This window comes from Micromonospora taraxaci, from assembly GCF_007830095.1.
Classification (GTDB): domain Bacteria; phylum Actinomycetota; class Actinomycetes; order Mycobacteriales; family Micromonosporaceae; genus Micromonospora; species Micromonospora taraxaci.
The window spans coordinates 5,024,880-5,082,223 of record NZ_VIWZ01000001.1 but is presented as its reverse complement, the minus strand read 5'-3'; the positions used below and the strand labels follow the sequence as shown (position 1 = coordinate 5,082,223).

At 71.7% G+C, this 57,344-nt stretch carries 50 protein-coding genes and 2 pseudogenes (2 of these 52 cut by a window edge); 38 read left to right on the top strand and 14 right to left on the bottom strand.

The genetic code is table 11. The features are described 5' to 3' along the window. Positions 1–59: the 3' end of a hypothetical protein gene (locus FHU34_RS33880; protein ID WP_167524886.1), read on the top strand. Its footprint begins 172 nt before the window's first position; the window shows 59 of its 231 coding nt (coding positions 173–231); its start codon lies beyond the left edge, outside the window; it ends in the stop codon at positions 57–59. Between the two features lie 24 nt (positions 60–83). On the opposite strand, the pseudogene FHU34_RS34290 reads toward FHU34_RS33880, so the two are convergent. After that, positions 84–254, bottom strand: a pseudogene (locus FHU34_RS34290) (hypothetical protein); the annotation flags it as partial. A 290-nt stretch (positions 255–544) separates the two neighbouring features. Between FHU34_RS34290 and FHU34_RS22930 the strand changes: the two are divergent. The 4 genes from FHU34_RS22930 to FHU34_RS22915 all read left to right on the top strand — a co-directional run bounded on the left by FHU34_RS22930 (position 545) and on the right by FHU34_RS22915 (position 7,674). Further along, positions 545–2,785, top strand: coding sequence for a protein kinase domain-containing protein (locus FHU34_RS22930; RefSeq protein ID WP_145783875.1), 2,241 nt, complete (start codon positions 545–547; stop codon positions 2,783–2,785). 145 nt (positions 2,786–2,930) lie between these two features. Continuing rightward, positions 2,931–4,271 carry an FAD-dependent oxidoreductase gene (locus tag FHU34_RS22925; RefSeq protein ID WP_145783874.1) on the top strand — a complete coding sequence of 447 codons (1,341 nt, stop codon included), beginning with the start codon at positions 2,931–2,933 and terminating at the stop codon, positions 4,269–4,271. A 108-nt stretch (positions 4,272–4,379) separates the two neighbouring features. Further along, positions 4,380–6,557 carry an FUSC family protein gene (locus FHU34_RS22920; RefSeq protein WP_145783872.1) on the top strand — a complete coding sequence of 726 codons (2,178 nt, stop codon included), beginning with the start codon at positions 4,380–4,382 and terminating at the stop codon, positions 6,555–6,557. Positions 6,558–6,636: 79 nt separating this feature from the next. Next, positions 6,637–7,674, top strand: coding sequence for an aminotransferase class V-fold PLP-dependent enzyme (locus FHU34_RS22915; RefSeq protein WP_145783869.1), 1,038 nt, complete (start codon positions 6,637–6,639; stop codon positions 7,672–7,674). Between the two features lie 82 nt (positions 7,675–7,756). Here the strand turns inward: FHU34_RS22915 and FHU34_RS22910 are convergent, their stop codons facing one another. After that, the gene (locus FHU34_RS22910) at positions 7,757–8,278 is read right to left on the bottom strand and encodes a peptidoglycan-binding domain-containing protein (protein ID WP_167524884.1); all 522 of its coding nucleotides are present in this window, start codon (positions 8,276–8,278) and stop codon (positions 7,757–7,759) included. A gap of 247 nt (positions 8,279–8,525) precedes the next feature. Next, positions 8,526–9,698 carry an acyl-CoA dehydrogenase family protein gene (locus FHU34_RS22900; protein WP_145783865.1) on the bottom strand — a complete coding sequence of 391 codons (1,173 nt, stop codon included), beginning with the start codon at positions 9,696–9,698 and terminating at the stop codon, positions 8,526–8,528. 98 nt (positions 9,699–9,796) lie between these two features. Here FHU34_RS22900 and FHU34_RS22895 point away from each other — a divergent pair, with 98 nt between their 5' ends. From FHU34_RS22895 to FHU34_RS22880, 4 genes are all read left to right on the top strand, one after another. Further along, entirely contained in the window at positions 9,797–10,471 is a 675-nt protein-coding gene (locus FHU34_RS22895) for a TetR/AcrR family transcriptional regulator (protein WP_145783864.1), read from the top strand. A gap of 80 nt (positions 10,472–10,551) precedes the next feature. Continuing rightward, the gene (locus FHU34_RS22890) at positions 10,552–12,006 is read left to right on the top strand and encodes an aldehyde dehydrogenase family protein (RefSeq protein ID WP_145783863.1); all 1,455 of its coding nucleotides are present in this window, start codon (positions 10,552–10,554) and stop codon (positions 12,004–12,006) included. After that, positions 12,003–13,115: an alcohol dehydrogenase catalytic domain-containing protein gene (locus FHU34_RS22885; RefSeq protein WP_145783861.1), complete on the top strand. Its 1,113-nt coding sequence runs from the start codon at positions 12,003–12,005 to the stop codon at positions 13,113–13,115. Before FHU34_RS22890 ends, FHU34_RS22885 begins: the two co-directional genes overlap by 4 nt. A gap of 54 nt (positions 13,116–13,169) precedes the next feature. Then, positions 13,170–13,709, top strand: a complete 540-nt coding sequence (locus FHU34_RS22880) for a GNAT family N-acetyltransferase (protein WP_145783860.1) — start codon at positions 13,170–13,172, stop codon at positions 13,707–13,709. A gap of 40 nt (positions 13,710–13,749) precedes the next feature. Here the strand turns inward: FHU34_RS22880 and FHU34_RS22875 are convergent, their stop codons facing one another. Further along, positions 13,750–14,226, bottom strand: a complete 477-nt coding sequence (locus tag FHU34_RS22875) for a VOC family protein (RefSeq protein ID WP_244311800.1) — start codon at positions 14,224–14,226, stop codon at positions 13,750–13,752. Between the two features lie 23 nt (positions 14,227–14,249). Next, positions 14,250–15,107 (bottom strand): SPFH domain-containing protein, encoded by an 858-nt coding sequence (locus tag FHU34_RS22870; protein WP_145783858.1) that lies wholly within the window; start codon positions 15,105–15,107, stop codon positions 14,250–14,252. Positions 15,108–15,306: 199 nt separating this feature from the next. On the opposite strand from FHU34_RS22870, the gene FHU34_RS22865 reads away from it, so the two are divergent. From FHU34_RS22865 to FHU34_RS22855, 3 genes are all read left to right on the top strand, one after another. After that, on the top strand, positions 15,307–16,008 hold the full coding sequence (locus tag FHU34_RS22865; RefSeq protein WP_244311799.1) for a transcriptional regulator: 702 nt from the start codon (positions 15,307–15,309) through the stop codon (positions 16,006–16,008). An 81-nt stretch (positions 16,009–16,089) separates the two neighbouring features. Then, positions 16,090–17,658: an MFS transporter gene (locus tag FHU34_RS22860; RefSeq protein ID WP_145783856.1), complete on the top strand. Its 1,569-nt coding sequence runs from the start codon at positions 16,090–16,092 to the stop codon at positions 17,656–17,658. Between the two features lie 11 nt (positions 17,659–17,669). Beyond that, the gene (locus FHU34_RS22855; RefSeq protein WP_145783854.1) at positions 17,670–18,278 is read left to right on the top strand and encodes a TetR/AcrR family transcriptional regulator; all 609 of its coding nucleotides are present in this window, start codon (positions 17,670–17,672) and stop codon (positions 18,276–18,278) included. 63 nt (positions 18,279–18,341) lie between these two features. On the opposite strand, the gene FHU34_RS22850 is transcribed toward FHU34_RS22855, so the two are convergent. Both FHU34_RS22850 and FHU34_RS22845 read right to left on the bottom strand, forming a co-directional pair. Beyond that, positions 18,342–20,261, bottom strand: coding sequence for a helix-turn-helix domain-containing protein (locus tag FHU34_RS22850; RefSeq protein ID WP_145783852.1), 1,920 nt, complete (start codon positions 20,259–20,261; stop codon positions 18,342–18,344). A 14-nt stretch (positions 20,262–20,275) separates the two neighbouring features. After that, positions 20,276–21,058 carry a 3-hydroxybutyrate dehydrogenase gene (locus FHU34_RS22845; protein WP_145783851.1) on the bottom strand — a complete coding sequence of 261 codons (783 nt, stop codon included), beginning with the start codon at positions 21,056–21,058 and terminating at the stop codon, positions 20,276–20,278. 484 nt (positions 21,059–21,542) lie between these two features. Here FHU34_RS22845 and ruvC point away from each other — a divergent pair, with 484 nt between their 5' ends. The 8 genes and pseudogenes from ruvC to FHU34_RS22805 form a co-directional block, all read left to right on the top strand. Next, a complete protein-coding gene (gene ruvC, locus FHU34_RS22840; protein ID WP_145783849.1) occupies positions 21,543–22,070 on the top strand; it encodes a crossover junction endodeoxyribonuclease RuvC in 528 nt (175 codons plus the stop codon). After that, a complete protein-coding gene (ruvA, locus tag FHU34_RS22835) occupies positions 22,067–22,669 on the top strand; it encodes a Holliday junction branch migration protein RuvA (protein WP_145783848.1) in 603 nt (200 codons plus the stop codon). Before ruvC ends, ruvA begins: the two co-directional genes overlap by 4 nt. Beyond that, a complete protein-coding gene (ruvB, locus tag FHU34_RS22830) occupies positions 22,666–23,733 on the top strand; it encodes a Holliday junction branch migration DNA helicase RuvB (RefSeq protein ID WP_145783846.1) in 1,068 nt (355 codons plus the stop codon). The genes ruvA and ruvB overlap by 4 nt, the downstream gene beginning before the upstream one ends. A 140-nt stretch (positions 23,734–23,873) precedes the next feature. Beyond that, entirely contained in the window at positions 23,874–24,212 is a 339-nt protein-coding gene (gene yajC / locus FHU34_RS22825) for a preprotein translocase subunit YajC (RefSeq protein WP_280116495.1), read from the top strand. 272 nt (positions 24,213–24,484) lie between these two features. Continuing rightward, positions 24,485–26,398, top strand: a complete 1,914-nt coding sequence (gene secD, locus FHU34_RS22820) for a protein translocase subunit SecD (RefSeq protein ID WP_208745060.1) — start codon at positions 24,485–24,487, stop codon at positions 26,396–26,398. Position 26,399: 1 nt separating this feature from the next. After that, the gene (gene secF, locus FHU34_RS22815) at positions 26,400–27,593 is read left to right on the top strand and encodes a protein translocase subunit SecF (protein WP_145783844.1); all 1,194 of its coding nucleotides are present in this window, start codon (positions 26,400–26,402) and stop codon (positions 27,591–27,593) included. A 91-nt stretch (positions 27,594–27,684) separates the two neighbouring features. Beyond that, a complete protein-coding gene (locus FHU34_RS22810; RefSeq protein WP_088990354.1) occupies positions 27,685–28,251 on the top strand; it encodes an adenine phosphoribosyltransferase in 567 nt (188 codons plus the stop codon). A 399-nt stretch (positions 28,252–28,650) separates the two neighbouring features. After that, positions 28,651–30,972: pseudogene (locus tag FHU34_RS22805) on the top strand (RelA/SpoT family protein); the annotation flags it as partial. Between the two features lie 58 nt (positions 30,973–31,030). Here FHU34_RS22805 and FHU34_RS22800 read toward each other — a convergent pair. Together FHU34_RS22800 and FHU34_RS22795 are read right to left on the bottom strand one after the other, a co-directional pair. Then, the gene (locus FHU34_RS22800) at positions 31,031–31,870 is read right to left on the bottom strand and encodes a peptidylprolyl isomerase (protein ID WP_145783841.1); all 840 of its coding nucleotides are present in this window, start codon (positions 31,868–31,870) and stop codon (positions 31,031–31,033) included. A gap of 59 nt (positions 31,871–31,929) precedes the next feature. After that, a complete protein-coding gene (locus FHU34_RS22795; protein ID WP_145783839.1) occupies positions 31,930–32,808 on the bottom strand; it encodes a peptidylprolyl isomerase in 879 nt (292 codons plus the stop codon). Between the two features lie 271 nt (positions 32,809–33,079). On the opposite strand from FHU34_RS22795, the gene FHU34_RS22790 reads away from it, so the two are divergent. The 3 genes from FHU34_RS22790 to FHU34_RS22780 all read left to right on the top strand — a co-directional run bounded on the left by FHU34_RS22790 (position 33,080) and on the right by FHU34_RS22780 (position 36,212). Continuing rightward, positions 33,080–33,799: an MBL fold metallo-hydrolase gene (locus tag FHU34_RS22790; RefSeq protein ID WP_145783838.1), complete on the top strand. Its 720-nt coding sequence runs from the start codon at positions 33,080–33,082 to the stop codon at positions 33,797–33,799. A gap of 71 nt (positions 33,800–33,870) precedes the next feature. After that, complete coding sequence (gene hisS, locus FHU34_RS22785; RefSeq protein WP_145783837.1) at positions 33,871–35,199, top strand: histidine--tRNA ligase; 1,329 nt, start codon at positions 33,871–33,873, stop codon at positions 35,197–35,199. 71 nt (positions 35,200–35,270) lie between these two features. Then, complete coding sequence (locus FHU34_RS22780) at positions 35,271–36,212, top strand: acyl-ACP desaturase (protein WP_208745059.1); 942 nt, start codon at positions 35,271–35,273, stop codon at positions 36,210–36,212. Between the two features lie 125 nt (positions 36,213–36,337). Here the strand turns inward: FHU34_RS22780 and FHU34_RS22775 are convergent, their stop codons facing one another. Beyond that, positions 36,338–36,844 carry a PaaI family thioesterase gene (locus FHU34_RS22775; protein ID WP_145783836.1) on the bottom strand — a complete coding sequence of 169 codons (507 nt, stop codon included), beginning with the start codon at positions 36,842–36,844 and terminating at the stop codon, positions 36,338–36,340. Between the two features lie 55 nt (positions 36,845–36,899). On the opposite strand from FHU34_RS22775, the gene FHU34_RS22770 reads away from it, so the two are divergent. Further along, positions 36,900–37,376: a winged helix-turn-helix transcriptional regulator gene (locus FHU34_RS22770; protein ID WP_145783834.1), complete on the top strand. Its 477-nt coding sequence runs from the start codon at positions 36,900–36,902 to the stop codon at positions 37,374–37,376. Between the two features lie 281 nt (positions 37,377–37,657). Next, the gene (locus FHU34_RS22765) at positions 37,658–38,704 is read left to right on the top strand and encodes a S1 family peptidase (RefSeq protein WP_145783832.1); all 1,047 of its coding nucleotides are present in this window, start codon (positions 37,658–37,660) and stop codon (positions 38,702–38,704) included. Between the two features lie 87 nt (positions 38,705–38,791). Here the strand turns inward: FHU34_RS22765 and FHU34_RS22760 are convergent, their stop codons facing one another. Further along, on the bottom strand, positions 38,792–39,415 hold the full coding sequence (locus FHU34_RS22760; protein ID WP_145783831.1) for a DUF998 domain-containing protein: 624 nt from the start codon (positions 39,413–39,415) through the stop codon (positions 38,792–38,794). A 107-nt stretch (positions 39,416–39,522) separates the two neighbouring features. After that, positions 39,523–40,251, bottom strand: a complete 729-nt coding sequence (locus FHU34_RS22755; protein WP_145783829.1) for a DUF998 domain-containing protein — start codon at positions 40,249–40,251, stop codon at positions 39,523–39,525. Between the two features lie 155 nt (positions 40,252–40,406). On the opposite strand from FHU34_RS22755, the gene aspS reads away from it, so the two are divergent. From aspS to FHU34_RS22735, 4 genes are all read left to right on the top strand, one after another. Next, positions 40,407–42,212 carry an aspartate--tRNA ligase gene (aspS, locus tag FHU34_RS22750; protein WP_145783828.1) on the top strand — a complete coding sequence of 602 codons (1,806 nt, stop codon included), beginning with the start codon at positions 40,407–40,409 and terminating at the stop codon, positions 42,210–42,212. A 99-nt stretch (positions 42,213–42,311) separates the two neighbouring features. Further along, positions 42,312–43,124: a sugar nucleotide-binding protein gene (locus FHU34_RS22745; protein WP_145783826.1), complete on the top strand. Its 813-nt coding sequence runs from the start codon at positions 42,312–42,314 to the stop codon at positions 43,122–43,124. 65 nt (positions 43,125–43,189) lie between these two features. Further along, on the top strand, positions 43,190–43,798 hold the full coding sequence (locus FHU34_RS22740; RefSeq protein WP_145783824.1) for a winged helix-turn-helix domain-containing protein: 609 nt from the start codon (positions 43,190–43,192) through the stop codon (positions 43,796–43,798). Between the two features lie 55 nt (positions 43,799–43,853). After that, positions 43,854–45,137, top strand: coding sequence for an MFS transporter (locus FHU34_RS22735; protein WP_145783820.1), 1,284 nt, complete (start codon positions 43,854–43,856; stop codon positions 45,135–45,137). Between the two features lie 18 nt (positions 45,138–45,155). Here the strand turns inward: FHU34_RS22735 and FHU34_RS22730 are convergent, their stop codons facing one another. Next, entirely contained in the window at positions 45,156–45,896 is a 741-nt protein-coding gene (locus FHU34_RS22730; RefSeq protein WP_145783815.1) for a GNAT family N-acetyltransferase, read from the bottom strand. A 129-nt stretch (positions 45,897–46,025) separates the two neighbouring features. Between FHU34_RS22730 and FHU34_RS22725 the strand changes: the two genes are divergently transcribed. The 8 genes from FHU34_RS22725 (at position 46,026) to mltG (ending at position 56,249) form a co-directional block, all read left to right on the top strand. Next, positions 46,026–46,238: a hypothetical protein gene (locus tag FHU34_RS22725; protein ID WP_030488373.1), complete on the top strand. Its 213-nt coding sequence runs from the start codon at positions 46,026–46,028 to the stop codon at positions 46,236–46,238. A gap of 74 nt (positions 46,239–46,312) precedes the next feature. Further along, entirely contained in the window at positions 46,313–47,851 is a 1,539-nt protein-coding gene (locus FHU34_RS22720) for a replication-associated recombination protein A (protein ID WP_145783813.1), read from the top strand. Positions 47,852–50,130: 2,279 nt separating this feature from the next. Continuing rightward, entirely contained in the window at positions 50,131–50,898 is a 768-nt protein-coding gene (locus tag FHU34_RS22715; RefSeq protein ID WP_425280585.1) for a hypothetical protein, read from the top strand. Between the two features lie 150 nt (positions 50,899–51,048). Next, positions 51,049–51,513, top strand: a complete 465-nt coding sequence (locus tag FHU34_RS22710) for a DUF948 domain-containing protein (protein ID WP_145783811.1) — start codon at positions 51,049–51,051, stop codon at positions 51,511–51,513. A 31-nt stretch (positions 51,514–51,544) separates the two neighbouring features. Beyond that, complete coding sequence (locus FHU34_RS22705; protein ID WP_145783809.1) at positions 51,545–51,850, top strand: hypothetical protein; 306 nt, start codon at positions 51,545–51,547, stop codon at positions 51,848–51,850. Beyond that, the gene (gene alaS, locus FHU34_RS22700; RefSeq protein ID WP_145783807.1) at positions 51,847–54,525 is read left to right on the top strand and encodes an alanine--tRNA ligase; all 2,679 of its coding nucleotides are present in this window, start codon (positions 51,847–51,849) and stop codon (positions 54,523–54,525) included. Before FHU34_RS22705 ends, alaS begins: the two co-directional genes overlap by 4 nt. A gap of 72 nt (positions 54,526–54,597) precedes the next feature. Further along, positions 54,598–55,056, top strand: a complete 459-nt coding sequence (gene ruvX / locus FHU34_RS22695; RefSeq protein WP_145783805.1) for a Holliday junction resolvase RuvX — start codon at positions 54,598–54,600, stop codon at positions 55,054–55,056. Beyond that, on the top strand, positions 55,056–56,249 hold the full coding sequence (gene mltG / locus FHU34_RS22690) for an endolytic transglycosylase MltG (RefSeq protein WP_145783803.1): 1,194 nt from the start codon (positions 55,056–55,058) through the stop codon (positions 56,247–56,249). The genes ruvX and mltG overlap by 1 nt, the downstream gene beginning before the upstream one ends. A 109-nt stretch (positions 56,250–56,358) precedes the next feature. Here the strand turns inward: mltG and FHU34_RS22685 are convergent, their stop codons facing one another. Then, positions 56,359–56,790, bottom strand: coding sequence for a peptidoglycan-binding domain-containing protein (locus FHU34_RS22685; protein WP_145783801.1), 432 nt, complete (start codon positions 56,788–56,790; stop codon positions 56,359–56,361). A 268-nt stretch (positions 56,791–57,058) separates the two neighbouring features. On the opposite strand from FHU34_RS22685, the gene FHU34_RS22680 reads away from it, so the two are divergent. Beyond that, on the top strand, positions 57,059–57,344 hold the beginning of the coding sequence (locus FHU34_RS22680; protein WP_425280548.1) for a shikimate dehydrogenase. The gene runs 539 nt beyond the window's last position; the window shows 286 of its 825 coding nt (coding positions 1–286); its start codon is at positions 57,059–57,061; the stop codon falls past the right edge of the window.

The window sequence follows — 57,344 nt, the reverse complement described above, 5'->3', positions numbered from 1 at the left end:
TCGCCAGTGCCGAGACCGGAGGACGGGGGCGCAAGGTCTGCCCGGGACGCGGCCGGTGAATTCCCCGACACATTCCGAGTGGCCTCGCGATCGGGAAAAGGATGCGCAATTATTGCCAACCGCCACGTCAGGGACTTGGTGGACTCCGATCGAGCTCTTCCCGCATGCTGCCGCTCGCCGGGACGATTGGCGAATAGAAAGACCTCGACGATCGAGAGGGCTACGAAGACGCCCACGGCGAGCGCCGGATTCAGGACGATGTCGTCGCGCGTCCAGGTCGCGACCGTCGACCGGGGCTTCCCGGCCCCGTGTCAGTCGGCACCCGGCTCTCCCCGGCGAATTCGAATACCCTCGATATCAATAACGGATGGTCGATATACGTGTTGGTAACATCGCGGTGGGCGACAGTTGCGGCAGTGCTGACGCAATTGCTCCGGAAGGGCCGACTGGTTGCCTGTAGACGTCACCTGTGACATATCCAACTGTCGCTTTTTCGGCCGCCGTAAAAATTGGGCACGTAATCATTGCCGGGTACCTTCCTGTCGTGCCCGACGCTCCTCCACAGTTGATTGCCGACCGTTATCGGCTGGTCCGCCCGCTCGGTCAGGGTGGAATGGGTCGCGTGTGGCAGGCCCGCGACGAGATGCTGCAACGGGACGTGGCCATCAAGGAGCTGGTGGCACCGCCGGGCCTGCGCGACGACGAACGCCGGGAGTTGCGTGAGCGGTCCATGCGCGAGGCGCGGGCGGTCGCCCGTCTGGGCCACGTCAACGTGGTGCGCGTCTTCGACGTGCTGCACTCGGACGACGACCCCTGGATCGTGATGGAGCTCGTACCGTCCCGGTCCCTGCACCAGGTGCTTGAAGCCGAGGGGCCGATGCCGGCGGATCGCGCCGCGCGGATCGGGCTGGGGGTTCTGAGCGCGTTGCGGGCCGCGCACCGGGCCGGCGTGCTGCACCGGGACGTCAAACCCGCCAACGTGCTGCTCGCCGACGACGGTCGGGTGGTGCTGACCGACTTCGGGCTGGCCACCCTTCCCGGGGACCCTCGGATGACCCAGACCGGAATGGTGCTCGGCTCGCCGGCGTTCCTCGCGCCGGAACGGGCCACCGACGGCGACGTGGGGCCGGCCGCCGACCTGTGGTCGCTCGGCGCCACCCTCTACGCGGCGGTCGAAGGGCGTACCCCGTACCACCGCTCGTCTCCGATAGCCACGCTGGCAGCCCTGGCCACCGAAGCGCCACCGCCGGCCCAGCGGGCCGGTCGGCTGACCCCGCTCCTGGAAGGACTGCTGCGCCGGGAGCCTGATCAGCGGATCACCGCGGATCAGGCGGAGCTGCTGTTGCGCCAGGCCGCCGAGCCGGACGGGACAACCGCCCGCCTGGGCGCCACCGGCACCGGACCCCGTCCCAGGATCGTGCCCGAGTTCGTCAGCGCCGCGCCCGTCGCACCCGCCGATGCGGCCCCACCAGCGCCACCGGCTCAGGCCGGCCCGCCCGCCCCGCCGGCCGAGCCGGTCCCACTCGCGCCGCCGGCCGAGCCGGTCCCACTCGCGCCGCCGGCCGAGCCGGGCCCAGCCGTGCCGCCGGCCGTCGACGGTCCGACGCTGTCGAAGCCGGTCGGTAAGCGTCGGATCCGGCTGATCGGGTCGGTGACAGCCGTCGCTGTGCTGCTCGTCCTGCTGGTCACCGCGTCCCTGCTGAACCACGGCCCGTCCGGCGGTACGGGTGACGGCGCGGTGGCGGCGCCGACCGGGAACCCGTCCGCGATCGCCGAGACGCCGGTGTCCCGGGTACTGCCGCCGCCACCGGCGGGCTGGCGCTACTACCGCGACGATCCCCGCTTCCTCGTGCCGGTGCCGGACGGCTGGCAGGCGCGGCGCGACGGTGAGCGGGCCGAGTTCCGCGAGCCGGACGGCAGCCGGGTCCTCGTCGTCGGCGAACTCCGGTCCGTGCCAGCGGACCTGGTCGCCGAGCTTCGGGCGCGGGAGGCAGCGCAACGCCGGCGGTACGCCGACTACCGCCGGGTCCGGCTCGCCGCACTGCCGTACCAGGTGCGGGCCGCCGAGTGGGAGTGGACGTACACCGACGAGGACGGGACGCCCACACAGATGGTCAGCCGGGCGTTCGTCGGTCACAACGGGCACGCGTACCTGATCGACTGGACCACGTCCGCCGCCGAATGGTCCGCGAGCGCGGCCGTCTTCGCGCTGATCGCCGATGGTTTCCAGGGCTTGCCGGTGACAGCCGGCCCACCGTCCGGATCCGCCGGCCCGCCACCCCCGGCGAGCGCGGGGCCGCCGTCGCCGGGGGCGGGCAGCGGTACGACGACAGCTCCGGGGACCTTGGTGCAGCAACCGTCGGCTCCGCCGCCGGCCTCGCCCACACCGGCCGGCACGCCCGCTGGCAAGCAGATCTCCAGCTTCGCCAGCGACCGGTGCATCGACATCCCCGACGGCAACGCCACAGCTGGTGTCCGGTTGCAGATCTGGGACTGTCGTCGTACCGCGAAGCAGCTCTGGACCTTCCCCGCGGACGGCACGGTCCGTTCGATGGGCAAGTGCCTGGATGTCGCCGGCCACTCCACCGCCGACGGTGCTGCCGTTCTGCTGGCCGACTGCTCCGGCGCCTCGTCGCAGAAGTTCACCCTCAACAAGGCCTACGACCTGGTGAACACCAAGGCGGACAGGTGCGTCGACGTGCTCGACGCGAACCCGGACAACGGCGCCCGGTTGCAGATCTGGCAGTGCACCGGCAACGCCAACCAGAAGTGGCGGGCCAACTGAGCGCTGACGCCTGACGCTCTGATGGTTACGGTCGTGGATGCCGTGGTTCCCCGACCGTCCGAGGAGTGATCGCATGTCCCCCTCTCCGTCCCGGCTGTTCTCGCAGATAGCGACCGCCGAACGACCGGCTGGGACACGTGTGGTCATGCGACGTGCTGTGGTGCTCGGCGGCAGCATGGCCGGGCTGATGGCGGCGCGCGTGTTGAGCGACCACGCCGAGGAGGTCCTGATCGTCGAACGGGACCCGTCCGACGTCGAAGCCGGACCCCGCCCGGGTGTGCCCCAGGGCAGTCAGGTGCACGCGCTGCTGCCCGCCGGCCAGGTCCAGTTGGAACGCTGGTTTCCCGGCATCGCCGACGAGGCGCTCGCGCTCGGCGCTCCGCCGCCGCCGACCGACCCGGGAACAGCGAAGGTCTTCGTCAACGGCATGCTCGGGCTGCCGCCGGCGGCGACCGGCACCGGGCCTGCGCTGATCACCACGCGTCCGTTCCTGGAGGCGTTGGTCCGGCGGCGGACGCTCGCCGTGGACAACATCCGCATGGTGTACGGGCGGGCGGAGGGTCTGCTCTTCGACGAGCGGCGGGTGACCGGCGCGCGGTACGTGCCCGAGGCCGGCGGCGAGGCGGTCGTCGAACCAGCGGACCTGGTGGTCGACGCGATGGGTCGGTCCAGCCGGCTCAGCGACTGGTTGGCCGAGCACGGGTGGCCCCGCCCGCCGATGCAACGCATGCCGATCAAGCTCAACTACGCGACGGCGCTCTACCGTCGTGACGAGAAGGTCAGCGACGCCTGGGTCGCGGTCTTCCACACCATGGCCGGCAAGGGGCGTACCGCCCGGATCGGTGGGATCAACTCGGTCGAGGGAGACCGTTGGATCATGCTGGTGGCCGGTTACGACGAGGATCGGCCCAGCCGCGACGTCGCCGACTTCACCGCGCGCTGCAGGGAGCACTACCCGCAGATGTTCGGCGACATCGCCGAGCACGGGGAGATGCTGGGCGGGGTGGTCACGTACCACCAGGCGGACAGCCGACGCCGTAACTTCCACAAGCTCGACCGCCTGCCCGCCGGGTTGGTCGCGGCCGGCGACGCCGTCGCGTCCTTCAACCCGGTGTACGGGCAGGGCATGACCTCCGCGGCGCTGCACGCGTCCTGCCTGTCGGCGTACCTGCGGTCCGGCCCGAAGCCGCACGACGAGCCGGCGCGGGCGTACTTCGACCAGGTCCGGGTGGTCGTCGACGCCGCCTGGCAGATCTCCACGACCGCCGACATCGAGCTCCCGCACGTCGACGGGCCGTACCCGCCGGGGTACCGGGTCACCAAGTGGTTCGGTGACCTGCTCTTCCGGACGTCGCTGACCGATCCGGTGCTCAATGCCCGGCTGGGCCGGGTCACCACCATGCTCGACCACCCGGCGACCCTGGGCCGCCCCGGCACCCTGCTCCGCGCGCTCCGTCTCAGCCTGCTCCGGGGCGCTCGGCGCTGACCCGTCGGCTCTCGGCGCTGATTCGCCCCGAAACCCGCCGTTCCCGGCAGGCTCCGGGGAGAATGGGTTGCCGGGGAGGGGTGTCGCGACGAGCCCGGGGGAGCAGGCGTGCTCGCAACCAGCCTCCTTGGCCGCCTCCGCCGCCGTGACCCGGGGTACGCCGTCCTGCGACGTGCCGCCCGGCTGACGCTCGTGGCGTCCGTCGTCTTCTACGGCTGCCGTTACGGTGCCGGCAGTTCGGTGCTCGCCACCTACGGTCTGTTCGGCACGATCGCCGCCGGGGCGTTCGCGCAGCTGCCCGGTCCCGCGCCGCAACGGGCGCGGATCCTGGTCATCTCGCTGCCGGCGGTCTGGGCGCTGATCGCGGCGGGTTCCCTGTTGGCCTGGAGCACGTGGGCGGCGGCCGGCGGGATGCTGGTCATCGGGTTCGTCGTGGCGTTCGGCGGGGTCGGCAACCCGCGCCTGGTGGGGTGGGCCAGCGCGTTCCAACTCTTCTACATCCTGGCGTCCTTCCCGCCGTACCAGCCGGACACGCTGCCGCAACGTCTCGGCGGCGTCACGCTCGCCATCGTGCTGCTCGCCGCGGCCGAGGTGCTGCTCTGGCCCGACCCGGTGCCGGTCTCCTACCCGCAGCGACTCGCCGAGGCGGCCGACGGCGTCGCGGCGTTCCTCGACAGCGCCGCCGGCGCGCTGACCGAGCCGCACCCGGACCACGCCGGCCGGAACGCGCGACGCCAGCGGGCGTACGACGTCGTCGGCCCGCTTGATCTGGCCCGTAACCCTCCGGCGTGGGCGCCCACCGCGGCGGGCGCTCAGGACCGTGCGTTACGGATCTGCGCGGCGGCGTTGCGGGAGGTGCTGGCCAAGGCGGACCGGTTGGCGGCGGACGTCCCACCGGAACCGATCCCGGACCTGGCGGCGGCGCGACTGCTGCGCGTCGGCGCGGACACGACCCGGGCGGCCGGTCGTAGCCTGACCGCGGGCGGAGCACCAGTGGACCTCGATGGTCTGGACGCCGTGGTTGGGCGGGCCGAGGCGGCGGTGGGCGAGGGCGACGGTCAGCCACCGGACGTGCCCCGGTTGTGCCGGGACGCGACGGCGCTGGCCCTCGCCGACCAGGTACGGGTCTTCGCTGTCGGCACCCGACTGGCCACCGGATCGCGACTCGACGGCGTGGATGCCCCGCCGGGTTTGTTCGACTACGCGGGGCACAACGAGTGGACGCTGTACTGGCGGCAGTTCCGCTCCCACCTGGCGCCCCGCTCGGCCCACCTGCACAGCTCGCTGAGGCTGGCCGTCGCCTTGGCCGTCGCCCGGGTGGCCGCCGGGTTGCTGCAGCTCACGCACGGCTTCTGGGTGCTGTTGGCGACGCTCACGGTCCTGCGCACCTCGGCCGCGGACACCCGCTCCGCGCTGCGGCCCTCGGTGCTGGGCACCATCGCCGGCGCCCTCGTCAGCGGCGCCGTGATGCTCGTCGTCGACCTGCCGATCGTCTACGCCGTCGTCCTGCCGGTCACCCTGATCCTGGCCTTCGGCGTCGGACGCCTGCTCGGTCCGGTCTGGCAGCAGGCGCTGTTCACGGTGCTGCTGACCGTCGTCTTCGCCCAGCTCGACCCGCAAGGGTGGCGGCTCGCCGAGGCGCGGCTCGTCGACGTGCTGCTCGGCGCGGTGATCGGCGTGCTGGCCGGTGTGGCCATGTGGCCCCGTGGGGCGAGCCACGACCTGCGGCACAACGCCGTCCGTTACCTCGCGGCCAGCGCGGACGCGGTCGAGCAGACCGTCGAGGCGGTGCTCGGCGATGCACCGTCACCGCAGCGTGCCATCGACCGGGTACGCCGTCGGATGGTTCTGATCGACTCGTCGTACTGCCAGTACCACTCCGAGCGGCACGACCCGCACCGGCAGCAGGTCAACTGGGACGCCGTCCTGAGCGCCGGACATCACGTGGTGCCCGGCGTCGGGTCACTGCTGCGGCGTAACCCACCCGGCTGTCTCGCCGGCTGGCCCGCGGCTGCGGCGTTGCTGCGCGACGCCGTCGCACATCTGCGCTCGGCGTACGACGAGTTGGCCGAGGAGGTGACCCGTGGCCGGTCGTCGGGCCCGAGGCCTGCACCGATCACCTGTGTCGACGAGCTGGACCGGGTCCGGCCACTGCTCGGCGAGGTCGATCCGCAGGCGGTCCGGCACCTGGTCGAGGTCGACAGGTGGCTCGCCGCTCTCGCCGACACCCTCGCCCTCGCCCGGGTCCGACCGGAGACTCCGGGCGAGCCGACCGGGAAGCCCTGACCTGCCGACTCACTGCGGCAGGCCGCCGATCGCCGATTGGCCGTGCCTGTCGCACACCGGTCCGCCTACCGTCGAGGTCATGGAGATCGAGCAGGCGCAGCAGTTGTGGAAGCCGGAGCCCGGTTGGTTGAACACCGCCTCCTACGGGCTGCCGCCCGAGCCGGCGTGGACGGCGTTGCAGGAGGCGCTCGCCCAGTGGCGGGTCGGCAGCAGCTCCTGGGAGGGCTGGGGTGACTCGGTGCAGCGCTCCCGTACCGCGTTCGCCGGCCTGATCGGCGTGCCGGAGGGCGACGTGGCGGTCGGCGCGTCCGTCTCGCAGATGCTCGCGCCGGTCGCTGGGGCGTTGCCCGCCGGCACGACAGTGGTGGTCCCGGACGTCGAGTTCACCTCGAACCTGTTCCCCTGGCTCGTCCAGGAGGAGCGTGGCATCTCGGTCCGCGTGGTGCCGTTGGAGTCGCTCGTCGACGCCATCGACGCGGACACCGACCTGGTCGCGTTCAGCCTGGTGCAGTCGGCCGACGGTGCGGTCGCCGCGTACGACGACATCGTGGCCGCGGCCCGCGCGTACGACGCGTTGGTGGTGGTGGACGCGACCCAGGCGTGCGGCTGGCTGCCCTTCGACGGGAGCCGGGCCGACGTGGTGACGGTGGGCGGCTACAAGTGGCTGATGAACCCGCGCGGGACCGCGTTCACCTACCTGGCTCCGGCGCTGCGCGAACGACTGCGCCCCGACGCCGCCGGCTGGTACGCGGGCCACGACCCGCACGCCTCCTACTACGGCCCGCCGTTGCGGCTGGCCGACGACGCCCGCCGGTTCGACATCTCACCGGCCTGGTTCAGCTGGGTGGGGGCGGCACCTGCCCTGGAGTTGGTCGCCGAGATCGGCGTGCCGGCGATCCAGGCGCACGACGTGGCGTTGGCCAATCGGTTCCGGACCGGGCTCGGCCAGCCGCCGGGGGAGAGCGCCATCGTCAGCGTGGACGTGCCGGACGCGGAGCGGCGTCTGGCGGAGGCCGGCATCCGGGCGGCGGTGCGCGCCGGACGGGTCCGGGCCTCGTTCCACATCTACTCCACCGAGGCCGACGTGGACGCGGCCCTGGCGGCGTTGACCGGCTGATCCCGCTTGTGGGGACGGCCGACTCGACGGTCGGCCGTCCCCAGTGTGTCAGGAGCAGCGGTTCCTCAGGAGCAGCGATACGTCAGGAGCAGCGGTCGAAGGTCGCGGCGGCGTAGGAGAGCGGCTGCCACTCCAGATTGATGCCGATGCTCATGTCCCACCGGCCGTCGGCGAGCCGACCGAAGTGGACGATTTCGCTGCCCGCGCCGTCGTAGTAGTACCATCCCTCGCCCTCGTACACGGCGAGTCGGGTGGCCGCCTTGGCCAGGGTCTTCGGGCCGACGACGCCGTCGGCGACGAGACCTCGCGCGGTCTGCCACTTCTTCGTGGCGGCCGTCGTCACCGGCCCGAACTGGCAGTCCACGTCCGAGTAGGCGAGGTAACCGTCCGCCCACAGGATCATCTGCCACATGGCGACCACGTTGCTGTACGAGCGGGTCGACGCGGAGATGGGGCCCTCGTCGTTCCAGTCGTCGGTCCAGGTGCCGGAACCCGCGACGTAGCCCTGGCTGACACTCGCGGACGCCGGCGCGGCCGCGGTGACGACGGTGCCGAACGTGGCGACGGCCATCGCCAGCGCGGCGGCCTTGATGAGTCGGTGCATGAGCGTTCCCCCTCTGATCCCCTGGTGGGTGTCATAGGGGTAGATGAGCGAACGGCCCACGTGGTTCACGAGCAGCCGACTGCTCCGGCTGCTCCGCGTCGAAACCCGCCAAGATCCGCGCAACATCAGGGATCTAGGTGTCTCCCGCGTGTCGGAGACAGCAACATCCGGGAAGTTGCGCGGATCTTGGCGTGGGCGTGGGCGTGGGCGTGGGCGTGGGCGTGGGCGTGGGCGTGGCGGTGGGGCCCTAGGCCAGGTGACCGCCGATCTTCGTGTAGCCGCGCAGCAGGTCCCGGGAGATGATCAGCCGCTGCATCTCGTCGGTGCCCTCGAAGATCCGGTAGAGCCGGACCTGCCGGTACCAGCGCTCGATGGGCAGCTCACGCGTGTAGCCCATGCCGCCGTGGATCTGGAGCACCCGGTCGACCACCCGGTTGACCATGCCGGCGCCGTAGAGCTTGCCCATCGACGAGGCGTGCCGGGGGTCGAGGCCCTGGTCGACCGTCCACGCGGAACGCAGCACCAGCCAGCGGGCCGCCTCCAGCTCGGTCTCCGAGTCGGCGATCATCCACTGGATGGCCTGGTTGGCGCCGATCTTCGTGCCGAAGGTCTCCCGGGTGTTGGCGTAGTCGATCGCCATCTGCAGCACCCGCTCGGCGATGCCGATGGCGTGCGACGGGATGGTGTAGCGGCCCTTGCCGATCCACTCCATGCCCAGCGTGAAGCCCTGCCCGATCTCGCCGAGAATGTTGCGGTGCGGCACGCGTACGCCGTCGAAGATGAGCGACGCCGGCCCGCCCTCGCCCATGGTCTGGATGAACTCCGAGCGCCACCCCATCGACCGGTCCACCAGGAACGCGGTCGCCCCGCCGTTGCGGGCGCCCTTCTCCCGGTCGGTCACCGCGACCACGATGGCGAAGTCGGCGTCGTGGCCGCCGGTGATGAAGGTCTTCTCGCCGTCGAGGATCCAGTCGTCGCCGTCCCGGCGGGCGGACAGCCGGATGTTGGCGGCGTCCGAGCCGGCACCGGGCTCGGTGATCGCGAAACAGGAACGCCGCTCGCCCTCGATGGTCGGGATGAGGAACTCCTGCTTCTGCTCCTCGGTGGCGTGGAACAGGATGTTGTCCGCCTCGCCGCCGAAGCGGAACGGCACGAACGTGTGGCCCAGCTCCGTCCAGATCAACGACTGGAGCACCGCCGGCAGGTCCATTCCGCCGTACTCTTCCGGGGTGGCCAGGCCCCAGAAGCCGAACTTGCGCGCCTTGAGTTGCAGCTCACGCACCTCGGAGTGGTCCAGGCCCGGCTGGTGTGCCCGCTCCCGGCGGAGCACCTCCGCCTCCAGAGGCATCACCTCGCGGCGGATGAACGATCGGACGGTGTCCCGTACCGCCCGCTCCTCGTCGGTGAGCGAAAAGTCCACGGTGGTCCTCCTGGCGTCGGCGCAGCCGGTCACCCATTAAACTAGCGGTGCAAGTTTTGCCGCGTCCAGACCCGACGGCCGAGACCTCAAGGAGCGCAGTGCCCCGACCCCGCCAGCCCCGGCTCACCCGGCAGCTGATCGTCGAGACCGCCACCGCGCTCATCGACGCCGAGGGCCTGCCCGCGTTCTCCACCCGCCGGCTCGCCGCCGAGCTGGGCGTCCGCGGGCCCTCGCTCTACAACCACTTCGCCACGAAGGACGAGATCCTCGACGCGGTCGCCGACACTGTCACCGGCGCCGTCGACACCGGAGGCTTCACCGGCCGGGACTGGGTCGCCGCGCTGCGCGACTGGGCCTGGTCGTACCGGCGGGCGCTCACCGCCCACCCGAACATCGTGCCGTACCTGGCGCAGGGGCCCGGTCGGCGACCGGCCGCACTGGCCATGGCCGACGCGGTCTACGGCGGCCTGGTCCGTGCCGGCTGGCCTCCCGCCCGGGCCACCCACATCGGCGCCGCGCTGCGGTACTTCGTGGCCGGGTCGGCCCTCGGCTCGTTCGCCCGGGGTTTCGTGGAGGACCCGGAGCTGTACGCGGCGCACTACCCGCACCTGCGCGACGCGCACCGGCTCGCCGAGCACCAGCAGAGCGTGGACGAGGGCGCCTTCGCCCTCGGCCTGGACGCCCTGCTGCACGGGCTGGCCGCCGAGTACGCCCGCACCGTGGATCCCGTCCGTACCGCCGGCGCGGTGGAGTCCACAGGGCCCAACGGGTAGCGTCCAAACTCCCAGCGCTAGTTTCATCGCCCATCGCGACCCCGTCGCCATCGCCGGTCGCCCACCCCCGAAGGGACGACATGGACCTCGCCGCCCCGCCGTCACCGCTGCCCGACGCCCTGCGCCTCCGGCGCCACCTGCACCTCGGCGGCGAATGGACGTCCCCCGCCGACGTCGAGCTGATCGACGTGGAGAACCCGAGCACCGGCGAGCTGGTCGGTCAGGTGCCGGCCGGCACCCCGGCCGACGTGGACGCGGCCGTGGCCGCGGCCCGCGCCGCGTTCCCCGGTTGGTCGGCGACCGCCCCCGCCGAGCGCTCCGCGCACCTGGACCGGCTGCACGCCGCGCTCGCCTCGCGCGCCGACGACCTCGCCCGCACCATCGCCGTGGAGTTGGGCGCACCGCTCAAGCTCGCCACCCGGGTGCAGGTCGGGCTGCCGCTGACCGTCCTGCGCGACCACGTCGCGCTCGCCGCCCGCGCGCCGGTCGAGGAGAGCATCGGCAACTCCCTCGTCGTCCGCGAGCCGATCGGCGTGGTCGGCGCGATCACCCCGTGGAACTACCCCCTGCACCAGGTGATGGCGAAACTGGCCCCCGCGCTCGCCGCCGGCTGCACTGTGGTGCTGAAGCCCAGTGAGGTGACCCCGCTGACCGCGTACCTGCTCTTCGACGCGGTCACCGAGGCCGGGCTGCCGCCGGGGGTGCTCAACCTGGTCACCGGCACCGGGCCGGTGGTCGGTGAGGCGCTGGCCGGGCATCCCGACGTCGACCTGGTGTCGTTCACCGGATCCACCGCCACCGGCGCCCGGATCATGCGCCTCGCCGCCGACCGGATCGCCCGGGTCGCGCTGGAGTTGGGCGGCAAGTCCGCCAACGTGATCCTTCCCGACGCCGACCTGGGCACCGCGGTCAAGGTGGGCGTCGGCAACGCCCTGCTCAACTCCGGCCAGACCTGCACCGCGTGGACCCGGATGCTGGTGCACCGCGACCGGTACGACGAGGCGCTCGACCTGATCGCCACGGCGGTCGCCGGCTACCGGCTCGGTGACCCGTTCGACCCGGCCACCCGCCTCGGCCCGCTGGTCTCCGCCGCCCAGGCGGACCGGGTGCGTGGCCACATCGATCGGGCTCTGGCCGACGGCGCACGGCTGGTCGTCGGTGGCCCGGACGCCCCGGTGCCGCCGCAGGGGCACTTCGTCGCGCCGACCGTCTTCGCCGACGTGCACCCCGACAGCGCGCTCGCCCAGGAGGAGGTCTTCGGCCCGGTGCTCGCCGTCATCCCGTTCACCGACACCGACGAGGCGGTAGCCATCGCCAACAACTCCAGGTACGGGCTGGCCGGCGCGGTCTGGTCCGCCGACACCGACGCGGCGCTCGCGGTGGCCCGTCGGCTGCGCACCGGGGCGGTGGACATCAACGGCGCGCCGTTCAACCCGCTCGCCCCGTTCGGTGGCTACAAGCAGTCCGGGCTCGGCCGGGAGTTGGGCGTGCACGGGCTCGCCGAGTTCTGCGAGCTGAAGGCGATCCAGCGATGAGCGGCCCGGAGACGTCCCCGGCCGCGTCGGTCACCGTTCGCGCGCTGGTCGCGCGGGGCTCCGGCGCCGAGCTGCGGATCGAGCAGGTACGCCTGCCCGCTCCCGGCCCCGGCGAGGTCCGGGTGAAGATCACCGCCGCCGGGGTCTGCCACTCCGACCTGTCGATGGCCAACGGCACCCTCGCCGCGAGGTTCCCGCTGGTGCTCGGACATGAGGCGACCGGAGTGGTGGCCGCGACCGGGCCGGGCGTGGAGCTGGCCGTCGGCACCCCGGTGGTCCTCAACTGGGCGCCGGCCTGCCGGGCCTGCTGGTGGTGCCGACGTGGCGAGCCGTGGCTCTGCGCCGCCACCACGGCCCCGACCGTGCCCCGCGGCGAGACCGACGACGGCGTACCGCTGCACCTGACCCTCGGCCTCGGCGCGCTCGCCGAGGCGGTGGTGGTGCCCGAACGCGCCGTCATCCCGATCCCGGCCGGGTTGCCGCCCGCGCAGGCCGCCCTGCTCGGCTGTGCGGTGCTCACGGGCGTCGGCGCGGTCGGCAACACGGCCCGGGTGGCACCTGGTGAGAGTGTGGCAGTGGTCGGGCTCGGTGGGGTCGGCCTCGCCGTCCTGGCCGCCGCCCGCCGGGCCGGTGCCACCACGATCCTCGCCGTCGACGTCGCCGAGGCCAAGCGCGACCTCGCGCTCGCCGCAGGCGCGACCGACTTCCTGCTCTCCGACGACCGGCTCTCCAAGGAGATCCGGGCCCGTACCGAAGGCCGGGGCGTCGACCACGCGTTCGAGTGCGTCGGCCGGGCCGCCACCATCCGCGCCGCCTGGCGGCTCACCCGGCGCGGGGGAGCGGTGACGGTGGTCGGCATGGGCGCCAAGGACGACATGGTCAGCCTCGGCGCGCTGGACATCTTCCACTCTGCCCGTACCCTGCGCTCCTCGGTCTACGGCTCGTCCGACCCGGACCGGGAGGTGCCGGTGCTGGCCGCCGCCCTCGCCGACGGCGCGCTGGATCTGCGTGTGCTGGTCAGCGGCACGATCCCGCTGGACGAGGCACCCATGGCGTTCGATCGGCTGGCGCGGGGCGAGGGCGCTCGCTGGGTGGTCACACTGGACTGAGCGTCCGGCCGAAACCGGGTCGTGGGTCTGCGTGGCGGCTGTTAGCGTCGCGGCATGTTCGCCACCGAGCGGGTCCGACTGCGCCCGCCCACTCCCGACGACGCGCCGAACATGTTCCGTCTGTACGGGGATCCCGAGTTGCACCTGGTCACCGACGGCGAGCCGTTCCTGCCGCCGCACGTCGGCCAGATCCGGGCCCGGCTGGAGAAGAAGGTCACCGACCCGCCCGACGGCCAGGCCAATGTGTCGCTGGTGGCGGAGACCGTGGCCGACGGCACGTTCCTCGGTGGCAGCGTGCTGTGGGGTATCAGCGCGTTCAACCAGTACGCCCACCTCGGCATCTCACTGCTACCCGAGGCACGTGGCCAGGGGTACGGGACCGAGGTGATCCGGCTGCTCTGCCGGTACGGCTTCCGCAACCGCAACCTGCGCCGTCTGGAGTTGGAGACACTGGCCAGCAACACGGCCATGCGGCGGACCGCGGAGGCGTGCGGCTTCACGCACGAAGGCACCCAGCGGGAGCGCGAGTACGACGGCGACGGCTTCGCGGACATGGTGATCTACGGGCTGCTCCGGCGCGACTGGACGCCGTAGCCGGCCCGGCTGCGGTGTCCAGTCGCGATCCCGTGGGGCGTTAGCCGGTCTGCTCGGCCAGTGCGATGGCGATGCCGGCGGGGCCGCGCAGGTAACACAGCCGGTAGCTGTTCTCGTACTGCACCAGCTCGCCGATGAGTTCGGCCCCGTGCGGGCGCAGGCGGTCGAGGATGTCGTCCATGTCGTCGACGGCGAACATGATGCGATGGGCGCCCAGCGTGTTCGTCGGCGCGCGCGGGTCACCCTCTCGGCTGGGCGGCGTCTGGTATCTGGTCAGCTCGACCCGTCCGTGGCCGTCCGGGGTGCGCATCATCGCGATGTCCGAGCGGACTCCCGCAAGGCCGACGAGGCGATCCACCGCGCTGCCCTCGACTGTCGCCTCGCCTTCCCGCTCAAGTCCGAGTTCGACGAAGAACGCCACGGCGGCGGCGAGGTCGTCGACGACGATGGCGACGTTGTCCATCCGCTGGATCGTCCCTCGCCGAGGCTGCGGGCCTCGCACGGTGGCGTCGGTCATGATGCTCTCCTCTCGGGCGGCCGTCACTTGCCGGTGACGATGCCCGGGTTGATGCAGAGGCCCGGGTTGGCGCCGTTCTTCTCCGCGATCTCCAGACAGCGGGTCACCTTGTCGACCTTCGCATTGGTCTCGGTGATCTGCTTGGAAATCTCGGCGTTCTTGCGGTCCTGCTCCAGGTTGCGGGTCTGGGCCAGCTTGTCCTGGAACGCCTTGATGTTGCCCTCGGTCTTGTCGTCGTGGTTCACCCGGGTGATGGTCACCGAGAGGATGTCCACGTCGGTGGCGAGCCGGGTCTCCGCGCTGGTCTTGATGTTCGTCGCGAACGGCTTCAGGTCGACGTTGAGGTCACCGGTCTGCGCGTCGATCTTCTCGAGCGGGTTGTACGCGGCGAACGCGTCGTTGACCGCGCTGTCGAGTTGCACACCCACCCGCTGGCCTCGGAAGCTGCCGAAGTCTCCCTTGTAGTCCATGAACTGTTTCGGCGCGTTCTCCGGCTTGACCTGCCACTCGACGAGCACCTCGACGCACGCGTCGGCGAGCGTGCCGGTGCGGACGCGTACGCAGTTGTTCCCGCCGATGTGGTCGTACTTCTGCCGGCCGGCGTCCCACTCGCCGACCTTCTGCCACGGCGCCACCCACTTCAGCCCCGAGCCGGTCACCTCGCCGGTGGGCTTGCCGAAGCTGGTGACGATGCCGACCGAGCGGATGGGCACCGAGTGGGCGCTCGCGGTGACGCCGACGAGCAGGGTGAGGGCGAGGAAGACGAGCGCCGCGAGGGCGGCCGTCCGCTTCAACGGCCGCGCGGGGGCGACCAGGGCCAGGACGGCGCTGACCGCCAGGGCGACGGCGAAGACGATCGCCATGGTGAAGCCGACGGGCATGGGGTGGGACCTTCCGCTGGGCTGTGTGGATCATCAACCTAGGAGACCCGGTCAAGCCGGCGGCGTGCGGGAGTGGAGTTCCCGCACGTCCACCGCCCGCCGGATGCCGACGCCATCGACGGTCTTCGACCCCGCGCGGTCCGCCGCTGGTTAAATCCGCGACGGCGCATCCACCGCGCGTTGTTTCAGCGAATCCCGGGTGGAAACCATCTACCCGGGGGTACGTCTGGTGCTGACCGATCCGATGCCGGCCGAGGCTGTGGAGATCGCGCACAAGCAGGTCCTGTTGGCGGCCGAGGACCTGGACGGTCACGGTGTCGCCACGCTGGTGCTGGAATTGGCGGAGGCGTGGGGCGTGCCGGCGCTCTGGGAGCAGGTCTGCCGCCCGTTGCTGGCTCGGCTGCCGGGGCGGACGGCTGCGGAGCTCGTCGTCGAGCACGCTCTCACCGAGGGTGTCCGGGTCGCGTTCGACGTGTACCGGCGCGAACCGGGCCGCCCACTGCCCGCCGGTGGGGTGCTGCTGGCCGGCGTCGAGAGGGAAGCCCACAGCCTCGGGCTGCAGGCGCTGGCGGCCGCGCTGCGCGAGCAGGGTCGCGGCTGTCTGAATCTCGGCTCGACGTTGCCCTGGCCGGCGCTGACCAGCGCGGTCCACCGCGCGCGCCCGCACACCGTCGTGCTCTGGTCGCAGACGCCGGTCACCGGCCGCGCGTACCGGCTGGTGCGCTTCGCCCGGGACTTCCCCTGCCTGCGGGTGTACGGCGCCGGGCCGGGCTGGATCGAGCCGCTCACCCGGCCGGCGGCGCACCTCGGCTCGCTGCCGGCTGCGGTCGCCGCCTGTCTGGACGTGCCTGCGGGGCGTGATGCCCACCACATACGATACGGATCGGTGCCGTATCGTTAATGGGGGTCGTAGGCTGACCCACGTTACGAGTCTGACCCGTATCGTATTGCGCCGCGGGTGAAGCGTGGGGGGAAACCAGGCATGGAGCTGCACAACAACACGGGCCACCCGAGGAGGTGGGCGATCCTGGGGGTGCTGGTGATCAGCCTCCTCGTGGTCGTCCTCGACAACACGATCCTCAACGTGGCCCTGCGCACCCTGGCCGACCCGGTGCACGGCCTCGGCGCCAGCCAGGGTCAGCTGGAGTGGGCCATCAACTCCTACACGCTGGTCTTCGCCGGGCTGCTGTTCACCTTCGGAGTTCTCGGCGACCGCGCCGGCCGCAAGCGCTTCCTGATGGTCGGTCTGGCGCTGTTCGGCCTGGCGTCGCTGCTCTCCGCGTACGCCCAGAGCCCTGGCCAGCTCATCGCGGCCCGCGCCCTCATGGGCGTCGGCGGCGCGGCCATCATGCCGGTGACCCTGTCGATCATCTCCAACGTCTTCGACCCGCGTGAGCGTGGCCGGGCCATCGGTGTCTGGGCCGGCGCTGTCGGTCTCGCCGTGGCCATCGGCCCGATCCTCGGCGGCGCGCTGCTGGAGCACTTCTGGTGGGGCTCGGTCTTCCTGATCAACGTGCCGGTGGTCGTCGCCGGCGTGGTCCTGGTGGCCCTGCTGGTCCCCGAGTCGCGTGACCCACGCCCGGGCCGCGTCGACGTGCTCGGCGTCCTGCTCTCCGTGGTCGGTCTGGTCGCCCTGTCCTACGGCATCATCGACGGCGGTGAGCACGGCTTCGACCGTCCGATGGCCTGGGGCTCGATCCTCGTCGGCATCGCCGTGCTGGCCTGGTTCGTCCAGCACGAGCGGCGCAGCGACCACCCGTCGCTGGACGTCCGACTGTTCAAGGTGCCCCGTTTCGCCGCCCCGGTCGCCATCGTCGGCCTGGTGTTCTTCGCCGCGATGGGCTCCATGTTCTTCGGCTCGTTCTACCTGCAGCTGGTGCGGGGCTACAGCCCGCTGCAGACCGGTCTGCTCTTCCTGCCCTTCGCCGGCGCCCAGCTGATCTTCGCGCCCCGCAGCGCCGCGATGGTCCGTCGCTACGGCGGCAAGGCCGTCGCCACCGTGGGGCTGGCGCTGACCGTGATCTCGCTCGCCGCGTTCGTCTTCATCGGCGCCTCCACCCCGATCTGGATCGTGCTGCTCGTCTTCCTCATCCAGGGCGCCGGGATGGCCAACATCATGCCGCCGGCCACCGAGTCGATCATGTCGGCGCTGCCGCGCGAGAAGGCCGGTGTCGGCTCCGCGGTCAGCAACACCATCCGTCAGGTGGCCGGCGCGCTCGGTGTCGCGGTCCTCGGCTCGGTGCTCTCCGCGGTCTACCGCAGCGACATCGGTGACGCGCTGACCGGGCTGCCCACGGGTGCCCGCGACGCGGCCAACGAGTCGATCTCCGGGGCGTACGCGGCGGCGGGCCAGCTCGGCCCGGCGGCGCCGGCGCTGATCTCGGCCGCCAACGACGCCTTCGTCACCGCCATGCACTGGGCGGCCGGGCTCTCCGGGATCATCGCCGCGCTCGGAATCATCGTGGTGCTGCGCTGGATGCCCGGTCGGGAGGACACCAGCCTCGCGCCGGCGGCCCCGGTCGCCGAGCCCGAGTTGGCCGGCACGGCATAGGTTCGGGGAGAATGTCGGACATGACGTCCACTGCCGATGCTCCGCGGTCGCCCGGGCGACCGCGGAGCATCCGCGCCGACGAGGCGATCATCGAAGCCACCCTCGACCTGCTCGCCGAGGGCAGCACCATCGAGGCGCTCTCGATCGAGGCCATCGCCGCCCGTGCCGGGGTCGGCAAGGCCACCATCTACCGCCGCTGGGCCGGCAAGGACGCCCTGCTGCTCGACGCGCTGCGGCGACTCAAGGGCGTCATGGCGCAGCCGGCCGGTCACTCCGTCCGTGACGACCTGGTGCTGCTGGTCGGCGCGATCGGCAAGAACGTCGACCCGCGAGCGGCGAAGATCATGCCCTGCCTGGCACCCGCCGTGAACCGCAGCGCGGACCAGTTCCAGCTCTACCAGAACATCATCTCGCCCCGGCGGCAGCTGATGCGCGAAGTGCTGCGACGCGGCATCGACGAGGGTGTGCTCCGCGCCGACATCGACGTGGAGGTGACGATGGCACTGCTCACCGGGCCCATGCTGATCCAGCGGGTGCTGCAGTGGAATCCGGACCTGGACGAGCAGACCCTGCCCGAGCGGGTCGTCGACGCCGTACTGGAGGGCATCCGCGCCCGCTGACCCGGCGTACCGGGCACGGCGTGGCTCTCCACGCCGGGCCCGGAGTCTGGTCCGGTGGCGCGGTCAGCCGGCCGGGGCGCGCAGCCGGTGCAGGCGCAGCGCGAGCTGCACCTCCAACGCCCGGTCGGGCCGTTGCCAGTCGGCGCCGAGCAACTGCCCCACCCGCTCCAGCCGCTGGGTCACCGTGTTGACGTGCACGTGCAGTTGCTCGGCGGCCCGGGCCAGGCTGCCACCCACCCCGAAGTACGCCTCCAACGTCTTCACCAGAGCCGTTCCGCGCCGGGCGTCGTAGTCGACCACCGGCCCCACGGTGGCGCTGAGGAACTGGGTCACGTCCTTCTCGCCCCGGTCACCCACCGTCCCCAGCAGCAACCCGACGAACCCCAGTTCCGCAGTGCTCGCACCCTGACCGGCGCGGCCCAGGGCACCCAGCGCGGTCAGGCACCGGTCCGCCTCCTGGAACGTGGCGGCCAGCGCCCCCGGGCCGTTCGACGGGCCACTCGCCCCGGCGGTCACCGGACGGCCGGTCACCCGGGACAGGTCCCGGGCCACCGCGCGAGCGCTGCCACCCGCGTCCTGCCCGGGCAGCATCAGCACCACCCGGCCGTCGCGCGCCGCCGCCAGTCCGCCGCGCGCCGAGGCGTACGTGGTGGCCCAGGACAGCACCCGCTGCCGAGCCGAGCCGGTCGCGGCGATCGCGTCGTCGCCCACCGCCACCAGCACGTGCGGCGCGTCCAGGTCGACCCCGAGCCGACGGGCCCGGCTGCGCAACGCGTCGGTGTCCCGCAGCGGGCGGGCGATCAGGTCGTCCAGCAGCTCGCCACGGACCCGACCCTCCGCCTCCGCGACCGTCCGACGGAACAACAGCAACAGCGCGGTCACCAGCGCGGCGCGCTCCAGGATCCGCTGATCGGCGTCGACCAGCTCGTCGTCCGGACGCAGCACCAGGGCACCCAGGTTCTCCGCTCCCGCCACCACCGCCGCGTACCAGAGCGGGCTGCGGCGCACGCTGCGCCCCTCGGTGCGCGACGCCGCCACCGCCTCGACGATGTCCGCCCGGTCCGGCTCGTCGATCTCGCCCACCCGGGCCAGCAGTCGGCCCTCGGCGTCCAGCGCCAGCAGCGCGCCGCCCAGCACCTCGGTCACCGCGGCCGCCACGTCCTCCACACCGCCGCCGCGCAGCACCAGCGCCGTCATCCGGTCGTGTGCCGCCGCCGCCCGCTCCACCGAGCTGCTGTGCGCCCGGATGGTGGTGTTCGCCGCCGACAACTCGGCCAACGCCGAGCGGGTCTCGGTCAGCAGCCGGGCGGTGTCGATCGCCACCGCGGCGTGCGCGGCGAGGGAGACCAGCAGCGCCACCTCCTCCCGGACGAACGGCCGGGCCGAACGGTTCGCCGCGTAGAGCACACCGATCGAGGTGGAGCCGAGCCGCAGCGGCACCCCGAGGATCGCGACGAGGCCCTCCTCCCCGACCCCGGCGTCGATCTCGCCGGTGTGGTGGAAGCGCGCGTCCTCGCCGTAGTTCGCGGTGACGTACGGAGCCCCGGACTGGGCCACCAGGCCACCGAGGCCGGCACCCATCGGCAACCGGAGCCGCTGGAACCGGGCCGAGACCGACCCGTCGGTCACCCGCATGTAGGTGTCGCCGCGCTCGTCGTCGTTCAACGTCATATAGGCCACGTCGGCGCCGAGCAGATTGCGGGCCCGGTGCACGATCGCCCGCAGCACGTCGTCCAGGTCACGTAGCCCGGCCAGGTCGCTGACCGTGTCGTACAGGCCGGACAGCTCCGTCTCGCGGCGGCGGCGGCGCTCCAACAACGCGCGTACCCGCAACGCCACCGACCTGGCCTGCTCCAGCTCGGCCAGCCGATCGGGCGGCAACCCGGCGGCGCGCGCGGCCACCAACGGCCCCTCGAACTCGACCGCCGCGGCCTCCCGCGCGAGCAGTTCCAGGAACTCCACCGGCGATGACATGGTCGACATTGTGCTCGGGCCCACTAGTTGGCCGTCCAGCCCCCGTCGAGGGCGATCGACGCGCCGGTGATGAACGCCGCGGGCGGCGAGCAGAGGTACGCCAGCAGCTCGGCCACCTCCTCCGGCTCGATCAGTCGCTTGATCGCGGCCCGGGCCAGCATGATCTTCTCGATCACCTCGGTCTCGTCGATGCCGTGGCTGACCGCCTGGTCGGCGATCTGGCTCTCCACCAGCGCCGTGCGCACGTACGCCGGGTTGATGCAGTTGGCCGTCACCCCGTGCGCGGCGCCCTCCAGGGCGACCACCTTCGACAGCCCTTCCAGAGCGTGCTTGGCCGAGACGTACGCAGCCTTGTACGGCGAGGCACGCAACCCGTGCACCGAGGAGATGTTGACGACACGACCCCAACCCCGGGCGTACATGTGGGGCAGAGCCCGGCGGATCAGCAGGAACGGCGCCTCCACCATGACCCGCTGGATGTACTCGAAGCGCTCGACCGGAAAGTCCTGAAGCGGCGCGACGTGCTGAAGCCCGGCGTTGTTCACGATGATGTCCACGTCCACGTCGAGGCGGTCCACCGCCGCCGCGTCGGACAGGTCCACACCCTCGGCCCGGCCGCCAGCCTCGGCGGCCACCGCCTTTGCCGCCTCCAGGTTGCGGTCCACCACGAGCACCTTCGCGCCGGCCGCACCCAGCCGCAGGGCGCACGCCCGCCCGATGCCACTGCCACCCCCGGTCACCAGGGCGGTCCGGCCAGCGAGGTCAACCTGTACGACGTGGGGGACCGCCACGGGTTCTGCCGTCATGGCGCAAGAAGTTACGAGCTGTGCCCTCCCCGGCACATGGGTCGGCGACACATACTCCAGGCCGAAGCTGTGTGGCTCGCTGTGCCCTCGCCACCCGCTGCCCACCTGCCCTCGCCGCCCGCCCGCCGCGCCGCGCCGCAAGATCGCCGCGTGCGCCGTGAGATCGCGCAACATCCAGGATGTAGTGGCATCCCGGCGTTCCGTGGCCACTACATCCTGGATCGAGCGTGACCTTGACGGCTGCGGGCGTTCCGACCCCACTCCCGGCCGGCCAGCGAAGGCCTCCGTCCTCAAGATCCGCGCAACAACGGTGATGGTGCTGCCTCCCGCGACCCGGAGGCAGCACCATCCGGGACATTGCGCGGATCTTGGGCGCGGGGTGCGGGGTGCGGGGTGCGGAGGGCGTGTCCCGTGGGGCTGGCGGGAAGGGCGACGGTTAGGGTGTCGAACACACGTACTGCTGACGGCTGGGGGAGGAGGCGGCGTGCGCGTGCTCGGTGTCGACCCGGGGTTGACCCGGTGTGGTGTGGGCGTGGTCGAGGGTGTCCCCGGGAGGCCCTGCACTCTGGTCGCGTACTACGTGGTCTACACCGACCCGGCCGATGATTTGCCGCTGCGCCTGCTGCACCTGGACCAGTCGTTGACCAAGCTGGTCGCGGAGCACCAGCCGGAGAGCGTCGCCGTCGAGCGGGTGTTCAGCCAGCACAACGTGCGGACGGTGATGGGGACCGCGCAGGCCAGCGGCATCGCCGTGTTGGCCGGGGCGCGCGCCGGGTTGCCCGTGCAGACGTACACCCCGAGTGAGGTGAAGGCGGCCGTGACCGGTTCCGGTCAGGCCGACAAGGCGCAGATGACCGCGATGGTGACCCGGTTGCTGCGGCTGGCCGAGCCACCGAAGCCGGCCGACGCCGCCGACGCGCTGGCGTTGGCGATCTGCCATATCTGGCGTGGCGGAACCCGCTCGAAGTTGGCGGCGGCGGCCGATCGGGCACGACGAGGAGGAGCACGATGATCGCCAGCGTGCGCGGCACGGTGACCGCGACGGGTCCGGACCAGGCTGTGATCGAGGTCGGCGGTGTCGGTCTGGCCGTGCACTGCGCCCCGGGGACGCTCGCGGACCTGCGGGTCGGCCAGGTCGCCCGGCTCGCCACCAGCCTCATCGTGCGGGAAGACTCGCTGACCCTCTACGGCTTCGCCGACGACGACGCCAAGTCGCTGTTCGAGCTGCTCCAGACCGCGAGTGGGGTGGGCCCGCGCCTGGCCCAGGCGGTGCTGGCGGTGCACACCCCGGACGCGGTACGCAAGGCGATCGCCAACGCCGACACGGCGGCGCTGACCCGGGTGCCCGGCATCGGTAAGAAGGGTGCCGAGCGTCTGGTGCTGGAGCTGCGCGACCGGATCGGTCCGGTGCCGATCGGCGCCGACGGTGCGGCCGGCGTGACCGGCGGCGCCTGGCCGGACCAGGTCCGGCAGGCACTCGTCGGGCTGGGCTGGACGGCCGGTCAGGCCGATCAGGCGGTGGCCGCCGTGGCGGAGACGATCGACGGTCCGACGCCGCCGGTACCGGTCCTGCTCAAGCAGGCCATCCGCCTGCTCGGTCGTACCCGGTGAGCGAGACCGACGGGCTCGTCTCGGCGTACGTCAGCGACGCCGACCGGGACGCGGAGGCGACGGTCCGGCCGAAGCGGTTGGCCGAGTTCATTGCCCAGGACCGGGTACGCGACCAGCTCGACCTGTTGTTGCAGGGCGCGATGCGCCGGGGTTCGCCGCCGGACCACATCCTGCTCTCCGGCCCTCCGGGGCTGGGCAAGACGAGTCTGGCCAACATCGTCGCCGCCGAGTTGGGTGCGGGCATCCGGGTGACCAGCGGCCCTGCCATCGAGCGGTCCGGTGATCTGGCGGCCATCCTGACGAGTCTCGCCGAGGGCGACGTGCTCTTCATCGACGAGATCCACCGCATCGCGCGGCCGGCGGAGGAGTTGCTCTACAGCGCGATGGAGGACTTCCGGGTCGACGTGGTGGTCGGCAAGGGTCCGGGGGCGACGGCGATCCCGTTGGACGTCGAACCGTTCACCCTGGTCGGTGCGACGACCCGTTCGGGCCTGTTGACCGGGCCGATGCGGGACCGGTTCGGTTTCGTCGCGCACCTCGACTTCTACGCCCCGGCTGATCTGGAGACGTTGCTGCACCGTTCGGCGCGGATCCTCGGCGTGCCGATCACCGCCGAGGGCGCCGCCGAGGTCGCCGGACGGTCCCGGGGCACGCCCCGGATCGCCAACCGGTTGTTGCGCCGCGTCCGGGACTACGCGGAGGTGCGGGCCGACGGGGTGGTCAATCTTGAGACCGCCCGTGCCGCGTTGACGGTGTACGACGTGGACGCGCTCGGTCTGGACCGGCTGGACCGCGCGGTGTTGACCGCGTTGGTCGACTCGTTCCGGGGAGGTCCGGTGGGCCTGTCCACACTGGCGGTGGCGGTGGGGGAGCAGCCGGACACGGTGGAGGAGGTCTGCGAGCCGTTCCTGGTCCGGGCTGGTCTGTTGGCCCGTACGCCACGGGGGCGGGTGGCTACGGAGGCAGCTTGGCGGCATCTGGGGCGAACTCCGCCGAATGGTACATTTGGTGCAGATAGTCCGCCGGTGCCCGATCTGTTCTCCTTGGATACCGATCAGGCGTGATGTGAACGTGATCTGTGCCGCATTCGGTGTTCTCAGGTGCAGGGTTTAGACTTCGCCGCGGTCTGTACAGGACGTGAGAATCCGCCTCCGCTCCGGCACCCCCGGGTGCCGGGAAGGCGGCCAAGGGAAGGTCAGTAACCGTGCATTACGCAGCAGCGGGTGGCGGGGCCGGCGGTTTCACGCCGATCCTGATGATCGCCCTGCTCTTCGGTGTCATGTATTTCATGATGATCCGGCCCCAGCAGAAGCGCCGCAAAGAGGCGGAGGCGATGCAGTCCAACCTCGGCCCCGGCGACGAGGTCGTGACCATCGGTGGGCTCTACGGCACGGTCACCGGCATCGAGGACGACACCGTCCTGATCGAGGTCGCACCTGGCGTGCAGACCCGCTACGCCCGTCCGGCCATCGCCCGGGTCGTCACCCGCGCGGAGTTGCCGAGCGAGCCGGTCACCGAGGACGCGGACACCGCCAAGGACTGACCGTCTTCTCCCGGGGTGGTGGTCCGGCGTACGGCCGGCCCACCCGCCTTCCGGGTCACCGCCCCCGACGGGGCAGCGGACGAGACGTGAAAACTGGATAGTTGGGTCGACGCCGGGCGTCGGCACGTTCCCGTGACCGTCGGCGATGCACGCCGCCCGGTCCTCGTGCCGGCATCTCGTCGGCTCAAGGCAGACCCGTCGGGCGGGATCACCGGCCCGACACCGCCGTCGCTGCGCAGAGCGGCGCGACCGTACAGGGAGACAGGACAGCCGTGGCACCACCTCAGGGACAGATGCGCCCCGGGCGGCAGCTCGCCGTGCTCGGGTTCATCTTCGTGGTCCTCTATCTTTTGGTGTTCTTCGCCGGCGCCAACGGCAGCTTCAAGGACCGGCTCGAGCCAAAGCTCGGCCTGGACCTGATCGGCGGCACCCGGATGACGCTGGAGGCGACCAACTCCATCGACGGCAAGCCGCCGACGGCGGAGAACCTCGAGGAGGCCCGGCAGATCATCGAGAACCGGGTCAACGGGCTCGGCGTTGCCGAGGCCGAGGTGGTCACCGAGGGCAACCGGAACATCGTCATCTCCCTGCCCGGTGAGAACCGGAACCTCGACGAGGTGGGCAGCGCGGCCGAGCTGCGCTTCCGCAAGGTGCTGAAGGCGGCGGACGGCAGCGGGACGATCGCCGCGCCGCCGGCCGCCACGCCGACCCCGTCGGGCAGTGCCGCTCCGACCCCGTCCGGCGGCGCGACCCCGACCCCGTCGGGCAGCGGTGCGCCGAAGGCGACGTCGTCGCCCAGCGGCGGTCAGGGCGGAATGGCCCCCGCGTCGCCCAGCGCCACGCCGACGCCCTCCGCGTCCGCCTCGCCGAGCGCCGCCACGCCGACGCCGAGCGCCAGCGCAGAGCCGGTGTCGGCCAGCATCGAGGAGCAGCGCAAGGCCGTCGAGCAGAAGGTCGGCGCCGCCGCCTGGCAGGCCGCCAACGGGCTGCAGGCCCCGGCCGACCTGACCGCCGACCCGTCCCTCGGTGACAAGCTCAAGCCGTTCGGCACGCTGTCGCCGCAGGAGGTGGCGGTGCTGCCGGCGCAGATGCAGTTCAACGTGCCGACGATCGGCTGCCCGACGCAGCTCGACAAGCGCCCGCCGGCGTCGATCTCCGACCCGAAGCAGCAGGTCGTCGCCTGCGAGGGCGGCGCCTCGAAGTACCTGCTCGACCAGGCCAAGGTGCTCGGCACCGACGTGGACGACGCCGACGCGGTGCTCGACCAGACCAACTCCTGGGTCGTCAGCCTGGACTTCACCGGCGACGGTCAGAGCAAGTGGACCGCGCTGACCCGCGAGTCGTTCAACAACGAGGGCCAGGCCTGCGACGCGACCGCGCTGGGCCAGGACGGCAAGTGCCGGGTGGCCGTCGTGCTGGACAACGAGATCGTCTCCTCTCCGGAGATCCAGGGTGTGCTGACCGGCAACTCCCAGATCACCGGCAACTTCAACCAGAAGGACGCCAGCGCGCTCGCCGGCCAGCTCCGCTACGGCGCGCTCCCGGTGACCTTCAAGCAGCAGGAGGCGCAGAACGTCACCGCCACGCTCGGCGCAAGCCACCTGCGTGCCGGTCTGCTCGCTGCCGGCATCGGCATGCTGCTGGTCATCATCTACTCGTTCTTCTACTACCGGCTGCTCGGCTCGGTGATCTTCCTGAGCCTCATCCTCTCCGCGCTGCTGGTCTTCGGCGCGCTGGTGGTGCTCGGCCGGCAGATCGGCTTCACGCTCACCCTCGCCGGCATCGCCGGCATGATCGTCTCACTAGGTGTAGCGGCGGACTCGTTCGTCATCTACTTCGAACGATTGAAGGACGAGATCCGGGAGGGGCGCAGCCCGCGTAGCGCGGTGCCCCGCGCCTGGATCCGGGCCCGCCGGACGATCATCTCGGCCAACGCGATCACCCTGCTCTCCGCTGTGGTGCTCTACGTGGTGTCGGTCGGCACGGTCAAGGGCTTCGCCTTCGCGCTCGGTCTGGCCACCGTGCTGGACCTGGTCGTGGTCTTCCTCTTCCGCCACCCGATCATGACGATGTTCGCCCGGACCCGGGCGTTCCTGTCCCCGCGGGTCAGCGGTCTGGGCCGGGCACTCCCGGCTCGCAACCAGCCGACTCAGCAGCCCCGCAACCCGCGCGCCAAGGAGGCCTGAGATGGCTCAAAACGGTCTGGCGAGCCGTCTCTACAACGGTGAGGCCGGTCTCAACATCGTCGGCCGGCGCAAGCTCTGGTTCGGCGTCGCCGGGGTTCTGGTCCTGATCGCGATCCTCAGCTTCTCGATCCGCGGTTTCAGCCTGGGCATCGAGTTCGCCGGCGGTAACTCGTTCCAGGTGCCGGCGAGCGTCGGCACCCTGGACGACGCCGAGCGGGAGGTGGACGCGGCTCTCGCCGCGGAGAACACCGGTGCCCACGTGGTCACCGCGCAGAAGGTCGGCGGCCCCGGTGGCGACTCCTACGAGCTGCGTACCGGGCAGCTCAGCGCCGAGCAGGCCAACGCGGTCAAGGCGCAGATCGCCCAGGACCTCGGCATCAGCGAGGACCAGATCAGCGGCAACCAGGTCAGCGAGGCGTGGGGCAGCCAGGTCACCGAGCGCGCCGTGCTCGGTCTGGTCATCTTCATCGCGCTGGTGATGGTCTACCTGATCCTGCGCTTCGAGTGGCGGATGGCCGTCGCCGCGGTCTCCTCGCTGATCATGAACCTGGTCCTCACCGCCGGCATCTACTCGCTGGTCGGCTTCGAGGTCACCCCGTCGACGATCATCGGCTTCCTCACCATCCTGGGCTTCGCGCTCTACGACGTGGTGGTGGTCTTCGACAAGGTCCAGGAGAACACCCGGGGCATCACCGCGAACAACAACCAGACGTACGGCGAGGCGGCCAACCTGGCCGTCAACCAGAGCCTGATGCGGTCGTTGAACACCTCGGTGGTCGCGCTGCTGCCGGTCGGCGGTCTGCTCTTCATCGGTGCCGGCCTGCTCGGCGCCGGCACGCTGAAGGACCTCGGTCTGGTGCTGTTCGTCGGTATGGCGGTGGCGTTCCTGACCTCCATCCTGGTGGCTACGCCGCTGCTGGCGCTGCTGAAGAACTACGACCCGCGGATCCAGGCGCACAACAAGCGCGTCCTGACCCGCCGGGGCGCGATTGCCCGGGGCGAGGTCACCGGCAAGGGTGCGGCGAGCCCGGCCCAGGCCGACGTGACCGACGAGCCGCTCGACCCGGACGCCGCGGCGCTGGCCGGCGCCGCCCCGAAGGTGGGCGCACGGCCGGCGGGCAAGCGGCCGACCGGCGCCCGGGGCGGTCGCCCGGGTGGCGGCGGCAACCGGCCGGGTGGCGCCAAGCGGCGCTGACCTGACCGAAACACCCGAACGGGAACACCCGAACGGCGTCCGGCATGCTGTTGCCGGACGCCGTTCGTCGTCGAAGGGAAACGAGACAGCCGTGACGGAGACCCACAGCACCGAGGCGCGCGGGGACAGCGGTCCGGAGACCGCCCGACTGGTCGCCAGCCGGGTGCTGGACGTGCCCGACTTCCCGAAGCCCGGCGTCCTGTTCAAGGACCTGATGCCGCTGTTCGCCGACGGGAAGGTCTTCCGCGAGGTGGTCGACGGGATCGTCGCGTACCACGGGCGGGACGCCTTCGACGTGGTGGTCGGCATCGAGGCGCGCGGCTTCGTCGTCGCCGCGGCCGTCGCGTACGCCGCCGGGGTGGGAGTGGTGCCGGTGCGAAAGGCGGGCAAGCTGCCCCGCCCGGCGCACTCGGCCTCCTACGCCCTGGAGTACGGCGAGGCCACCCTGGAGGTGCACGAGGATGCCTTCACGGCCGGGCACCGGGTGCTGGTGGTGGACGACGTGCTGGCCACCGGCGGCACCGCCGAGGCGACGCTGGATCTGGTCGAGCGGGCCGGCGGGACCGTCACCGGCTTCACAGTGCTGCTGGAGCTCGGGTTTCTCGGTGGGCGGGAGCGGTTGGCGCAGCGTCCCGTTCACGCCCTGCTGACCGTTTGAGCCGGTCGACGCGCCGGCGACCGTTTGGTGCCGGATCCGTCGAGGTGAAGGCGGTGCCGACCGTCCGGCGGAGCGGCAGGGGGCCGTCCGTGCGGGTAGCATTGCCCTTTGCCGAAGCCGGCGGCACACGTCCGGCGAGGCGAGACCAGGCCGACCGATGTTCGGTCGGTGTGTTTCCGGCGAGCGGTGAGGAGGCCGGTGTCCCACGATGTCGTCCCTCCGGCGGAGGGCACGGTGCACCCGACAGGCGACGCTGACGGCTCGGTGACCGACCGGACAGGCGACGTGCCGGCCCGGGTGACGGGCACCGGCAACGGCTCCACCAGGGCTGCGAGCGAGAGCACGGCTTCCCCGATCAGCGCCCCGCCGAGTGCCGAGGCGTCGCCCGGCGCCGACGGGGTGGTGGTGCCGTTCCCGACGGACGCGGGCATCGACCCGTCGCCCAGCGGGGGCTTCGGGCTGTCCAACGCGCCCACCGGCCGGCGGGTCCGGGCCCGGTTGGCCCGGTTCAACGCGCCCTGGCAGACCTCGCAGGTCAGCGAGGTGCTGGAGCCGCTCATCGCGAGCCACCGGGACAATCACCCCAAGGCCGACGCCCGGCTGCTCCAGCGCGCCTTCGACACGGCGGCGCGGTGGCACTCCGGGCAGTACCGCAAGTCCGGTGACCCGTACATCACCCACCCGCTCGCCGTGGCGACGATCCTCGGCAACCTGGGGATGGACACCACCACGTTGGTGGCCGCGCTGTTGCACGACACCATCGAGGACACCGAATACACGCTCGACCAGATGCGCGCCGACTTCGGCGGCGAGGTCGCTCTGCTGGTCGACGGCGTCACGAAGCTCGACAAGGTCAAGCTGGGTGACGCGGCGAAGGCCGAGACGATCCGCAAGATGGTCGTGGCGATGGCCAAGGACCCGCGGGTGCTGGTGATCAAGCTGGCCGACCGGTTGCACAACATGCGCACCCTGACCTTCCTGCCCCGCCCCAAGCAGGAGCAGAAGGCCAAGGAGACGCTGGAGATCCTGGCGCCGCTGGCGCACCGGCTCGGTATGAACACGATCAAGTGGGAGCTGGAGGATCTGTCCTTCGGCACGTTGTTCCCGAAGCGCTACGAGGAGATCAACCGGCTGATCGGGGAGCACCAGCCGCAGCGTGAGGCGCTGCTGCGGCAGGTGACGCAGAAGGTGCAGACCGACCTGAAGGCCGCCAAGATCAAGGCGGAGACGACCGGGCGGCCGAAGCACCTCTACTCGATCTACCAGAAGATGATCGTGCGGGGTCGGGACTTCAACGACATCTACGACCTGGTGGGCGTTCGGATCCTGGTCGACACGGTTCGGGACTGCTACGCGGCGCTTGGTGTGATCCACGCCAACTGGCAGCCGGTGCCGGGGCGGTTCAAGGACTACATCGCCATGCCCAAGTTCAACATGTACCAGTCGTTGCACACGACTGTCATCGGGCCCACCGGCAAGCCGGTGGAGATGCAGATCCGCACGTACGCGATGCACCGCACCGCGGAGTTCGGCATCGCCGCGCACTGGAAGTACAAGGAGCACAAGGGCACTCAGATCGTCGGCCCACCGGCGCACATCGACGAGATGACCTGGTTGCGGCAGTTGCTCGACTGGCAGCGTGAGGCGGCCGACCCGAGCGAGTTCCTGGACGCGCTGCGCTTCGACCTGTCCAGCCAGGAGGTGTACGTCTTCACCCCCAAGGGTGACGTCATCCCGCTGCCGACCGGCTCGACGCCCGTGGACTTCGCGTACGCGGTGCACACCGAGGTGGGGCACAAGTGCATCGGCGCGAGGGTCAACGGCAAGCTGGTGCCGCTGGAATCGACGCTGTCCAACGGCGACGTGATCGAGATCTTCACGTCGAAGTCCGAGACCGCCGGCCCGACTCAGGACTGGCTGGGCTTCGTCAAGAGCCCTCGCGCGCGCACGAAGATCCGCCAGTACTTCAACAAGGAGCGGCGCGAGGAGGCGATCGAGGCCGGCAAGGACGCGATCGTCAAGGCGATGCGCAAGCAGGGCATGCCCCTGCAGCGGATGCTCACCTCCGACGCGCTCATGTCGATCGCACGGGACCTGCACCTGGCCGACGTGGCGTCGCTCTACGCGGCCGTCGGCGACAGCCAGGTCTCCGCGCAGTCGGTGGTGCAGAAGCTGATGGCCGCGTACGGCGGCGAGGAGGGCGCGGCGGAGGACATCGCCGAGACCGCCGTCGCCACCCGGCCACCGCGCAGCCGGCAGAGCAGCAGCGACCCCGGTGTCGTGGTCCGGGGCGTCAGCGACGTCTGGATCAAGCTGGCCCGCTGCTGCACACCGGTCCCACCGGACTCGGTGTTCGGCTTCGTCACCCGCTCCGGCGGGGTGAGCGTGCACCGCGACGACTGCGCCAACGCCGAGGACCTGCGGGCGCAGAGCGAGCGGGTGGTCGAGGTGAGTTGGAAGCTCACCTCCGCCTCGACGTTCCTGGTCGCCATCCAGGTCGAGGCACTGGACCGGCACAAGCTGCTGGCCGACGTCACCCGGGTGCTCTCCGACGAGCGGGTCAACATCCTCTCCGCCACCGTCACCACGACCCGCGACCGGGTGGCGGTGAGCCGGTTCAGCTTCGAGATGGCCGACCCGAAGCACCTGGGCCACCTGCTGGCCACGGTCCGCAAGGTCGACGGCGTCTTCGACGCGTACCGGGTGACCTCCGGCGCCTGACGTGTAAACGGAAGCGCCCGCCGGCTCAGCCGGCGGGCGCTTCGTCGTTGCTCGGGTGTCAGCCCTGCGGGTTGCTCATGGCGAGGTCCTTGATGACGACCTCCTTCTTCGGGTGGCCACCACCGGCCTGCTGGGCGAACGCCCCGTCGTCACCGGCCTTGGCCACGTCCTTGACGATGTCCAGACCACCGGTGATGGTGCCGAGCACCGTGTACGCCGGGTCCAGCGGCGAGTCGCCGTAGACGATGAAGAACTGGCTGCCGGTGCTGCCCGGCTGGCCGGAGTTGGCCATCGCGATGACACCCTCCGGGTACGGCGGGCGCTTGTCGGTGGGGAGGTTCTCCTCCTGCATGCGGTAGCTCGGGCCGCCTTGGCCGTCGGTGTCCCGCCAACCGTTGCCGGTGGCGCTGGGGTCACCGCACTGCAACACCTTGATGCCCTCGGTCACCAGGCGGTGGCACTTGGTGTTGTCGAAGAAGTTCTTCTCCGCGAGGTAGGTGAAGCTGCCGGCGGTGCACGGCACCAGCGAACGGTCGACCTTGGCGGTGATCGGGCCGAGGTTGGTGTCGATCGTCATGGTCTGCACGCCGGTGCCGGACTGCTCGTTGCTCGGCAGCCCGACGTCCTTGATCTGCGGGGGCCGCTGATCGGTGGGCAGCGCGTTGAACGCGCACTCGGACGCCCCGGGCGCCGCCGCGGTGGTGTCGGGCTTGTCGTCGTCGCCGCCCAGGCTCACCGCCAACCAGACGGTGCCGGCGACCACGAGCACCAGCGCGACACCCGCGCTGACGATCGCCTGCGTCTGCCGGCGCTTGCGGGCCTTGGCCGAGCGCTCGGCCATCTCCTTCTCGAGCCGGGCGCGTGCCGCCGCGCGCTGCCGCTCTCTGGTGGACGTCACGCCTGGATCCTCCTGGCTGTCTGCTGCTGAGTGCCGACTGGGTGGGTGGTGGCGGCCGGTCAGCCGGCGCTCGGGCTGCTGACCGGAGCGCCGGTGGCCGACGGCGCCGCACCGGTGACCGGCTCACCGACCGTGAGGCTCTGGATCGTCACGTCGGTGGTGGGCTTGACCTTGGCTCCGGTCCCATTGTCCACGGTCGGGAGGGCGCCGATCTTCTCCACCACGTCGAGCCCGCCGGTCACCCGGCCGATCACCGGGAACTTCGGGTCGGTGGTGGTGAAGTCCTTGAAGAAGAGCAGGAACTGGCTGCCGTTGCTGCCCGGCGGGTTGGAGATCATCGCCACGGTGCCCTTGGGGTACGTCGGCGGTTGGCCGGGGGCCGGGCTGGCAGACGGGGACGCCGACGGCACGGTCGGCAGTTCCTCGTCGTAGAACGAGTAGGTAGGCCCACCGAGGCCGGTGCCGCTGGGGTCGCCGCAGCGCAGCGCGCCGTCCGCGGTGATCTCGTGGCACTTCGTGTTGTCGTAGAACGACCGGCTCGCCAGGTGGGCGATGCTCGCCGCCGCGCACGGGGAGTTGGTCAGGTTCAGCTCGGCGGTGATCGGCGCGCCCTGGTTGGTGGTCACCGTCATCGTCCGGGTGCCGTCGGTGGGCAGGTCCTTGGTCGCCGGCGTGCCGACGTCCTTGAGGTTGGTGTTGGCGGTCGCGTCCTGCGGCGTCCAGATGCAGGTCTCCGCCGCGTCCGTGTTCTGCTTCGGGTCGGAGTCGAACGCCCCGAGCGCCCAGGCCGAGCCGGCCACCACCAACACGAGGATCAGAGCGGCTCCGACTCCGGCCTGGATCTGCCGACGGCGCCGCACGGTGGCGGCCCGGCGAGCCATCTGCCGGTCGAGCTTGGCCCGCGCCAGTTTGCGCTGCCGGTCCCTGCTGGAAGCCACCCGTGCTCCCCTTTCCTTCACCTGGTCGTCGCCGGCGGCCGGGCGTCCCGGCCCGTCCGGGCGTCACGTGTGTCGCGCCACACGCCCGCCAGAGTGTACGGCTAGCGACTGGGAATGTGGTGTACGAGGTTCCACCCCATCCCGAGCAGCGCTTATCGGGAGTTGTCACTGTGCCCTACGGGGTGCCTGAGGCGGACGCGGCAAAGTCGGTGGGCACGCCCGTTAGGCTGCTGGGCAGGACGACGACTGCTCGACGGAGAGGACAGCGCCCGTGCTCGTGGCCGGCTTTCCCGCGGACGCCTTCGGCACCAACTGCTACGTGGTCGCCACCGCGCCGGGGGAGCAGTGCGTGGTGGTCGACCCCGGCATCGGGGTGCTCGGCCAGCTCGACGCGCTGCTCGCCGAGCACCGCCTGCATCCGGCCGCCGTGCTGCTCACCCACGGCCACCTCGACCACACCTTCTCGGTCGCGCCGGTCTGCGGCGCGCGCGGCATCACCGCCTACGTGCACCCCGGTGACCGGGAGATGCTGGCCGACCCGTCCAAGGGGCTCTCCAGCGACCTGACGTCGCTCTTCGGGGGCCGGTTGACCTACACCGAACCGGAGGACGTGGCGGAGCTGACCGACGGCGCCACACTCACCCTCGCCGGTCTGGAGATCGCCGTCGACCACGCGCCGGGCCATACCGGCGGGTCGGTGCTGTTCCGGTTGCCGGGCGCCGGGTCGGGCTGGGAGGCCGACGAGCTGTGCCTCTCCGGCGACGTCCTCTTCGCCGGGTCGATCGGTCGCACCGACCTGCCGGGCGGAAGCATGCCGGCCATGCTCACCAGCCTGCGCGACAAGATCCTTCCGTTGGCCGACGACACTGTCGTGCTGCCCGGCCACGGGCCCGCCACCACCATCGGTCGCGAGCGCGTCAGCAACCCGTACCTCGTCGAGGTGGCGCAGATCGGCGGCGGCCGACCGGCGGCGCCCACCCGGGGCCTCTAGACCTTCTCCGCGCCGCGCGCGGACCCACGACACCACCGCGCCGCGGGCGCGGAACCGCAAGGAGTACGCCGATGAGCAAGCCCACGCCCATCTCCGGTTTCCCGGAGTGGACCCCCGGTCAGCGGATGGTCGAGCAGTTCGTGCTGGACCGGATCCGGGCCACCTTCGAGCTGTACGGCTTCGCGCCGCTGGAGACCCGCGCGGTGGAGCCGCTGGACCAGCTGCTGCGCAAGGGCGAGACCTCGAAGGAGGTCTACGTGATCCGGCGGTTGCACGCCGACGCGGAGGGCGCGGGTGGCGACGACCAGTTGGGTCTGCACTTCGACCTGACCGTGCCGTTCGCCCGGTACGTGCTGGAGAACGCCGGCAAGTTGGCCTTCCCGTTCCGCCGCTACCAGATCCAGAAGGTGTGGCGGGGTGAGCGGCCGCAGGAGGGCCGTTACCGGGAGTTCGTCCAGGCCGACATCGACATCGTCGACCGGGACACCCTGGCCCCGCACCACGAGGCCGAGATGCCTCTGGTCATCGGGGACGCCCTGCGCTCGTTGCCGATTCCGCCGGTGACCATCCAGGTCAACAACCGCAAGATCTGCGAGGGCTTCTACCGGGGCATCGGGCTGACCGACCCGGAGGCGGCGCTGCGCGCTGTCGACAAGCTCGACAAGATCGGCCCGGCGAAGGTGGCCGACCTGCTGGCCCAGACCGCCGGTGCGAGCGAGGCGCAGGCCAAGGCGTGTCTGGCGCTGGCCGAGATCTCCGCGCCGGACGCCTCGTTCGCGGACGCCGTCCGCGCGCTCGGGGTGAGCGACCCGCTGCTCGACGAGGGCATCGACGAGTTGGTCCGGGTGGTGGAGACCGCCGCCGAGCACTCGCCCGGCCTCTGCGTGGCGGACCTGCGCATCGCCCGCGGTCTGGACTACTACACGGGCACTGTCTACGAGACCCAGCTGCGCGGCTACGAGCGGTTCGGCTCGATCTGCTCCGGCGGCCGGTACGACAACCTGGCCAGCGCGGGCGCGGTCTCGTACCCCGGTGTGGGGATCTCGATCGGGGTGACCCGGCTGCTCGGGTTGCTCTTCGGCGCGGGGGCGTTGTCGGTCTCCCGGGAGGTGCCGACCGCCGTGCTCGTCGCGGTCACGAACGAGGAGCGGCGGGCGGACAGCAACCGGGTCGCCGAGGCCCTGCGCCGCAGTGGCGTGCCCACGGAGGTGTCGCCGAGCGCGGCGAAGTTCGGTAAGCAGATCCGCTACGCCGAGCGGCGGGGGATTCCGTACGTCTGGTTCCCGGGCGTCGAGGGAGCGCCGGACGAGGTGAAGGACATCCGCTCTGGTGAGCAGGTCACGGCCGTCGCTCAGGAGTGGATGCCGCCCGTGGCGGACCTGAAGCCGACGGTCGGGTGAGTGTCTCCACTGGCGCTAACGGCCGCGGGGACCTACGGTAGCGTAAGTTACGCCACCGTAGGGAGCTTCTCGTGACCGTCAGCACCACACTGAGTCAGACCGCACTTCTCGTCGAGTTGGAGCCGGTGGTTGCCCGCAACCTGGACCGGCACCTCACCCTGGCCAAGGAGTGGTTCCCGCACGAGTACGTGCCGTGGAGCGAGGGGCGCACCTTCGACGGGCCGCTCGGCGGCGAGGCGTGGTCGCCGACCGACTCGACGATCCCGGACGTGGCCCGCACCGCGCTGATCGTGAACCTGCTGACCGAGGACAACCTGCCCTCGTACCACCACGAGATCGCCACCCTGTTCGGCCGCGACGGCGCGTGGGGCACCTGGGTGCACCGGTGGACCGCGGAGGAGGGCCGGCACGGCGTCGCGATCCGCGACTACCTGACCGTCACCCGCGCCGTCGACCCGGTGGCGTTGGAGCGGGCCCGGATGACGCACATGTCGGAGGGCTACACCAACGCCCACGGCGACGAGGTGCTGCACTCGCTGGCGTACGTCTCGTTCCAGGAGCTGGCCACCCGGATCTCGCACCGCAACACCGGCAAGGCCACCGGCGACCCCGCCTGCGAGGCGCTGTTGGCCCGGGTGGCCGCCGACGAGAACCTGCACATGGTCTTCTACCGCAACCTGCTCGCCGCCGCGTTCGAGCTGGCCCCGAGCCAGGCCATGCGGGCGGTCGCCGACGTGGTGGCCGACTTCCAGATGCCGGGCAGCGGCATCGACGGTTTCGCCCGTAAGTCCGTGGCGATCGCCCTGGCCGGCATCTACGACCTCCGCCAGCACCGCGACGAGGTGTTGCAGCCGGTGCTGCGTCAGTGGGACGTCTTCAACGTGACCGGCCTCAACGCCGACGGCGAAGCCGCCCGCGAGCAGCTCGCCACCCAGCTCGACTCCCTGGACCGCGCCGCGAGTCGCTTCGAGGAGAAGCGCGACGCCCGAGCCGCCCGCCTAGCCCTCCGCTAACCCCCCCCGGGGCCCCCACCCTCGCACGCCCCTTCTGCCCCTGTTGATCATGAAGTTATTGCCACTCGCGCGGCGTGTCGGGGCAATAACTTCATGATCGACGCAGAGGGCGCGAGGGGAGGGGGTCATGGTTGGGGGAGGAGGAGGCAGGTGCTGGTGGCGTGGGCTATCAGGCGGTCGCTCGCGTCGGTGATGCGGGCCTCCGCCAGGGCCGTGCGACGGCCGCGTTGCAGCACCGTGCCCTCGCAGCGAAGGGTGCCGCTGTCGACAGTGACCGGGCGGAGGAACTTCACGTTGAGGTCCAACGACGTGTAGCCGACGCCGGCCGGCAGGGTGGTGTGCACGGCACACCCGGCGGCGGTGTCCAGCAGGGTCGAGAGCACGCCACCGTGGACGGTGCCGAGCGGGTTGTAGTGGAACTCCTGCGGGGTCAGCTCGACGCTGACCCGCCCCTCGTCGGCCTGCATCCGGGTCATGTCGAGGAGGTGCATCACCGGTGGCGCGGCCAGTTCGCCGGCGATCATCGCGCGGAGCATGTCGATGCCGCTGCGTCGACCGACCTGGGCGGCGTTGGCCGCCGGGTCCGCCCAGCTGAAGGTGCGGCTGCGCCCCGGTTCCTGCGTCTGCGTCATGGACGCAGCCTGGCAGCCGGTTGCTGAGTCTGTCAACGAGACCTAGCCTGGGCGGATGCGACCCGCGGCACTGGACTGGTCGGTGGAGAACTGCACCATCGCCCGCGCGATGGAGATCCTCGGCGAGCGGTGGACCCTTGTGGTGCTCCGGGAGGTGTTCACCGGCGTGCGCCGCTTCGACGACATGCGGGTGCGTACCGGCATTCCGCGTCAGGTGCTGACCAACCGCCTGGCCAACCTCGTCGAGCAGGGCGTGCTGAGCCGTGAGCCGTACCGGGAGCCGGGCAGTCGCGTGCGCCACGAGTACCGGCTGACGGAGAAGGGCCTGGACCTCTGGCCGGTGCTGGTCGCCGTGCTCGGATGGGGCGACCGGCACCTCGCGGATGCGGAGGGGCCGCCGCTCACCGTCGTGCACCGTGACTGCGACGCCCCGGTGCGCGTCGAGTTGCGGTGCGCCGACGGGCACGATGTGGAGCGGATGCGCGACGTCGTGCCGCGCCCGGGCCCCGGGGCCCGTCGCCGTACGTCCTGAGGCGATCCGTGGACGCTACCCACGCATCCGGCAGGCATCGATGATCGTGCGCACGAAAATCGACATCGGTGTGACGGTGGTTGTTCACCAGCGAGTCAGTGGTGTTGCGCCGAGATGGCCGACCAAGATCGGCAAATTCGGGCGAATCCAAGCCTTGTCAATGATCTTAAGTATGTGAATACTTCAGTTCACCCGGCCGGTTTTCGCAGATCGGCCGGGTTGCCCTCGGGTCCGTCGTCCCCCACGACGAGACCCGCTCCCCCGCCCAGGAGGTTTGTTACATGCGACCCACGAGGTCCTCGTTCCGCGTCGCGGCCACAGTCGCCGTGTCCGGATCCCTGGTCGTCGGCGCGCTCATCGGCGCACCCGCCCAGGCCGCTCCCGCAGCCTCGCCGGATGCCGCCGCCGCGCTCTCCGCGGAACTCGGCGACCGCTCGGCCGGCTCGTACATCGACGCCAGCGGCAAGTCCGTCGTCACCGTGACCGACGCCGCCGCCGCCAGCAAGGCGAGCAAGGCCGGCGCCGTCGTCCGCTACGTCACCCGCGGTGCCGCCGAGCTCAACCGGGCCACCGCCGACCTGGAGCGCTCCGCCAAGATTCCGGGCACCGCCTGGTGGAGTGACCCGGTCACCAACCAGGTCGTCGTCTCCGTGGACAGCACCGTCACCGGGGCGAAGCTGGAGCGGGTCAAGGCCGCCGCCGCGCGGGCCAACGGCGCGGTCCGGGTCGAAGCCGAGGCCGGCGTGCTGAGCACCCGGATCTCCGGCGGTCAGGCCATCTACGCCGGCGGGGGCGGGCGCTGCTCGCTCGGCTTCAACGTGCGCAGTGGCAGCACCTACTCGTTCCTGACGGCCGGGCACTGCACCAACATCTCGGCCAGCTGGTACTCGAACTCCGCCCAGACCGCGCTGCTCGGCAGCCGTACCGGCACCAGCTTCCCGGGTAACGACTACGGCATCGTGCGGCACAACAACTCGGCCAACGCGGCCGGCAACGTCTCCCTCTACAACGGCAGCTTCCGCGACATCACCGGCGCCGGCAACGCGTCCGTCGGCCAGTCGGTGCAGCGCTCCGGCAGCACCACCGGCCTGCGCAGCGGCTCGGTGACCGCGACCAACGCCACGGTGAACTACGCCGAGGGTTCGGTCTCCGGTCTGATCCGCACCAACGTCTGCGCCGAGCCGGGCGACAGCGGCGGCTCGCTGTTCGCCAACACCACCGCCCTGGGCCTGACCTCCGGTGGTAGCGGCAACTGCCGCACCGGCGGCACGACCTTCTTCCAGCCGGTCACCGAGGCGCTCAGCCGCTACGGCGTCAGCGTCTTCTGATCGAACCACCGATCGCGGGCCGCCGGAACACTCCGGCGGCCCGCGTCGCGTTTGACAGCCACCGAACCCCACCGAACACGACGACGCTCAGCCGGGCCCGGACGGTTTCGGTCGACGCCGGGAGAGCAGCACGGCGGCCAGCGGTACGCCCGCCTCGGCGGCCGCCGCCAGCCGCTCGGTCAGCCCGATCCAGGCTCCGTCGGTGAAGAATTCGACGGCGAACCAGCCGACCAGCGCGAGGAGGCCCACCGTCGCCGCGAGCGCCAGCCGGCGTACGAAAGCCGCAGCGGGGCGGTGCTCCCCGTCGAGGGACGGCCTCGCGCGACTCGGCACCGCCAGGGCCGGCCAGACGGCCAACGCCCCGAACGCCACACCGGCGGCCACGGCGTGGGTCGTCGAGTCACCGGTCGGGTGCTGCGGGAACGCGACAAGGATCAGGGTCGCCAGCCCGCCCAGCGCGAGCAGCGCTCGGCCCGCCGGTGCGGCGCTGACCAGGCCGAGCGCGGTCGCCAGGTGACAGAGGCCCAGGCCGGCCAGCCCCAGCGTCATGATCCAGCGATGGTCCGCGCCCGTGGCGGCCAGCGCGCTGATGGTCTGCCGCACCGGGTCGAACCCCTCGGACTGGGCGGCCTGCGCCAGGGTCCAGCCACCGACGAGGAACACTGGTGCGCCACCGGCTGACAGCAGGGCCCAGCGGGGAACGGCAGACATCGGGCGATCGTAGCGATGCGACACCAACGCGGTTCCCAGGCCGCGTTCGGGCCGCCCAGCCACGTTCGGGTGGGCGGCCCGACGGCTGGATCAGACCGGGTGAGGTCTCACGGCAGCCGGTCGCCAGAAGCGGGCCCGCTCGGTGGTCCGAGCGGATCGGGGGGTACGACGCCGATGGTCGGCAGGTCCGGGCCGACGCGTACGGTGCCGGCGGTCGACCAGGCGAGGTGTGCCCGCCGGGCGGAGAGGACCGCCAGCAGCGGCCAGAGGGAGACCGCCACCGCAGTGACCCGCTCGGCCAACCCCGTGCGGGACCCACTGGTCACCTCGAACGCGCACCAGCCGAAGAGCGCGAGCAGCACGAGCGTGGCGCTCAGCCCGACCGCCCGGCGGAACGCCCAGGGCGGTTCCGGTTGGGTGGGGTGCTCGGTGTCGTGGCCGCGCGGCAGCCGCAGTGCCGAGCCGGCCGGCCAGAGCACCAGGGCGAGGACGGCCACCGTCGCCGCGACGCCGTGGCTGAGCGAACCGCCGACCGGCGGCCGGGGAAAGGCGACGAGCGCGATGGTGGCCACCCCACCGATCGCGAGCAGGAAACGGCTGGGCAGCCCGGCCGCGTGCAGGACGGCGGCGACCGACAGGTAACAGCAGCCGAGCAGCACCAGGGCCACCACCATGATCCAGGCGTCGGTGGCGTCCTGTCCTGCCAGCTCGCTGATGGTGTCCCGGACCGGGTCGTACCCGACGGGCTGTCGGGCCTCCGCCACCGTCCAACCGGCCACCAGCAGCACGGGTGCCGCCGCCGCCGTGGCGACGGCCCAGTTCGGTACGGGCCGCATTTCGCCACGTTAACCGGCAGGGCCGTCGGCCGAGTCGGGTTCGCCGGTCCGCCCCACCTGCGAATCACGCCGGCCTGGCGGGTGCCCCGGAGGTGGGACGGCCACCCCTGACAGAATGCCGGTGAGGACTGTTCCACGATGAGGAGTTGCCAGCCGTGATCCGTACCCACAATGCCGGAAGCCTGCGCGCCGCGGACGCCGGCTCGACGGTGACGCTCGCCGGGTGGGTGGCCCGCCGGCGCGACCACGGCGGGGTCATCTTCGTCGACCTGCGCGACGGTTCCGGCGTTGTCCAGGTGGTGTTCCGCGAGGAGGACGCGCACGCGCTGCGCAACGAGTTCTGCGTGAAGGTCGTCGGCGAGGTGACCCGCCGGCCGGACGGCAACGAGAACCCGGAGCTGCCCACCGGCGAGGTCGAGGTGACCGCCGCCGAGTTGGAGGTGCTCTCCGAGGCGGCCCCGCTGCCGCTGCCGGTGGACGACCAGATCGAGGCCGGCGACGACATCCGGCTCCGGTACCGCTATCTGGACCTGCGCCGCAGCGGCCCGGCGAACGCGCTGCGGCTGCGCTCGCGCGCCAGCCACCTCGCCCGGGGCGTCCTGCACGAGCGGGACTTCCTGGAGATCGAGACGCCGACGCTGACCCGCTCGACCCCCGAGGGCGCCCGCGACTTCCTGGTCCCGGTGCGTCTTCAGCCGGGCAGCTGGTACGCGCTGCCGCAGTCGCCGCAGCTGTTCAAGCAGCTGCTGATGGTCGGCGGCATGGAGCGGTACTACCAGATCGCCCGCTGCTACCGCGACGAGGACTTCCGGGCCGACCGGCAGCCCGAGTTCACCCAGCTCGACATCGAGATGTCCTTCGTCACCGAGGACGACGTGATCGACCTCGGCGAGGCGATCGTCTCGACGCTGTGGAAGGACCTGGCCGGGCACGAGATCTCCGGGCCGATCCCACGGATCACCTGGCACGACGCGATGGCCCGGTACGGCTCCGACAAGCCGGACCTGCGCTACGGGGTCGAGCTGACCGAGCTGACCGAGTACCTGCGCGGCACCGAGTTCCGGGTCTTCGCCGGTGCGATCGACGCGGGCGGCTACGTCGGCGCGGTGGTGATGCCGGGTGGCGCTTCGCAGAGCCGCAAGGAGCTGGACGGCTGGCAGGACTGGGCGAAGGCGCGCGGCGCACGCGGCCTGGCGTACGTGGTGCTGGACGCCGAGACCGGTGAGGCGCGCGGCCCGGTGGCCAAGAACCTCTCCGCCGAGCACCTCGGTGGGCTCGCCGACGCGGTCGGCGCCAAGCCGGGAGACGCGGTCTTCTTCGCCGCGAGCGGCACCACCCGGGAGGCGCAGGAGTTGCTCGGCGCCGCTCGGGTCGAGATCGCCAAGCGCTCCGGCCTGATCGACGAGAGCGCCTGGGCGTTCTGCTGGGTGGTCGACGCGCCGATGTTCGAGCGCACGGACGAGGGCGGTTGGACGGCCGTGCACCACCCGTTCACCTCGCCGAACGCCGAGTGGGTCGACCGGTTCGAGGAGGCTCCGGACCGGGCCCTGGCGTACGCGTACGACATCGTCTGCAACGGCAACGAGATCGGCGGCGGGTCGATCCGTATCCACCGGGGTGACGTGCAGAAGCGGGTCTTCGACCTGCTCGGCATCACGCCCGAGGAGGCGCAGGACAAGTTCGGGTTCCTGTTGGAGGCGTTCAAGTACGGTGCCCCGCCGCACGGCGGCATCGCCTTCGGCTGGGACCGGGTGTGCATGCTGCTCGCCGGGGCCGACTCCATCCGTGAGGTCATCGCCTTCCCGAAGACCCGTGGTGGGTTCGACCCGCTGACCAGCGCTCCGACCCCGATCACCGCCCAGCAGCGCACCGAGGCCGGCATCGACGCGAAGCCCAAGCCGCCCGCCACCGCCCACACCGGCACCGCAGGCGGAGCAGCCCCGGTGGCAGACCCGGTCTGACCGCACCCCCGGCCCTTGCTTGGTTGATCAAGAGGTTTGCGTCATCATCGCCCGGCGAGATGACGCAAACCTCTTGATCGTTGGCGGGGGAGTGGGCTCATGCGGGTGCTTGTTGTTGGGGGCAGTGGGCTTCTGGGGCGTGCGGTGTGTTCGCGGGCCGTCGACGCCGGTCTGTCGGTGGTCGGGACGTTCCACTCCGGTCTGATCGGCGTGCCGGGGGTTGACGCACGGCGGCTGGACGTGACCGACCGGTCCGCCGTGCGCGCGCTGGTCGCCGAGGTGCGGCCGGACGCCGTGGTCGGGACCCCCTATCGGTACGGGGACTGGGCGGTCACCGCCGACGGAGCCGCGCACGTGGCGCTCGCCGCCGCCGAGGCCGGTGCCCGGCTGGTGCACGTGTCCAGCGACGCCCTGCACGCCGGCCGACCCACGCCGTACGCCGACGACGAACCACCGACGCCGGTGCACGCGTACGGCGCCGCGAAGGCCGCGGCCGAGACCGCCGTGCGGGCGATCGACTCCGGCGCGGCACTGGTGCGTACCTCGCTGATCCTGGGGGAGGGCAGCAAACAGATCCAGCTCTGCCGGGACGCGCTCGCCGGCCGCGCGGTCCTGTTCTCCGACGAGCTGCGGTGCCCGGTCGACGTCACCGACCTGGCCGACGCCGTGCTGGAACTGGTCGCCTCGTCGTACGCGGGGCTGCTCAACGTGGCCGGCCCGGACGCGGTGAGCCGGGCCGAGCTGGGTCTGCTGGTCGCCGAGCGGTACGGCCTGGACGCGGCCGGGTTGAGGACCACCACCGGGGCCGCCACCGGACTGTCCCGCCCCCTCGACGTACGCCTGGACTCCGCCCGAGCTGCCGGCCTGCTGCGGACGCGCCTGCGCGGGGTGCGCGAACTCCTGGCACCGTGAAGCTGTTGCACACTTTCTTTGCATAGGAGTTGTGCATAGGAAGTGTGCAGAGATAGTGTGCGGTCATGGCGAACGACGAAGCGACAGCGCGACCGGCGCCGCGTGAGGTGCGGATCGACAAACGGCAGGTCCGGGTGCTGGCCCATCCGCTGCGGATGCGGCTGGTCGGGGCCCTGCGCGTGAAGGGGCCCGCCACCGCCACCACCCTGGCGGAACTGCTCGGCACCAACACCGGCGCGACCAGTTACCACCTGCGCCAGCTCGCCGACGTCGGGCTGGTCGTCGAGGATCCCGACCGAGGCAGCGGCCGGCAGCGCTGGTGGCAGGCGGCACACGACGTCACCAACTGGGACGCGACCGACTTCGACGACGACCCCGACGCCCGGGCCGCGATCGAGTGGATCCAGGGGGACCAGGTGCGGCTGCTCGCCGAGACCGCCGACCGCTGGTTCGCTACCCAGCACGAGTGGTCGCCGGCCTGGCGGGACGCCTTCGGTATGAGCGACATCTTCATGACCATCCCCGCGGCCCGGCTGGAGGAGCTTCAGGCGGAGGTGTGGAAGGTGTTGGAGCGGTATCACCGCGAGGCCGACAACGCCGACCCCGTGGACCCTGAGGCCCGCCCGGTGCAGGTCTTCCTGGCCAGCTACCCGCTACACGAGGGCCTTCGGTGAGCGCGAGGAGTGAGCCGGGTTTGCGAGCCCCGCAGTCGCGAATTGAGGAGATGCCGTGAGCGCGCTGACCGTACGCCAGGTTCGGGGTCGTTACCTCACGCTCTACGGCCTGCGGTGGCTGCCCACGGGTCTGATGATCCCGGTGATGATCCTGCTGATGCAGGAGCGCGGCCTGTCGTTGCCGCAGATCGGCCTGGTCAGCACCGCGCAGGGGCTGCTGGTGCTGGCGCTGGAGTTGCCCACCGGTGGGCTCGCCGACGCGCTCGGTCGCCGACCGGTGCTGCTCGCCGCCGGGGTGCTCAACCTGGCGTCGCTGGCGTTGTTCGCGGTGGCCGACTCGTTCGTGCTGTTCTTCATCGTCTGGGCCTTGCAGGGCGTCTACCGGGCGTTGGACAGCGGCCCGCTGGAGTCCTGGTACGTCGATGCCACGTTGGCCGCCGACCCGGACGCGGAGTACGAGCGCGGTCTCGGGTACGCCGGCACCGTCGTCGGCGGGGCCATCGCCGGGGGTGCGCTGATCAGCGGTGGTCTGATCGCGCTGGGTCCGATCGGGCCGGTCACCGCGCTGACGGTGCCCGTGCTCGCCGCCATCCTGGCGCAGGTGATCGCTCTGGTCGCGTTGGTCGTGCTGCTGGTCGAGGAGCGGCCGGCCACCGGGTTCGCGGCGCTGCGGTCCTCGGTGGTGCAGGCGCCCCGGATGATCGGCGAGGCGGTCGGGCTGCTGCGTCGCTCCCGGGTGCTGCTGGCCCTGGTGGCGGTGGAGCTGTTCTGGGGCTTCGGCATGGTCACCTTCGAGTCGTTGCTGCCGGTCCGGCTCGCCGAGGTGATCGGTGATCCGGAACGTGCCGCCGCGCTGCTCGGACCGGCGAACTCGGCTGCCTGGCTCGCCTCGGCGGCGGGTGCGGCGCTGACTCCGCTGCTGTTGCGCTGGTTGGGCGCTGCCCCGGGGGCCGCTCTGCTGCGCATCCTCCAGGGCGTGACGGTGGTCGGGATGGGTCTGTTCGCCGGGCCGGTCGGGGTACTCGTGGCGTACCTGGCCTGCTACGCCGTGCACGGCGCGTCCAATCCGCTGCACAGTGGGCTGCTGCACCGGCAGGTCGACGGTCCGTACCGGACCAGCGTGCTCTCGCTGAACTCGATGATGGGGCAGCCTGCCGCCGCGCTCGGCGGGGTGGTCCTGACCGCTATCGCCGCCGCCACCAGCGTCAGCACCGCGATGGTGGTCGGCGGCGTGGTGTTGGCCGTCGCCGCCCCGCTCTACCTGCCCGCCTGGCTGGCCGGCCGTCGGGCGGCCCCGGCCGTCGAGCCGGCCGCAGTCCCCGTGCCTGCCGAGAGATGACGAGACGTCACCGGCACCTCAGGCGAGGCGGATCGAGCTGAGCGGGAGGGTGAAGGTGTAGCCGAGCCGACGGTAGAGCCGGGCCGCCCCGACGTTGTGCGTGTAGACGCCGAGCCCGACGGTGTCGTGGCGTGCCAGCAGCGCCCGGGTCATGCCTGCGGTCAGGGACGCGCCCAGCCCGCGCCCGCGCTGGTCGGGGGCGACGGTCAGGCCGGCGACGAAGCCGATGTCGCCCTGGCTGCGGTCGGCGCCGCACGCCACCAACCGGTCGCCGGCGCGGATGCCGTACCAGTCGACCACCCGCGGGTCGCCGGGGCGGGAGGTGCTGCTGGGGAAGGCCTCGTCGACCAGTGCCGCAAGTGCGGGAAGGTCGGCGTCGGTGAGGCGTACCACCGGCTGCTCGTTCGGCTGGGCCGGTGGTGGCGTGGTCGTCCAGTGGAAGTCCCAGTCGCTGTGGTCGGCCACCGCCAGCCGTCCGGTCAGCAGACCGCGATCGTGCCGGGGCAGGTGCAGCCGCTGTCCCGGGCGCAGCATCCCGTCGGCGGCGAGCGCGACACAGATCTCCAGCGCCGGTTCGGCCGGGCCGATCGCGCAGCCGGCCGGTCCGTGTTCGGGCGGAACCAACCACAGCACGGCACCGTCGCGCTGGTACGCGGCCGTCGGCGTGGCCCGCCCGAGCGCGTGCCGGGCGAACGGGTGGTGGCCGACAGCGCCCAGGACGGCGTCCCGGTTCGTCAGCACCTGGTCGTCGGTGATCATGGACCCAGCCTAGAAGTCGAGGGCGGAGTGCCCGCGCCGGGTTGCCCCGATCCACCATGGAGATTGGCGAGCCGACCGATTGGGTACATCACGCGCCGACCTACTGGGAACCCCCACCGGAGGACCGACATGCTCGCCATTCTCGCGGCCATCGTCTTTGGCTTCGCCCTGCTGCTCGACCTGCTCAACACAGACTTCGGAGCACCGGACCTGTTCAACTGGAACACTCTCGTGCTCATCGGGCTCCTCCTGCTCTCGCTCTACCTGGGCGGCGTCGGCAGCGGCCCGCGCGGCGGTGGCGGCGGCCGCTGGTACCGGGGCCGTCGCCCCGGTCGTGGCTGACCGGAACCGATCACCGGTGGCGGGCCCCCGGCGCGATTCCGGCGTCGTGGGCCCGGCCCGGTACTGTCTTCGTGATGGAGTCCGACGCCCTCTTCTCCCTCGGTGAACCCGCCGGGTCGCGCAGCGCGCCCGACGGTCCCGCCGGTGTCGACGGCTTCACCGCGGTGGCCGACGACTCACCACTGCCCGTCCGCATGCGCCCCGCGAGCCTCGACGAACTGATCGGGCAGGACCACCTGCTCGCCCCGGGGGCCCCGTTACGGCAGTTGGTCTCCGGCGGCGCCCCGATGTCGGTGATCCTCTGGGGCCCGCCCGGCAGCGGCAAGACCACCATCGCGCATCTGGTGGCCGGAGCGACCGACCGTCGCTTCGTCGCCATGTCGGCGCTCTCCGCCGGCGTGAAGGACGTGCGGGCGGTGATCGAGACGGCCCGCCGCCAGCGCCGCTCGGGCGGCGCGCAGACCGTGCTCTTCATCGACGAGGTGCACCGGTTCAGCAAGACCCAACAGGATTCGCTGCTCGCCGCCGTCGAGGACCGTACCGTCACGTTGCTGGCGGCCACCACCGAGAACCCGTACTTCTCGGTCATCTCACCGCTGTTGTCGCGGTGCGTGCTCCTCACCCTGCAACCGCTGGACGACGAGGCGGTGCGGGGCCTGCTGCGTCGCGCGGTCGCCGACAAGCGCGGCCTCGACGCGGCGCTCACACTGACCACCGAGGCCGAGGACCACCTGGTCCGGCTCGCCTCCGGTGACGTCCGCAAGGCACTCACCGCGCTGGAGGCGGCGGCGGCCTCCGCCACGGCGCTCGGCACCGGCCGGATCGACCTGACCACCGCCGAGCAGGCGGTCGACGTGGCCGCGGTGCGTTACGACCGCGACGGCGACGCCCACTACGACGTCGTCAGCGCCTTCATCAAGAGCATGCGCGGATCGGACGTGGACGCCGCCGTGCACTGGCTGGCGCGCATGCTGGTCGCCGGCGAGGACGCCCGGTTCATCGCCCGCCGCCTGGTCATCTTCGCCAGTGAGGACGTGGGGATGGCCGACCCCGGGGCCCTGAGCGTCGCCACAGCGGCCGCGCACGCGGTCGAGTACGTCGGGCTTCCCGAAGCGCAGCTCAACCTGGCCCAGGCGGTGATCCACCTGGCCACCGCCCCCAAGTCGAACTCGGCCACCACCGCCATCGGGGCCGCGATCGCCGACGTCCGGGCCGGTCGTGGCGGATCCGTGCCACGAGGGCTGCGCGACGCGCACTACGCCGGAGCCCGAGGGTTGGGTCACGGAACCGGCTACCGCTACCCGCACGACGACCAGCGCGGCGTGGTCACCCAGCAGTACGTCCCGGACGACCTGGTGGGCACCGACTACTACCAGCCCAGTCCGCACGGGGCGGAACGGGCGGTGGCCAGCCGGCTGCCGGTGCTGCGCCGCATCGTGCGTGGTCTGCCGGCCCCGGCCGCCCGTCCGGACACCCCGGCAGTCGAGTCACCCGTAACGGCGCAGACCGCGTCGGCGCTTGCTGGCGAGAGTGGTCGCCCGGCGACGGGCACGGGCGCCACCGGCACTATGCAGGACAGCGGCACCGACGCCGCAGGAGAGGGTCAACAGTGAGATCGCGTGGTGGGGACCGCCCGGACGAGGGCGCGGACGAGCGGCGCGATCCCCGCGCCAAGGCGCGTCGCTGGGGTCGGGGTCGGGCGGCGGAGCCCGAGCCGGAGGAGCCGGTCGCCGGTGAGGAGTTCGGCTGGATCGACGACCTGCGCTCGGCCAAGCAGCAACGCACCGAACTGGGCCCGGACGGTGCCCCGGCAGAGCCGAACCGCCCCCCCGGGGGTGCGCCGGCCGGGCCGCAGCGGGGTGCCCCGGCTGGTGCGCGCGCAGGAGTACCCGTGCCGCCGGAGACCCCGGGGCCGCCCGCTCCGCGGCAGAGCGACCCGGACGGTCCCGGCCCTCGTCGGCCGGCCGACGGCCCCTGGCCGGGGGAGGCGCCACCGGCGGGCCGCCGCCCGGACGAGCGGCCCCCCGCGGCCGGCCCCGGTGCCCCTGCCCCTGGCCAGCCAGCGCGTCGCGGTGTGCAACCGGCCCCCGGTGCCCGCGCCGCCGTACCGCCGTCGCCACCCACCGCCCGTCCGGTCGGCGGTGACCCGGCCGGCCCACCGGGCCCTCACCCGACTCCGGACGCGCCCGGCGGCCCGGTCCGTGCTCGCTCCGCGGCGGCTCCCCCCGGACCACCCGTGGGCCCTCCGAGCTCCGGCGCCCCGACGGGTCGTCGCCCGGATCCCAGCGCCGCCGGCGGACAGCCGGACGCCGTGCCTCCGCTGCGCCGTCCGGACGCCGCCCCGCCGAGCCGTCGGCCGGGCCCGGAGTCCGTCGAGCCCGGCCGAGCACGCCCGCCGGCCGAGGGCACGCCCGCCGGTCGCCGGCCCGCCGGACCCGCGCCCGATCCGGCGCGGGCCGCCGGGCCGTCCGCTGCCGGCGTGGCTCGGTTCGACGGCGCGCCGACTGGCGCCGTCCCCCAGGCGGCCGACGGCCTGCGACCCGACCCCGCCATCGAGCACGACCCACGTACCGCCCGGCGTCGGCCGGGCCCGGTCGACCCCGGGGCGCCGGAGCCCACCGGCCGCCGTGCCGCCGAGCCCGCCCGCCCCGCAGGCGGCGGCCGTCGTCGTGCCGCCGAACCCGACGAGCCGGTGGTGCCCCGCTCGGGTAACGCACCACCGGTGCCCGCGGCGTCCGGCGGCCACAGCGGCGCGACGCCCACCATCGTCCCGACTGACGGCGCCGGTCGCCGCCGGGCCGCCTCCGACGAACCGGAGCGGCGTACGCCAGCCGGCGGCGAACCCCGGGTGGACCGCCCGGAGCGGCCCGCCGACTGGCTGCGCCAGGCCGGTCGCCTGCCGCACACCGACCCAGGTCTGCCCGTCGTCAACCGCCGAGGGGCCACCCCGCCACCGCCGGGTCGGCGACCCGTGCCGCCCGCCAACACGGGGGACATCGTCGACCACGCGGCCGGTCGACTCGGCGTACCGGACCCGGCCGCGGAGCGCCCCGCCGCCCGCCGGCCCGCCGGCCTGCCGGCCGACCCGGGAGCGGAGACGACGACAGGACGTCGCGCCGTCCGGCCGGACGCGTCAGGTTCCACCGGCGAACAGGCTCTGCCCTATCCGCCGTCGCCCGGCGACCGACCCGGCCGAGGTCGAGGCGCTGCGGCGCCCCCACCGGATCCGGCCGGTCGGCGTGGTCGTGCGGCGGCCGGGCCCGGTCCGGACGGGGCGCCCGCTGCGGATCCGGCCGGTCGACGACGTCGTCCGTCGGCCGAATCCGGCCCCGACGGCTCGGCTGGTCCGGGTCGACCCGGACCCCGCGGCGACGAACCGTACGTCGCGGGACGCCCCGCGCCCGCCGGCGGTCCTGCCGCACCGGCTCGTGGCGCTGCCCGCTCCGCCCCACCCGGACGGGTCCGGCCCGGCCCGGGGGACGCCCCTGCGCCGGGCGTCGGCCGGGGCGGCACCGACGGCCCACCCCGTCCCGGTGCGGATGCTCGCGGCGCCACCCGTCCGGAGGGTCCGGCTCGTGCCGCGGTGCCTCCGGGTGTGGACGGCCCACCGGGTGCGCGTCCCGAAGGCTCTGCCCGTGTCGCGGTGCCCCCGGGTGCGGACGGTCCGCCACGTGCGCGTCCGGAGGGTCCGGCCCGGGCCGCCGTCCGCCCACCCGGTGCCGCGCAGCCACCCCTCGCCGAGGAACGAGCGGGTGGTCCGCCGATCGCTCGCCCCGCGCCCTCCGACCGTGCCGCTGGACGTGCCCTGCCGCCGAACCGGGAGCCCGGCCGAGCCGAACCGAGCGGCGTCGCCCCGGTGCCGCCGCCCGGCCGCCCCGGCGATCCCGTCGGGGTGGCGCGGGCCGCCGCAGTGGTGCCGACCCCGTCCGGGCCGGCGGAACGGCCGGTACCGGAGCAGCCCGGCGGCCCCGCACTCCGTCCCGCCGACTCGCCCGCAGACGCCGACCCGGCGGCTGCCCGGTCCGAGGCGCATCGGGAGTCGCGTGAACGGCGGCGTCTGCGTGCGGCGGTGCTGGTGCTGGTCAGCGTCGTGCTGCTCGGCGCGGTGCCGCTCTTCTTCGGCCTCCGGACGTTGAGCCGTGACCCGGTCTTCGACAACCTGGACCAGCTCGACGTGCCGGGTTGGGCGGCGGCGAAGACCGTCGACGACGTCAGCGGCAGCCGATGGTGTCTGCTCGACTGCCGGCTGCGGGAACGCACCGTCACCTCGGAGAAGGCCCCGGCGGAGACGGCACAGGCCTACGAGGAGGCGTTGCGGCAGGACGGTTGGCAGCCGTGGAAGGTGAGTCGCTGCCCGGAGCAGGAGACGAAGGGCAGCTACACCTGCTGGCGGCGCGACGAGTTGACGCTCGACCTGTGGGTACGCGAGCCGACCTGTGTGCCGCCGCCGGTCGACGGCGAGCCGGCCGTGCCGTCTGCCGATCCGTCGGCCGCTGCGACCGAGTGCACCGGCTCGTTGGTGTCGGTGAAGGTCCGTAACGCGATCGACGACGAGCGCACCAGGCCACAGCCGACCACCGACCCGTCACTGACCGGAGAGGATCCGTACCCGACGGTCAGCGGCGATCCGCTGGGCGAGCTGACACCCTCACCGTCGTGAGCCGGGCTCCATCACGGACGGTAGGGTCTGGGGCTGGCGGGCACGCCCGCTGCCGGTGACCGCCGACGGGGTGGCGGCCGGTACGGGTGCCATCGTTGTGCGTTCCTGGGACGTCGGGTCCTGCGGAACTTCTGCTTGAGGAGGACAGGCGTGAGCGAGCTTGGAGCGATCGCGGCGTTGATCGCGGCATCCGCGTTCGCGGTGCTGGTGCTCATCCTGACGCTGCCCATCCTGCGGCTGCGGCACACGGTTGACGCCACCACCCGGATGATCAACGACCTCAACGATCGGACCGCGCCGCTGCTCGGCGACGTGAACACGACGGTGAAGAACGTCAACGTGGCGCTGGAGCAGGTGCAGACCTCGCTCGACGGCGTGAACCTCCAGCTGGCGAAGGTCGACACGATGACCAGCCACGCGCAGAACGTCACCGCCAACGTCGCCAACCTGGCCACCGTCGTCTCCGCCGCGGCCGCCAACCCGCTGGTCAAGGTGGCCGCGTTCGGCTACAGCGTGCGGAAGGCCGCCGCGAGCCGCCGGCACGCCGAGACCGAGCGTGAGGTCCGCGACACCATCAAGCAGCAGCGGCGGGCCGCGCGGCGCGGCAACAGCTGACCCGGCCGAGGCACCAGGAAGGTAGCGAGACATGAGGCGTCTGTTCTGGCTCGGTATCGGGGTGGCCGTCGGTGTGATCGTGGTCCGCAAGGCGACCCGGACCGCCCAGGCGTACACACCGGCCGGCATCGCCAGCTCGCTGACGGAATCCGCTGGCGGCCTGGTCGAGTCGCTGCGTAACTTCGTGGAGGACGTCCGGGTCGGGATGGCCGAACGCGAGCAGGAGATCCACCAGGCGTTCGCCCAGGGCGAGGCGTTCGACGACCAGTTCGCCGAGTTGCGGGAAGACCCGCGGATCGGCGATCGAAACATCTTTCCGGAGGAACATCAGCGATGAAGACGGCGGAGATCAAGCGGCGGTACCTCGCCCATTTCGAGGCGAATGGCCACGCTGTGGTGCCGTCCGCTCCGCTGCCCGCCATCAGCGACCCGAATCTGTTGTTCGTCAACGCCGGCATGGTGCAGTTCGTGCCGTATTTCCTGGGTCAGCAGACGCCCGCGTACCAGCGGGCGGTCAGCGTGCAGAAGTGCATCCGGACCCCGGACATCGACGAGGTCGGTAAGACCAGTCGGCACGGCACGTTCTTCCAGATGAACGGCAACTTCTCCTTCGGTGACTACTTCAAGGCCGGGGCGATTCCGCTGGCGTGGGAGTTGTCCACGAAGCCGATCGCCGAGGGTGGCTACGGGCTGGATCCGGAGCGGATCTGGCCGACGATCTACCTGGACGACGACGAGGCGTTCGAGATCTGGCGGTCGGTCGGCGTTCCGGCGGAGCGGATCGTGCGGCGCGGCAAGGCGGACAACTTCTGGTCCATGGGCATTCCCGGGCCGTGCGGTCCGTCGTCGGAGCTGTTCTACGACCGGGGTCCGGAGTACGGCCGCGAGGGTGGCCCGGCGGTCGACGAGGACCGGTACATGGAGTACTGGAACCTCGTCTTCATGCAGTTCGAGCGGGGTCCGGGTACGACCAAGGAGGACTACCCGATCCTGGGTGACCTGCCGGCGAAGAACATCGACACCGGCATGGGCCTGGAGCGGATGGCCTCGATCCTGCAGGGTGTGGACAACCTGTACGAGATCGACGAGGTGCGGCCGATCCTGGCGCGGGCGGCGGAGCTGACCGGCAAGCGGTACGGCGCGCACTCGGGGCATGTGGCGAGTGAGTCGCACCCGGACGACGTGCGGTTGCGGGTGATCGCGGACCACGTGCGGACGGCGTTGATGCTGATCGGCGACGGGGTGACCCCGAGCAACGAGGGCCGTGGGTACGTGCTGCGGCGGATCATGCGGCGGGCGATCCGGTCGATCCGGTTGCTGGGCTGGCAGGACCGGGCGCTGCCCGAGCTGCTGCCGGTGGCGCGGGACTGCATGGCCCCGTCGTACCCGGAGTTGGCGACCGACTTCGACCGCATCGCGGACTACGCGTACGCGGAGGAGGAGGCGTTCCTGTCCACCCTGCGGGCGGGCACGACGATCCTGGACACCGCGATCGCGGAGACCCGCACGGCGGGTGGCAGCTCGCTGTCCGGGGCGAAGGCGTTCCAGTTGCACGACACCTACGGTTTCCCGATCGATCTGACCCTGGAGATCGCCGCGGAGCAGGGCCTCACCGTCGACGACGAGGGCTTCCGCCGGCTGATGGCGGATCAGCGCACCCGGGCCAAGGCCGACGCGCAGGCCCGCAAGACCGGGCACGTCGACCTGTCGGCGTACCGGTCGGTGCTCGACGCGGGTGGTCCGGTGACGTTCACCGGCTACAGCGAGGTGTCCCGCGAGTCGACGGTGCGGGCGCTGCTCGGCGCCGATGGCCCACGTCAGGCGGCCACCGAGGGTGACACCATCGAGCTGGTCCTCGACACCACCCCGTTCTACGCCGAGGGCGGTGGACAGCAGCCCGACCAGGGCATGATCACCGTTGGCGGCGGGCAGGTCGAGGTGCTCGACGTGCAGCAGCCGGTGCCCGGCCTGATCGTGCACCGCGCTCGGGTGATCCGGGGTGAGGTGCGGGCCGGCGAGGCCGGTTTCGCCGAGATCGACACGACTCGGCGCCGGGCGATCTCCCGCTCGCACACCGCCACCCACCTGGTGCACCAGACCATGCGCAACTTCCTCGGTGAGTCGGCCACGCAGGCGGGGTCGCTGAACGCGCCCGGCCGGCTCCGGTTCGACTTCAACACCCCGACAGGGGTGTCGCCGAGCGTCCTGCGCGATGTGGAGCAGCAGGTCAACGAGGTGTTGCTGGCCGACCTGGAGGTGCACGCCTTCATCACCTCGTTGGACGAGGCGCGGCGGATCGGCGCGATGGCGCTCTTCGGCGAGAAGTACGGCGAGGAGGTGCGGGTCGTCGAGGTGGGTGACTACGCCCGGGAGCTGTGCGGCGGCACGCACGTGGCCCGTTCGGCCCAGCTCGGCCTCGTGAAGATCCTCTCCGAGTCGTCGATCGGTTCCGGCGTCCGCCGGGTCGAGGCGCTGGTCGGCATGGACGCCTTCGGCTTCCTGGCCAAGGAACACCTGCTGGTGTCCCGGCTGGCCGAGCTGTACCGGGTGCCCAACGACCAGGTCGCCGACCGGGTGGAGCAGACGGTCACGCAGCTGCGGGACGCGGAGAAGGAGCTGGAGAAGCTCCGCGCCCAGTTGGTGCTGGGCGGGGCGGCAGCGCTCGCGGCGCAGGCCAAGGACGTGCGCGGGGTCGCGTACGTGGGCACCGAGGCGCCGGAGGGTGCGGCCGGCAACGACGTGCGGACCCTGGCCCAGGAGATCCGCGGCAAGATCGACCCGGCGCGGCCGGCGGTGGTCGCGGTGGCGGCCCGCTCGAACGGCAAGGCGTCCCTGGTGGTGGCGGTCAACGCTGCCGCTCGCGGTCGGGGCCTGGCGGCGTCGGATCTGGTGAAGGCGGCGTTCTCCGGGCGCGGTGGCGGCAGCCCCGACCTCGCCCAGGGCGGCGGTCTGCCGGCGGGCGAGGCGCCGAACCTGCTGCTCACCGTCGAGAAGGCGATTACCGAGGCGTGATGAACGATCACTGTCGGTCAGGGCGGGCCATGTGGCCCGCCCTGGTTCGTACCCACCCGGTGGTGACCGTCGGTGGCTGAATTGACGCGCGGTGTGCGACTGGGTGTCGATGTCGGCCAGGTGCGGGTGGGTGTCTCCCGCTCGGATCCGGACGGGATTCTGGCGACGCCGCTGGTCACGCTCGCTCGTGACCTCACCGCGGCGCCGGACGCGGTCCCGAGCGACCTCGCCGAGTTGGCCGCGTTGGTGGCCGAACATGAGGCCGTCGCGGTTGTCGTCGGCCTTCCGGTCAATCTCGCGGGTAAACACGGCCCGGCGGCTGTCCACGTGAAGGCGTACGCTGACCGACTGGTCGATGTGATAGCGCCCGTCCCGGTAACGCTCACTGACGAGAGGATGTCGACCGTGGTCGCTTCTCGTAGGCTTGCCGAGCGTGGCGTCCGAGGTAAGCGTCAACGTGCGGTTGTCGACCAGGCGGCCGCGGTGGAGATTCTGCAGAGCTGGCTGGACGCGCAGCGGAGGCGGACGTAATGATCGACGATCTGGACCTTGGGTTCGACGAGCCGGAGCGGGGGGAGAAGGGCCGGCACCGGCGCGGCTTCCGCAAGCGCAACGGCAAGTCCGGTGGCGGCCGGGGCAAGACATTCCTGGCGTTGTTGATGGCTCTGGTCCTGTTGGGCGGCATCGGCGGTGTCGCGTTCTACGGCTTCGACCGGATCCAGAACTACTTCGTCACCCCCGACTACGACGGCGCCGGAGCGGGTGAGATCACCGTCGAGATCAAGAACGGGGCGCTGCTCGCCGACATGGCCGACGCCCTGGTCGCTGCCGACGTGGTGAAGAGCCAGAAGGCGTTCATCGAGGCGGCCGAGGCCAACTCGCGCAGCAAGAACATCCAGCCGGGCACGTACAAGCTGCGCAAGCAGATGAGCGGTGCGAACGCCGTGACCGCGATGCTCGACCTGAAGAACAAGATCGTCAACGGCCTCACCATCCCCGAGGGCCGTACCGCCAAGAACATCTACAAGCTGCTCTCCGAGAAGACCAAGATCCCGGTCAAGGAGTTTGAGGCCGCCGCGAAGGACCCGGAGGCGCTCGGCGTCCCGGAGTGGTGGTTCAAGCGCGACGACGGCAAGAAGATCGTCAAGTCTGTCGAGGGCTTCCTCTACCCGGACACGTACGAGATCCCGCCGAAGGCCACCGCGGAGAGCATCCTCAAGCTGATGGTGGACAACTTCCTCTCGGTGAGCGGTGAGATGAAGTTCGCCGACCGGGTGCAGAAGGAACGCAAGGTCAGCCCCTACGAGGCGTTGATCGTGGCGTCGCTGGCGCAGGCCGAGGCGGGCAACAAGGACGACCTCGGCAAGGTTGCCCGGGTGGCGTACAACCGGGCGTACGGCGAGTTCCCGTGCAACTGCCTGGAGATGGACGTCACCGTCAACTACTACCTGGAGTCGATCGGCAAGCCGACCAAGTCGTCCAAGCAGATGACGGCGGCCGAGCTGGACGACCCGAAGAACCCGTACAACCGCAAGCTGCCCGGCATGATCCCCACCCCGATCAACAACCCGGGGAAGCAGGCCTTGGAAGGGGCGATGGCAACGCCGACGGGCAAGTGGCTCTACTTCGTGGCTATCGACAAGCAGGGCCACTCGGCGTTCGCCGAGACGTACGAGCAGCATCAGCGCAACGAGGCGAAGGCCCGGGAGGCCGGCATCATCTGACCGGCCCGGTCGACATCTGAAAGGCTCCCTTCCCGCTGACCAGAATGGTGGTCGTGTCGGGAAGGGAGCCTTTTGATGTGTGCGCGGCGACGCGGTTACGGCGCTAGTGTCAGTGACTCGTGCCCGTCCAGGAACCGGTGCGCGGGTTCAGGAACGTCCACACGCCATTGCTGTTCTGCTTACGCAGGGCGAAAGTGCGGTTGTAGCCGTAGTAGAAGTACCCGGTCTGGGTGCTGGTGTCATAACCGGTGTTCCGGTTGACCGCTCCGTACGCCTCGCCCCAGGTCTCCGGCCCGACCGAGCCGTCGATGCCGACGTTCATCACGTCCTGCCAGGTCCGGGTCTTGGCTGCGGTGTTGGAGCCGAACTCCCCGTCGATGAAGCTGGTGCCGACGTTGCCGGTCAGGTCGTCGGCCCAGACGATGGCCTGCCAGAGCCGGACGATGTTGCCAGTGCGCACGCAGGAGCTGGAATTGCACAGCTGGTGGTTGTCGGACCAGCTGCCCGCCGCCGGGTCCGCTTTGGCGGGCGCGCCGATCATCAGCGAAAGGCTGAAGACCGCAGCAATTGCGATAAGGGCGCGAAGAATGCGTTTGTTCAAGGTTCCCCCCCATTTTCAGATCGCTCGTACCGTCGCCGGAATGCTTTCACTCCCATCGATGACCGTCAAGCGATGGTCCGGCCCCCGAGCGTCGTCCGCAGCAGTGGTTCTCTGGTGGCCTGGCCTGCATGCTGGGTACTGTCGATCCGAGTTCCCCGGGAGGGCGGAGAGTGATGCGGAACACGGCAGGAGCCCTGGGTGGTGCGGGGTGATCGAGGCGACCCGCAGGGCCGCGGTGCTGGGCAAGCCGATCGCGCACTCCCTCTCACCGGTGATCCACACCGCCGGTTACGCCGCCGCCGGGCTGACCGGGTGGTCGTACACCCGGATCGAGTGCGCGGCGGCGGAGCTGCCGGATCTGGTCGCCGGCCTGGGCCCGGAGTGGGCCGGGTTGTCGGTGACCATGCCGGGCAAGGAGGCGGCGCTCGCCGTGGCCGCGCAGGCCTCGCCGGTTGCCGCCGCCGTCGGCGCGGCCAACACGTTGGTACGCCGCC

What these genes read in the sequence shown, in the direction of transcription:
- FHU34_RS22925 (WP_145783874.1), top strand. Translation starts at nt 2,931, where the DNA reads ATGCGACGTGCTGTGGTGCTCGGCGGCAGCATGGCCGGGCTGATGGCG.
- FHU34_RS22915 (WP_145783869.1), top strand. Translation starts at nt 6,637, where the DNA reads ATGGAGATCGAGCAGGCGCAGCAGTTGTGGAAGCCGGAGCCCGGTTGG.
- FHU34_RS22910 (WP_167524884.1), bottom strand. Translation starts at nt 8,278, where the DNA reads ATGCACCGACTCATCAAGGCCGCCGCGCTGGCGATGGCCGTCGCCACG.
- FHU34_RS22890 (WP_145783863.1), top strand. Translation starts at nt 10,552, where the DNA reads ATGGACCTCGCCGCCCCGCCGTCACCGCTGCCCGACGCCCTGCGCCTC.
- FHU34_RS22885 (WP_145783861.1), top strand. Translation starts at nt 12,003, where the DNA reads ATGAGCGGCCCGGAGACGTCCCCGGCCGCGTCGGTCACCGTTCGCGCG.
- FHU34_RS22880 (WP_145783860.1), top strand. Translation starts at nt 13,170, where the DNA reads ATGTTCGCCACCGAGCGGGTCCGACTGCGCCCGCCCACTCCCGACGAC.
- FHU34_RS22875 (WP_244311800.1), bottom strand. Translation starts at nt 14,226, where the DNA reads ATGACCGACGCCACCGTGCGAGGCCCGCAGCCTCGGCGAGGGACGATC.
- FHU34_RS22870 (WP_145783858.1), bottom strand. Translation starts at nt 15,107, where the DNA reads ATGCCCGTCGGCTTCACCATGGCGATCGTCTTCGCCGTCGCCCTGGCG.
- FHU34_RS22860 (WP_145783856.1), top strand. Translation starts at nt 16,090, where the DNA reads ATGGAGCTGCACAACAACACGGGCCACCCGAGGAGGTGGGCGATCCTG.
- FHU34_RS22855 (WP_145783854.1), top strand. Translation starts at nt 17,670, where the DNA reads ATGTCGGACATGACGTCCACTGCCGATGCTCCGCGGTCGCCCGGGCGA.
- FHU34_RS22850 (WP_145783852.1), bottom strand. Translation starts at nt 20,261, where the DNA reads ATGTCGACCATGTCATCGCCGGTGGAGTTCCTGGAACTGCTCGCGCGG.
- FHU34_RS22845 (WP_145783851.1), bottom strand. Translation starts at nt 21,058, where the DNA reads ATGACGGCAGAACCCGTGGCGGTCCCCCACGTCGTACAGGTTGACCTC.
- ruvA (WP_145783848.1), top strand. Translation starts at nt 22,067, where the DNA reads ATGATCGCCAGCGTGCGCGGCACGGTGACCGCGACGGGTCCGGACCAG.
- secF (WP_145783844.1), top strand. Translation starts at nt 26,400, where the DNA reads ATGGCTCAAAACGGTCTGGCGAGCCGTCTCTACAACGGTGAGGCCGGT.
- hisS (WP_145783837.1), top strand. Translation starts at nt 33,871, where the DNA reads ATGAGCAAGCCCACGCCCATCTCCGGTTTCCCGGAGTGGACCCCCGGT.
- FHU34_RS22775 (WP_145783836.1), bottom strand. Translation starts at nt 36,844, where the DNA reads ATGACGCAGACGCAGGAACCGGGGCGCAGCCGCACCTTCAGCTGGGCG.
- FHU34_RS22770 (WP_145783834.1), top strand. Translation starts at nt 36,900, where the DNA reads ATGCGACCCGCGGCACTGGACTGGTCGGTGGAGAACTGCACCATCGCC.
- FHU34_RS22765 (WP_145783832.1), top strand. Translation starts at nt 37,658, where the DNA reads ATGCGACCCACGAGGTCCTCGTTCCGCGTCGCGGCCACAGTCGCCGTG.
- FHU34_RS22760 (WP_145783831.1), bottom strand. Translation starts at nt 39,415, where the DNA reads ATGTCTGCCGTTCCCCGCTGGGCCCTGCTGTCAGCCGGTGGCGCACCA.
- FHU34_RS22755 (WP_145783829.1), bottom strand. Translation starts at nt 40,251, where the DNA reads ATGCGGCCCGTACCGAACTGGGCCGTCGCCACGGCGGCGGCGGCACCC.
- FHU34_RS22745 (WP_145783826.1), top strand. Translation starts at nt 42,312, where the DNA reads ATGCGGGTGCTTGTTGTTGGGGGCAGTGGGCTTCTGGGGCGTGCGGTG.
- FHU34_RS22740 (WP_145783824.1), top strand. Translation starts at nt 43,190, where the DNA reads ATGGCGAACGACGAAGCGACAGCGCGACCGGCGCCGCGTGAGGTGCGG.
- FHU34_RS22730 (WP_145783815.1), bottom strand. Translation starts at nt 45,896, where the DNA reads ATGATCACCGACGACCAGGTGCTGACGAACCGGGACGCCGTCCTGGGC.
- FHU34_RS22725 (WP_030488373.1), top strand. Translation starts at nt 46,026, where the DNA reads ATGCTCGCCATTCTCGCGGCCATCGTCTTTGGCTTCGCCCTGCTGCTC.
- FHU34_RS22720 (WP_145783813.1), top strand. Translation starts at nt 46,313, where the DNA reads ATGGAGTCCGACGCCCTCTTCTCCCTCGGTGAACCCGCCGGGTCGCGC.
- FHU34_RS22705 (WP_145783809.1), top strand. Translation starts at nt 51,545, where the DNA reads ATGAGGCGTCTGTTCTGGCTCGGTATCGGGGTGGCCGTCGGTGTGATC.
- alaS (WP_145783807.1), top strand. Translation starts at nt 51,847, where the DNA reads ATGAAGACGGCGGAGATCAAGCGGCGGTACCTCGCCCATTTCGAGGCG.
- mltG (WP_145783803.1), top strand. Translation starts at nt 55,056, where the DNA reads ATGATCGACGATCTGGACCTTGGGTTCGACGAGCCGGAGCGGGGGGAG.
- FHU34_RS22685 (WP_145783801.1), bottom strand. Translation starts at nt 56,790, where the DNA reads ATGATCGGCGCGCCCGCCAAAGCGGACCCGGCGGCGGGCAGCTGGTCC.